Source organism: Nocardia sp. NPDC060259 (assembly GCF_042728775.1).
Lineage (GTDB): Bacteria > Actinomycetota > Actinomycetes > Mycobacteriales > Mycobacteriaceae > Nocardia.
In genome coordinates this window covers 1-53,145 of record NZ_JBHXAY010000042.1, presented here as the reverse complement: position 1 = coordinate 53,145, position 53,145 = coordinate 1, and the positions used below count along the sequence as shown (strand labels likewise).

Genomic DNA, 53,145 nt, shown 5'->3' with positions numbered 1-53,145 from the left:
TAGTCGGTGTGCGCGTCGATATCACCCTCGATCTGATCCAGATCATCGGCGACGCGTTCGTGCTCGGCCGCCGACTTCTGATCGGCCCGGGTGAACGCATCGTCCACCGCCGCCGACTCCCGCTCCAGCGCAGCATCGATCCGCGCCGCCGGATCCGGCTCCTGCTCCCCCGGCTTCCTGCCGGTCGCGGGCTGCGACGGATCGGCCGGTCCTCGACCGGGTCCCGATTCCGGTTGCGGCGGGGTGGGATCCGGCGAGCCGGGTAGTTGGCCGGGGTCGTCGGTGGGGAGTTGTTCGGCGCGGACGGCCGCGTCGAATTCGGCGAGCAGGCGTTCCAGTGCGTCGATCTGTTCGGCGCGCAGGCGGACCTCACCGCGCAGGGCCGCGAGCTCGGCGATCAGTTGGGCGGGGCTGAGGCCCTCGTGGCGTTCGATCCGGCCGTCCCGGTAGGCCTCGTACACCTTGGCGAAGGTGGCGTCGTCGGCGTCGGTGATGTCGACACCGACGATCCTGGCCCAGTCCCGGCTGGCGGACGGGCGGCGCGACGGATCGCTCGGGATCGGCCCGCTGTCTGGCCGCGCCGCTGCTTCGGCCACCGCCTGCGCGAAATCGGTGCCTTCCCGGCCGCGCATAGCCGCGGCGACCACATCACGCAGGCTGTAGACGGCCTGCGGATCGTGCATCGGCATCCGGCCGTCGACGACACGCGGATCGGCGGACACGTCCCCGCGCGGTACCTCCGAGTACACGTCGACCTGGTGCAGCGCGTTCGCGTATTCGGTGAGCGCCTCGCGCAGCAGGTCCTGCTGTCCGTCACGCTGCAGCATCCGGAACAGCTTGCGCAGTCTCTTGGCCGACAGTCCACTCTTGCTCACCGCGTAGACGCGCTTGCCGTCCGGCCCGTCGACATAGCCCGGTGGCAGCAGCGCCATAATCCGCGGGTCCAGCTCCACGCGCGCGATGAAGCGCTTCGGCACCATCCTGCGCGCGGTGTCCTCGGACACGAGCCGCAGGGCGAGCCGATCGCGGGCGGCGTCGACGGCGCCGGAATCGATCTCGCGCAACTGCTTGACGTAGGCGACGAGATCGACGAGCTGCTGCATGCGCAGCGCCTTGGGCGTCGACGGGTCGGTGAGCGCGGCGACCAGCGTATCCGGGGTCAGCTCGGCCTGGCTGAGGCCGAGTCGCGTGGCGAGGTGGCTGCGGGCGTCGCTGATGTCGTGGAACGCCTGGATGTCGTTGGCGGAGCGGGTGAAATCGCTCAGTGCCTCGATCTGGGTGGCGCGCACGGCATTGTCGAGCCGCAGGTCCGGGATCAGCTCGGCGAGCTCCTCGGGAGTCCGGCCGAGCGGGTCGAGGCCGAGGTCGCGCACCGTCTGCACGAGGTCGGTGAGCACCGCGGCGGGTGACCGCGGCGGGGCGTCCGGATCGGTGGGTGGGGTCGGCGCGACCTCGTCGGCGTTGAGCACCGGCCGCCACGGCCCGTCACCGTCGCGCAGCAGGGTGACGGCCAGCTCCCGGCCGTCGACGACCTCGCGCCGGAAACGCACCTCGGGCGTTTCGACCGGCTGGATGCGCACCTGCCCCGACCAGTCGGTCTGGGCCACACCGTAGTTGAGCACCAGCTCTCCGCGTTCGAGCCGACCGGCCAGCTCGGGATCGGCCGTGAGCAGCCCGGCGAGCACGTGGTCGCGCGAGGACAGCCCGTCGACGATGACCAGCCGCTCCGGCCCGTTCGCGAACGGCACCCGCACCGCCTGATCACCGAGCCTGGTGCCGACCGGCGCGCTCTCTTCGGCGTCCGGATAGAACAGCCGCTCGGCGGTCGCCACGAATTCGGCGACCCGCGCCATCCTGGCCATGCTCTCGGCGCGCAGCCGTTCCAGCAGCGCGTCGGCGGCTTCCCTGGTGGACACCTCGTCGATGCCGACATCGCGGCTGGCGGCCCAGGTGGCCAGCTCGTCGCGGAGCTGGTCGCGTCGCAGCGCGTGCTGGAAGAACTTGCGCAGACCGTCGTCGCGGCCGAGTTCGTCGGCGTCGCCCCATTCCGGCAGTGGTTCGGCGCCGTTGCCGATCGGGACGGTGTTGAGCAGACCCGGATCGTGGCCGAAGGCACGCAGGAATTCGTCGCGGAGCCGGCCGAGCGGGTTCTGGTCGGTGAAGCTGACCGCGCCGCCGATCGGGACCGGACGCCCCACCGGATCGGGGTCGGCGTAGCGGCTCGGCTTGCGTTGCGGCGCTTGGTCGTAGTCGTCGTCGAACTCGTCGTCGTAACGATCGTCGTCGTCGGGCCTGCCGGTTTCCTCGATGGACGCGGGCTCCGGCCGCCCCGGCAGGCCGGCCGACTCGGGGCGTTCCCCCGTCAGGTCGGTCCTGCTGTACGGCATCGTCTGCTCTTCGATGAAGCGCTGCGCCGCGGCGGCGAGCCCTTCGATCGCGCCGACCATGCGCATGGCGCGGTACTGCTGCTCGTCGATGACCCGCTGCACCGTGGCCAGCGACTCGTCGGTGAGCTCGATGCCGAGCAGCCGCTGGGCGGCCTCGGTGAGGGTCTCGCCCTCCGGCCCCGGTCCGATCGATTCGGGCAGCTGCGGCGTCGCGGGCGGTTCGTCGGCGAGCCGGTCCGCTTCGTCGGGCGAGATCAGCTCGTGCTCGAGCAGGGCGTCGATGATCCTGGACCGTTGTCCCGCATCGGCATCGGCGAAGGCGACCAGCAGGCCTTCCCGCGCCTCCTCGGGCGTGACGCGGTGGACCTCGAGGTCACCGGTGAGCTGGGTCCGGACATCGTCGGGGTCCACATCGGAGTACCAGGGCTGGTACTCCTGCCCGTCTGGCAGGCGCATCGGCAGGTGTTCGCCCGCCGAATCGCGCATCCGGGCCGACAGCCGGCCGAGCAGCGGGATCTTCTCGCGGTTGGCGATCCAGATCGGCAGCTGCTGGCCGATGCGCAGGAAGGTGGGGTCGGGCCCGCCTGCTTCCGGCGGCGCCTGGATGACGGGATGATCCGGCGTCGGCGGCGTCGGATTGGCAGGCGGGGCAGGCGGCATCCCGCTGGACTCGACGAGATCGGCGATACCGCTGATGCCGTCGGCGATGGCGGCCTGGCCCTTGCTGTCACCGACGGGCGAACCGGACGGGTACTTGATCTGCTCGACGTGCTGCGGCCACGACTCGCGGACGAACTGCCATTCCCGGCGCAACCGCGAGGTCGGCGCGGCATCGGCCAGCGGGGCGTTCTCGTCGACGACCTCCCAGCGGTCCTCGCCGTCGGGCCGCACGTTCAGCGCGACCTCGTCGCCGTCGACCTCGATGCGCACCTGCGGCGGACGGCCGACGGCGGTCGGCTCGACGGGCACCCCGCCCCGGTCCTGGTCGCCGGACTCTTCCGGCGTGACCCGCGACGGATCGGCGGGCTGCTTCTTCGCCCCGTCACCCGCGTCGGGATCGTCGCCGAGGCGATCGAACGGCACGTCGGCGTCGTCGCGGCGCACGACGGGCGTCTGCGCCCGGCCGTCGTCGTCGGTTCGGTCGCGGTCGCGTGCGCCGGACTCGTTCGCGGCACGCGACGGGTCGCCGGACAGGTCCATGAGCAGGTCGTACAGGACGCGAACGGGTTTGCTCACGCGGTCGCGGCCGAGCATCGCCACCTGGGCGAACGCTTCGGCGACCGCTTCGCCGGGCTCGAGCATTCCGTCGTCGATGCTGTAGTCGCTGAGCTGATCCAGCCAGTCGCCGTAGGTCTCGCTGGGGTCGGACTTGCTCTCGGTGAGCAGGTGTCGTTCCGCGTTGGTGTAGGCATCGAACCCGCCGGTAGCGGCCAGCACGTGACCGAATTCGTGCAGTGCCAGGTAATACACCGGCCTGGACCGCGCCACCGGATAGAAGTGCCCGCCGTCGGCGGCTTCGCGAACCCGCTGGTGAATCCCCTCGGCGCTGGTCGCGTGGTCGTGGTTGAGGACGATGGTGTTGTGGTATCCGCCGTCCGCCCGCAGCCGGCTCTGGGTCTGCATCAACGTGGACCACGGCAGCGCGCCGATCGTGACACCATCCAGGTCGGCATGGGGGTGACGGTTCGCCATATCGACTACGCCCCTGGCGAATTCCTGCACGACCTGCCAGTTGAGGCCGGGCAGATCGAAACCGGTCGTCGTCACGTCGGGCCGGTCCAGGATCCGGGCGAGCTCGTCGCGCAACCGCGCGCCGACCTGGTCCGGGCTCAGCCCGGACCATTCGTCGGGGCCGGGGACGCCGAGCAGCCGCTCGTTCTGCATGTCGAAGGAGTCGATGTCCTCGTCCGGCGGACGCAACTGGAAACCGTCGCCCATCCGGTCGAAACCCGGTTCGCCGGAATCGGGTTCGATCGCCGCCCGGTTGACGACGGGCGGGGAGTCGTCGCCCGACCCGAGGGGCAGCCGATCGATGAAACGCCCGAAGCGACCGCGCGGGCGGCCGTGGTCGTTCAGGTCGGCCGCCAGGTCGTCGAGCATCCGCACGATCCGGTCGACCAATTGCGTGGGGTCGCTGTCGGTCATGCCATGGAAGCGGGTGGCCAGCACGTCCGACATCGAGGCGTCACCGCGCGGCGCGGGCACCCGCCACCGGCCGTGTCCGTCGGGCTCGAGGTAGGCGTCGACCCGGAACTGGTCGAGGGTGAACGATTCCCGGCGGAAGTGCGCCGGGTAGCGCCCGGCCGGGGGCAGCAGCGGGATGCTGCGGGTCGCCACCCGGTGGGCCACGTCGGCCGGATGCGGCGGTGCGGGCGGCGGACCGTCCTGGGCCAGCACATCCCGGATGCCCCGATGGCTCAGGTTGCCCGAGAAGCGCACGACGCCGTCGCGGTATTCGGGGAGCTCGCCTCGGCGCCGGCGCTCGGTGTCCGCCACGGAGTCGAAATAGCCGGGGCCGAGTTGCTCGACCCAGTCACCGAATCCGAGATCCGTCAGCCCCTCGGCGCGATAGCGCAGATAGTGGTCGAGCAGCAGCGCGGCGGATTCGTCCGAGTTGGGGCGGCGCAGCGGGCCGAGTGCTTGATCCTCGGAGATGTAGCGCAGCACCGGATCGCCGCCCGGTCCCGGCTCCGGCACCGCGAACTGGAGGTTGTGGGCGTTGCTGTTCCACACCACTGTCGCGTAGTCGGGGTTGGTCGCCGCCAGCTCGTGCAGAGCCGCCAGATGCCCGCCGGGCTCGGCGACGACATGCAGACTCCGCCAGCTGAACAGCGACTGCTGCCGGAAATCGGCGATCTGCGGGGTGAGCCGCACACTGTCGGGATCCGAGCCGATCGCACTGGTCAGCGCGCGTTCGGCGGCATCGCTCGGCAGCGTCCGGTCGCCGCGGGCGGGGGTGTCGGGCAGGTCGACGGCCTGCGGCCTGCCCCACGCCGGATTCGCGCCGTCCTCGGCGGCCCTGGCGACGTCGAGCACGATCTCGGCGGTCTCGGGTCCCACCCGGTTCAGGTAGCGCCGCAACGCGTCCCGGCCCGCCTCGGCGGCGACCCGCTCGGGCGGCGGCGCGTCGGCGTTGCGTTGCCGCGCGCGCTCGGCCTTGGCGTATGCCTTGTCGCAGGCGTTGGTGTAGGCCTGCTCGGCGGGACCGACCGGGATGTAGCCGCCCCGGTCCCGCATCGCCCGCAGCGTTTCGATCTCCATCGCCAGGTAGGGTGCGCGCGCGTCCTTGCGCGCGGCGGGCGCCGGGCCGTCGGCGCGGCCGGTGTCGGCGCCAGGGGGCGGCGGGGTGATGCCGTGTGCGCGATCCCAGTCGGCGCCGAAGTGATCCGGATAGCTGCGGGCATCGAGGCGCGGACCGCCGTCGGCAGCCAGCACGGCACGCACGGCACGCACACCTGCCCGGTGCGCGGCGGCGTGGAACAGTTCGTCGGTGGTGACGGACCCGAGTTTCGCGTAGGCCTTTGTCGCGGTGCGCAGTCCGTTCTCGTAGGCCTCGGCGTAGGCGCGGCGCAACGACGTCTCGTCCACGGACTCGCCGTGCCTGCGGTACACCGTGTCGAACTGGAACGACAGTGCGAGCGCGTCGGCGACGCGGTCGCTCATCCGGTCGACGTATTCGTCCCGGCCGAGCGTGAAACGCTCGGGCAGTCCGTCGGCGGCGGCGAGCAGGTCGGCCATCCGCGCCGCGAAGACGAGCTGGACGGCCTGCTGCAGGTTGTCCGCGTCGCGGTCGAGCACCAGGGTGTTGGTGGCCGGGTCGTAGGCGGGTGCGGTCCCCGGGTCGGTCGCCGAACCCCGCCGGAACCGGAACTCGGGTTCGATGCTGTAGCGCACCGAAACCCCGCGCTCGGCCAGTTGCTGGGCCGCCCACCGGCCCGGCCGCTCCCAGGACACTCCGCGGGGCGGCTCGAGCATTCCGAGCGGTTCCAGATACAGCCGGTCGACCCGGTCGACCAGCGCCGCGTGCGCCACCCCTGCCTGGGCCAGCGCTTCCCTGGTCTGGGCGGGGTCCGCCAGCCACGAGGCGGCTGCGAGTTCGTTCGCGGCGTGGCTCGCCTCGGCGTCCCTGAGCACATACAGCACCCCGGTTTCGTCGCCGTGCACCCGGACCCGGTTCGCGTCGGCGGGCGCGTCGGCGCGTCCGGCGAGGTCGGCGCGGACCAGGTCGGTGATCTCGTCGACGAGGCGCGCGCGGTCGACCGAGGCCCTGATGTGCTGGGCGGTCAGGTCGGTGAGCAGCATCGCGTTGTCCATGCCGTGCCAGATGCCGACGTCGCTCGCGCGCACCAGCAGCATGTCGGCGATCCCACGACGGGTGCTGGGAAGTTCGTCGACGGGCAGGTTGAATCCGCGCACGAGCCGATCACAGACCCGATCCCAGTCGGCCTCGACGCGCATCACCGTGCGCGTGGCGGCGGCCTGCTCGCGCATCAGGCGTTCGAGTTCACGCGCGGTGTCGCGATCCGACGGCACGAATTCCGCGAGCCCGGGTCGCTGCTCCGGGGTGCGGTGCGCGTCCCATTCCGCGGCGGCCTCGTCGCGGCGGCCGAAACCGTCCGGGGTGTCGAACAATTCGTGCTCGAGCAGCCGCGCGACGCCGGCTTCCCGGCCGAGATCGCGCAACTGCTCGGGGGTCGGCGCTGGTTCCCGTCCCGCGGCGGCCGCGATCGCGTCGTCGTAGGCCGCGAGGTAGGCCGCGTCCAGGGTCCGGCGGACGGCGGTGTCGACCGGATCGCGGCCGGTCCCGCTGAGCGGATCATGGCCTGCCGCATCGACTTCCCGGTGGAACTCGGCCTGTCTGCCGAACGCTTCCGCCTCGGCTCGCACCCGCGCGGCGATGTGCTCGGCGCGGTCGAGCGCCCGGATCTGCGACGGTGTCGTCTCCAGCCTGCCGCCGAGCACCGCGTCGGCGAGCGCGCCCGCACGCACGACCGCGTCGGCCTGCGTGATCCGGTCGGGGCCGTCGGCACCGACGAACACCTCCATCGCGCGGCCGTCGAATGTGGTCGGTGCCGGATCGTCGAACGTGCCGAAACGCACTCGCGCGTCGACGGAATCGAGCACCGCCAGCATCTCGGCACCGGTTTCGGTGCGGCCGAGCAGCTCGCGGACCTCGGCGGTCGTCGGATCCGGCGGGGTGAGCAGCCAGCCGTACGGTTGGCCGTCCCTCGGCAGCGGCACCTCGTCCCCGTGGTCGCCGAGCCGGTGGATCACCTCGTCGTCGGCACCCATGGTGTCGAGCGCGGCGATCGGCAGCGGCACGTCGGCGAGGATGTTCACGCCGTCGCGTTCGAGCAGCAGCTCGGTGACGGTGACCTCACCGCGCGCCGACGCGTGCACCAGGTGGTACTCCACCCGCAGGGTGCCGTCCGCCTGGGCCGCGCGCAGCTCGCGCACCGCGTCGATCAGCGCGCGCCCGGCCGGGCTGTCGGGGTCGACGCCGCGCGCGGCCAGCTGCGCCGGGGTCTCGTTCAGGATGACCGCGAGGTTGCGGTCCATGGCCAGGGTCCGGCGCAGGTATTCCGGCGAACCCTGTTCCGCCCTGGCGGTCTTCGAACCGCCCAGCGTCGAGCCGACGCCCTTGGCCTCGACGACGACCAGCGTCGGCGGCGCATCGCCGACCCCGGGCACCAGCGAGGCGATGTCGACGGTGCCCGCGCCGTCGAAGGCGCCGTCGAACGGTGAGAGCAGCACCGCGCCCGGGCGCAGCTGCCCATCCAGCGTGAATGCCAGACCGGCCAGCTCACCGAGCTGTTTCGAGGCCTCGACCAGCTCCGGCCCGAGGTCGTTGTACTTGGTAGCCAGGTCTTCCAGATCGGCGAGCTTGCCGAGCTTGTCGATCAGGTCGGCTTCGCTGAGCGAGGCATCCGCCTCGACCTTGGCTGTCTGCCGCTGGATCTCGCCACCGAGTCGATCGGTCGACAGATCGGCGATCCGCTCGATCTCGAATTCGGCCATCAGCAGCTTGATCTGCGCGCCGATCGGGTCGCGTTCCGCCTGCAGCGCCAGCCGCAGCGTCGAGACGTCGCGCAGTTCCTGCGCGAGGCGCGGATCGGTGACGTCGTAGCTGTGCGAGTCGCCCTTCATCACCAGGTAGTCGTATTCGGCCGCGGCGAGATGGTCGTCGATGAACCAGTGCGTGCGGGCGTCGTGGTAGCCGAAGTTCTTGTCGCGGTAAGTGTTCGGCTCGTCGTCGACGTGGTGCAGCCTGCCGTCGGGGTCACGGTAGGAGTCGTCGCGGTCGCCGGGCTGGTGCAGGCGCCCGTCCTCGCCGCGGTACATGCCGTCGGGCACGGGGTCCTGATCGGCGGTCCGCGCGGGGGTGGGATCCGCGCCGTCGTCCGGGTCACCGTCGCCCATGCGGTCGAACTCGCCCGGTGCGTACGGGTCCGGCCTTGTCTGTCCCGGCGCGGCGGGGGGACGCGACGGCGGGTCGCCTGCGGGCACGCCGCCCGCGGCCTCCGGGCCGTTCTCCTCTGGCCCGTCTTCCTCGCGGCGGCCCGGCTCGATCTCGGGCGTCGGGCGGCCAGGGACGCTCGGCAACGGTGGCTCGTACGGCACCTTCGCGCGCGGCCCGGTGAGCGGGGTCCGGTTGTCGTCCCAATGGTCGCCGGGCAGCCGGTTGACCTGGTTCTGGATCTCTTCCCAGGTGAGGATGGCGAACCGGCGCTGGTTGGCGGTCGGGTCGTCGCCGTCCGAACGCGCCAGCCAGTCCTGGAATTCGTCCCAGCCGCGGGTGAAGTCGTTGGCGTCATAACTGGCTCGCGCACGCTGCACCCACTCCCAGGCGTCGCGGATCAGCGCAAGATCGCCGGGCTGCAGCTCGCCCAGCTCCGCGAGATCGCGGCCGGCCAGGCGGTTCCACGCCTCGGCGACCTCGGGCAGCCGATCCAGCCCGCGCCAGCGCCGTTCCCCGGAATCCGGGTCGTTCATCAGCAGCGCATCGCTCATGAGCAGGCGCTTGATCTGGTGGACCTGCTCCGGCGTGAGCTCGGGGATCCGGGTGGGGAACTCATGGGCGATCGAGTCGGCGATGACGTCAGGGTGCACCCCGGCGTCGATCCAGCCGAGCACCTTCCCCACCTGTTCGCGACGCTGGTCCGCGTCGGTGTCGTCGCGGGTGAACCGGACGTCCGGATCACCGACCAGCGCGGTGATGTTGTCGATCAGCACCCGCCGCCGGTGCGCGGGATCGTCCCCGGGCATGCGGGTTTCGGCTTCGTCCAGCAGGGTCCGGATCCGGTCGACCATGTCGCGCGCCTGCGCGCGCTGCGCGTCGGCGTGCTGCTGTCGCAGGGTGTCCGCGATGGCGGTGACATCGCTGTCGTCGCGCAGGAACGCGTCGTATTGCTCGTCGGCCCAGCGCTGCACCTCCGACCAGGCGGCCCGCCGCTGTTCCCGCGCGGCCGAGGTCCGGGCGGCCTCGGTCGGATCGGTGCGGCCGAACGTGGTTTCGCTCTGCGGCGGGGTGACGAAGGGCTGCTGTTCCGACCGGAATCGGCGGAACAGGCGTTTGCGCTTGAAGCCCGGCTTGATCCGGGTCGGGTCGTTCGGATCCTGGAACCACGACCAGCCGGCGAACTTCATCGTTTCCAGAATCATCCGCATCAGGTTCGACGCGGCGTCGGGAACATCGTTGGAGTGGCTTTCCAGGCCGGGGTTCGCCGGCGACAGCCCGCCGGGCAGCTTCGGGATGAACGCGTCGTTGACACCGGGGCCGGACGAGCCGGCGATCGCGTCGACGATGGCCGCCTGGGTCGGCGTCACACCGACGCTGCTCGTCCCTTCCGGCAGCATGCGGCCTTCGAACACGTCCGGCGTCTCGTCGGAGCCGCGGCCCTGCGTCTGCCGGGTGCGCTCGGGATCGACGTCGTGCCAGGTGCCGTCGGCGGATCGCCATCGGGCGACCTCGATCCGGACGTTCCCGCCCCTGACGTCGGAGATCGTGTAGTCGATCGTCCGGCGCTGCAGCTGCGGCGTGTCGTCCGGCATCGGATCGACGCGCGCGTTGCCCTCGCGGTCGGCCGTGATCCTGCGGAACTCGATCGTCCCGTGGTCGCGCACGAACGCCCGCACCACGTCGTCGACGGTGCCCAGCGCCCGCCGCAGGGTCAGTTCGTGATCGGTGAGGCCGTCCTGGCGCGGCTGGTAGCCCAGCTGATCGCGCGGTCCGTAGACGACAAGGCGCGGCGGGTCGCCGTCGATGAGACCGATGTCCCTGGTCAGCATCCGGCCGCCGGCGCCCTCGATATCGGCCCTGGCCGCGCCCGCGACCAGCGCCATCTCGTCCTGCAGCCTGCCGATCCGGTTGTGCGCCTCGTTCACATCGCGCGCCGCCTCGGCGAGCGCGTCGATCTCGCCGGTGCGGTCGCCCGGATCTGCTTCGCGCAGAGCGTCGATCGTGCCGGCGAGATTCTCCGGCGACAGCAGGGATTCGTCGAGCGCACCGTCGGCGTCGGCCAATCCGAGGCGCTCGGCGAGATCGTCGCGCATCGCGCGGCGCGGCTTGATCCGCAGCAGTTCGTTGGCACGCTGACGCGCAAGGCGGTCCAGTTCGGCCCGGTCCTCGGCGCTGGTCGGCCTGCCGTCGATGGCGCCGCTGGCCTGGAGTTCGGCGATCCTGCGATCGAGCGCGGCGAGCTGTTCGCGCATCTCGATGACCCGGCGGGCCGCCTCGTCCAGTTTGGCCGCGGTCTCGCGGCGGTGCGCCGCGTCCGCTTCCGAACGCCGCTGGTTGACCCGGGTGCCGGGTTCCTCGCCGATCGGCGCGACCCGGGTGGACTGTGAATCGGCCTCGGCGGCCAGGCGGCGCATCGTGTTCGCGAGATTGTCGCGGGACCCGACGGCGAGCTCCACGTCGGTGATCCCCATCAACCGGGTCACCCGATCGTCGCGCTTGGCGCGCCAGAACTCCATCTCGCGCGCCAGCCGGTTGCGCTCCTCCATCAATCGGTCGTATTCGGCCTTGGCCCAGTCGTCGGCCGCGGCCAGCTCGGGCGTCGGCCCACGATTGCCCGAATCCGGCTGCCCGTTGGGGTTTTCGGGGTCCATCATGTAAGCCCGACGGGGATCGGTCGGCGTCGTATCGGACCGATCCATCATGTACGCGCGACGCGGATCCGGTGTCTGCCCGTCCGGGCGATCCATCATGAACGCGAGGCGCGGATCCGGCGTGCCCTCGTTCCGCGGCGTCCCCGGCCCGTCGGCCCGCGAACCCGACGACGAATCCGGTTGCGAAGCGGTCGGATCCATCATGTACTCCCGGCGCGGATCCGGTGTGGACTGTCCGTCCGGGCGGTCCATCATGTACGCGAGGCGCGGGTCGGGCCGGGCTCCGTTCCGCGGCGGCGCCGGCTCGTCCGCTCGCGAGCCGGACGACGAATCTGTTTGCGAGGCAGTGGGATCCATCATGTAGGCGAGGCGCGGGTCCTGCAGGGATGCGTCCAGCCTGCCACCGGTGGAGGTCCACAGCAGGTCGGCGTCGGCCCGGAGCTGGCGGGCGTTCCAGTCGGCCTGCCAGGCGCGGCCGCGCACGGACTCGGGCGACTCGCCGTCCCTGGTCCGCGGATCGGAGTCGCGCATCGAATCGGCCAGGTCGTGCAGGAATTCGGCTCGGTTGGCCGCGACATCTGCGCGCAGGTCGGCCAGCTGGGCGCGCAGGCGAGCGGCGGCCTGCTCGGGAGTCTCGTCGTCGTCGCCACGGGCGGTGCGATCATCGGGCGGCGGAGTCCGGCCCGAATCACCATCGCCGGGCTGCGGGGTCCGTCCCGAATCGCTGTCGTCGTCCGGGCTGCCCATCCGGTCGAAGCCGTCGCGTGGCGGCCAGGCCTGCGGCTGGTCGGGCGCCGCGTTCCGGTGTGGGGTAGCGGGGTCGACGGATGCCGAGGGCAGCTGGCGCAGCACCTCGGCGTGGAAGTCGGCGAAGTCGCCGCCGTTGGCGCGCACGATATCCAGCGCCCGGCGGATCGCGACCGAACGCACGTCGCCGAAGCTCTCCCCCGACTGGTGCTCGCCGAGGCCGACACCCTCGAGTACCTGGTTGGTCATCGCGGGCGCGTCCCAGAGGAAGACATCACCCGCCCGGTCGCGGCAGTCGCGCAGCCAGGACGACACCTGCTGCGCGGCAGCGAGATCACGGGTATAGATCACGATCGCGTCGGACCGTTGCGCCTCCGGCCCGGTGACCTTCATCGTCTTGACGCCGGGGAAGTCGTCCGGCCGGAGCAGGATGTCCCGCACCAGATTTCGCATCATCTCCGGCGCGGCATCGATCCGCGGATTCACATACACCCGGTACCCGACCGGGAAATCGGCACCCGGCCGGTTGAAGTGCAGGAAGTGGAAGTCCGTCCCCAGATCGCCGACGGTTTCCGGCAGCACCATCCCGGGGCCGTGGATCCCCTGCAGCATCAAGAACCGGAGGTCGGGGTTGCCGACCAGGATGTCGGCGAGGGCACGCACGTAGCCACCGGGATCGGTCACGCTGTTGGGCACGTGCGCCAGCGAGTACAGGTCGTAGATGTCCCTGGTGGTCCGGATCGCGTCACCGGCGGCCCAGACGCGGTCGAGGAAGCTGTCGAGGCTCTCCCGCGACAGCGGCGGCGGCTCCATACCGGCGTCCCGGTACGCCGCTTCCCGCAGGCCGAGCAGATCGTCGAAGGACAGATCGGGATGCGCCCGCCGCAGATCGTCCAGGGTGCGCGGCGGCGCCGCGTCGGCGGGCAGCGGCCCGTCCCCGTCGACGGCGGGGCCGAACGGCGCGTCCCGTTCGAGATCGGGATTGCGGCCCGCCTCGTAGGCCTCCTCCGGGCTGTAGAACCGGACCGGTTCCGCGTTGTCGCGCGCCGGTTGCGAATCCGTCCGCGGCACCTCGGGTTCCAAGCGGAAGCCCAGGCGTGGATCGACCGGTGCCCGATCGGGAGTCGCCGCAGGGGCGTCCGGAGTCCGGCCAGCCCGTGGATCGGCGGGCGCCGAATCCGCCGGGTTCGCCGTCCAGGCGAGCCGCGGATCCGTGACCGCCGCAGGGTTTTCCGGCCTACCACCGGCGGCCTGCCACAGCTGGTCGGCATCGGCCCGCTGCTGACGGGCGTCCCAGTCGGCCTGCCAGGCGCGACCACGAACCGCGTCGACCGAATCGCCGTCGCGGGTAAGCGGTCCGCCGTTCGCCACCGAATCGGCCAGTCCGTGCAGGAAATTCGCCCGGTTCGCGGCGGCGTCGGCCTGCGCGTCGGCCTGTTCGGCGCGGCGGCGGGCGGCCTGTTCGGGCGTCTCGTCCCGGCCGCGATCCGACGGCGTGCTCCGACGGGGGTCGCCGTCGGCGGCGGGGCCTGCCGGCTCGTCCGCGCCCATCCGGTCGAGGCCGCTCCGGTCCGGCCAGGACCGTGGCGCGTCGGGATCGTGGCGCAGATGCGGGCTGTCCGGGTCGACACCGGCGCCGGGCAGGACGCGCTGCACCTCGGCCAGGAAGTCCGCGTACGTACCGCCGTTCGCCATGACCGTATCCAGCGCCCGCTGGATCGCGACCGCCCGGACATGGCCGAAACTCTGCCCCTTCGGGTGCGCGCCGATCCCGACACCGTCGAGCACCTGCTGCGTCATCGGTGGCGCGTCGAACAGGAAGACGTCACCGTTGCGGTCCCGGTAGTCGCGCAGCCACTGGGTCACCTGCTCGACATCGGCCATGTCGCGCACGTAGACCACGATCGCGTCGGACCGCTCCGCGGTCGGCGAGGTGATCTTCGCTGTGCGCACACCGGGAAACGCGTCGGGCCGATCGATGATGTCGCGCACCAGGTCCCGCATCAGCGCGGGCGCGGCGTCGATGCGGGGATTCACGTACACCCGGTAGTCGACGGGAATCCGGCCGAGCTCGCCGGTCCGCTGGAAATGCACGAAATGCCACGGCATCAGCGAGAGCACATCGGACTCGCCCGGCTGCATCGGCAGGTTCATCCCGGCCTGGAGCATCGCGCGGCGGACGTCGGATCCGTTGTCGACGATGTCGGCGATCGCGCGGGTGTAGGCCTGCGCGTCGCTCACCGTATTGGGTTCCGGCGCGTCCGAATACAGTCGGTAGACGTCCATCGCGTCGTTGATCGAGTCCCGGTTCGCCCAGACCTGATCGAGCAGGTTGTCCAGGCTCTCGCGCGACAGCGGCGGCGGCTCCATCCCGGCGTCCCGGTAGGAAGCGTCGCGCAGGTCGCGCAGCTCGTCGAACGACAGGTCGGGGTGCGCCCGCCGCAGATCGTCGAGGGTGCGCGGCGGGCCGGCGTTCGCCGGTCGCAGCGCCCCGTCCCCGTCGGCGGCGGGACCGAACGGCGCGTCCCGCTCGAGATCGGGATTGCGGCCTGCCTCGTAGGCCTCGTCCGGACTGTAGAACCGGACCGGCGGATCGGCGATGTCGCCGGTGTCGTTGCGCGACAACGGCTCCCAAGGGCTGTGGTCGCGCACGCTGTCCCTGATCGCGTCGCGGACGGTCTCAGGCGAGTTCCGGGAGAGCAGCTGGTCCATCGCGTCGGCGATGACCGCGCGGCGGGTGGCGGGGTCGGACGGCGCGAGCCGGTCGCCCAGTTCGCCGTCGAGCCGGGTCACCAGCGCGTCCAGCTGGTCACGCAGATTCCGCAGGTCACCGCCGGGATCGAGCGCGCCGGGTTCGCTCAGGGTACGGCGGATGTGATCGACGACGTCGTCGGCCCGGTCGGCCACGTCGAGGTCAGGCCGCGGCGGGACGCCGTCGCCCTGGCCGGGTGTCCGGCCCAGGTCGTAGGCCTCGTCCGGGTCGAGCAGCCGGACACCGTCGCGGCTGCCGGCGCCCGCCTTGCCACGGTCGGCGGCGAAGGCGAGGCGGGGATCGGCCGCGGGCGAGCGCGGATCGCTCGGCGGCGCCTGCCGGTCCGGGGCGGCCGGGGCCTGGCGTGGGTCAAGGCCGCGCGGCTGCACGGGATTGCCGTTGGAGTCCATCAGGACCGCCGACACGGTGTGCAGGTCGCGGGGCGTCGGCAGGGGGTACGGATGCCGCGCGCCGGTGCGCGGGTCGAGGATATCGACGCGATGCTGCCCGGTCGCCGGGTCGAGCCCGAGCACCATGGCATACGGGGCGCCACCGACGAGCAGTCCCTGACCGGGGCTGACGAACTGGTCGACAACGAACGCCCGCGGGCCCGCGCCGCGGGCGATGTCGCGCGGGTCGGCGTCCGCGGCCATCCGCATCAGCTCGTCGACGATGCCCTGGTGCCGGGGCAGATTGCCGCCGGGATCGGGGAAGTCGTGCAGCGGACCGCCGAGCGCGGCTTCCAGTTCCGCGCGTGATCTGCCCTGCTCGCCCATGCGCTGGTCGTCGGTCAGGTCACCGAAATCGGTGCGCGGACCGGCCGAATCGGCCGCACCGTCGTCGGCCGCGACGGCGTTGCCCGGCTCGAAGCTGCGCCATTCGCCGCCGACCAGTTCCGCCGGCTGGTCGGGCAGATTCCGGGTGCCGACCTCCTTCGTCGGCGCGTGCACGGTCGCCCCGATCAGATCGGCCAGCTGCTGGGCCCAGCTGCCGTCCGCGCCCGCGTGGCACGACATCAGCCGGACCGGAGTCCCCCGCACATAGCTCGGGTTGTCCAGGATCGTCTGGGCGATGACCGCCGGATCGACCCGGCCCTCGTGGCCCGGGTTCGGGTGGCCGGACCGGGTGCCGTGCACGATCACGTCGTGCATGCCCTCGTTGCGCAGGTTGTTGCGGACGTTGTCGGTACTGGTGTCGTTACCGATCGAGGTGGCGGTCGGCGTGTAGACCACGCGCTGGCCGTTCGGCAGCAGGTGATCGTAATCCGCGGTGCGGTCGGTGGTTCCGGTGTCGGGATCGGCGCTGCGGTCGGGCCGGTCGCTGCTCCGGTCGGCCGGGTCGGCGCCGGTCGGGCCGGGATCGTTGATCGGGACACCCGCGCGTCTGCGCGGCGTGCGGGCTGGCGCGTCCGTGCCAGGGGTGATCGGCAGGATCGGCGCCACCCCGGCCTCGGGGGTGCCGGGTTCGGCGGTGCGGGTCTCCCCGGTCTCGGCGACCTGCCGCTGCTGCGGTACCTCGCTGTCGGCATGGTCGGCGCGCACCGTCGGCTGACTGTCCGCGCCGGTCAAGCCACCGTCGGCCAGGCCGGCGCGGCTGTCGGCGGCCTTCGGCGCGGCGGTCTCCCGGTCGGGCGCATCGGCGCGGGTGGGATCGGCGGTGGCGTCGCCGTCGGCGTCCGCGCTGGAATCGGCCGTCCGGTCGACGGTGGTATCGGTTGTCGCGTCGGTGACACCGTCGCCGGATTCGGTCCGTAGCGCCGAGTCGGCCTCCGGCCCCGTCCCGGTGCGCAGGTCACCGGCCACACCTCGCGCGGGGGCGGAAGATGCTGGGGCACCGCGGGTTTCGCCCGCCGCCGGGGCTTGCGCGGCGGGGGCGGGACTACTCGCCGCCGCGGGCGCGGCCTGCGTGACGACGGGAGCCGCGGTGGTGGAATCCGCGCGCGTCGCGGTCGAGTCGGCCGCACCGGTGACCGGCGTGGTGGAGTCGGCCGCGCCGCGGACCCCGAGATCGCCACCCTGCAGCGCATCGGCGCCGAGGGGAACGCCCGCGCGCTGCGCCTCGGGGGTGTTCACCGAATCACGGTGACTCACACCATTTTCCGCCGTCGGCTCCGCTCCGGTCCGGCCGTCCGCGTCGACCCGGTTCTGATCGGCGGCTGCCTCGCCGGTCGGCGAATCCTCGCCGTTGCGGCGCGTGTCGGCGGCCTCACCTGCGCGTGCGCCCTCGTCGTCCGCGGTGGCCTTCCGTTCGCCGGCGCCCTCGGATTCACCGCGGCCACCGGACTCGCCGTCACCGCTGCTCGCGGCGGCGGGACGCATCGTCGACCCGTCGCCACCACCCCCGCCGGAGCCGAGACCGGAGGCACCGCTGGTGCGCACCGGTCCGTCGTCGCGGCTGGTGTTCGCGCCGTCCCCGGTACCGTCGCCCGCCCGGTTCTCGCCGACGCCGGTGTCGTCGTCGGATCGGGTCCGGGTGTCACCCTCACCCGCGCCGTCGTCGGTGCGGGTCGCGCCGTCGTCCCTGGTAGCACCGCCGTCACCCTCGCCGGCGCCGTCGGACCGGTCGATCCCGACGATGGCGTCGATCTGGTCGCTGAGGCTCGGCGCGCTCATCGTGTCGACACCGGGTGTGGCCCCGGCCCTGCCCGCCTTCCACGTGTGCGCGCCGGTACCGCTGAGGCTGGACAGCAGGCCGTTGGAGGCGCCCGCGGTGAACATCAGCGGGTCGTGGTTCATGAACGCCTTGGTCGCGTTGTCCCACGCCTTGTCGAAACTGCCGGTGTCGTGCCAGTCGATACCCAGCTGGGTGGCGATGGCGGCGACATTGCCCGCCTCGGCGCCCATCAGGCCGGCGGCGGGGCCGGTGATCGCGGCCTTGAGCCACTTGTTCATCCGGTCCTTGATGAGCTTGTCGCCCAGCAGACCGGCGAACGGGCCCGCCGCCGCGCCACCCGCGGCCGAACTCACCATGGTGACCAGCAGCTGCCGGTGGTTGATCTCGTCCCGGTGGCCCTGGCTGACCTGCCAGGCCTGGGTGCCGAGTTCCTGCATCGTGCCGAGGATGAAGTCGATGGCCACGTGCCTGGCAAGGAACTTCAGCATGGCCTTGATGAAGGCCTGTCTGGCGACGCGCACCAGCGCGCGCACCAGCGCCTGCCCGAGGATCCGGACTGCGACGCGGGTGATCCCGATGGCGACGGCCTGCAACGCGGGCGACGCGGGCGTCGGCGGCACCCAGCACAGCGCGATCTCGGCCGCGAGCAGCGCCAGCGACGAGACGAACATGATCTTCGTGTACTCGATCTCGGTACCGGCGTCGAAGACCGATTTGGCGACCTCGTCGAAGGTTTCGGCCAGCTTCTCCAGCGACTGGTCCTTGTCGCCACCGTCGCCGGTGCGCATGGAGTCGAAGCCCTTGATCATCTCCTCGACACCCTGGCCGACCGGATAGGCGGTCAGCGAGGCCGCCTTGGCCGCGTCGATGTCGTCGAGGATCGCGCGAAGCTCGTCAGCCGCGTTCTTCCAGTCCCCGGACAGGCCCCAGAGTTGATCTTCGTCGCCCTCGGGCCACTCCATGCCCGCGGGGTACTTCAACCAGGCGAGCGCCGCAGGAAGTTCTGCCATGCGAAGTTACTCGAGTCACCAGCTCGAGTCGGTGGCGGAACCCGACCGGTTCGGCGCCGCCTCGTACTGCGGCTCGGCGGGCGAATCCTCCAGTCGCTCCGGCGCGTTCGGCGGCGCCAACGACGCCTCCACCGGCTGCGGAACCAGCAGATCCGGCATGTCGTCGACCAGGTCGGTGATCTTGGGCAACCGGGCGTGGCCGTCCTTGATCGGCGACACCATCGCCGCGGTCTGCCGCGCGACCTCGGCACAGGCCTGCTGCGCCGCCTCGGTCACCGCCCTGGCGATCTCCGGGTAGGTGAGATCGTCGATGTCGGAACTGAATTTGGTCTCGATCACCTTGAAGTCGGCGTTCACCGACACGGTGACGCGCTTGCGCACCGTCGCGCTGGCGACGATTCTGGCGCGATCCTGCTGCACCTGCGCGATCGCGCGCATCTGCGCCTGCACGCCCTCGAGGATATCGGCGAGCTGCGCCTTCGCGTGTTCGTTCGTCATACTGAAACGGGCCCCTTAGCGCATACCGTCATAGTTGCCCTTTTCCATCTGCTCCAGCAGACGGGCGCTCTCGAGCTGTCCGGTGGAGAACGAGTTCATGTTCTCCGCCATCGTCCGTGCGCTGTCGGTGCTGTTCGTCTTGGACGCGCCGTAACCGTTGTTGGCGTCGCCGTTGTAGAAGTTGTTGCCGAAGGTGTCGCTGCCCCAGCAGGCACCGCGCCCGGTCGCCGCGGTCTCCAGCCGGTCGATGACCCCGTTGATCTGGTCGCGCACCGAACCCGTCTTGGCGGCGGCCCGCCGGAAGAGCAGCGGCTCGTACTGGAACTTCTCCGCCATCGCTTTCCCCATCCTCCAGCATCGGTGCACTGACCACACCACAACTCGTTTGCCTGCGCAACAGAATGGCAGTGGTCGGCGAATACTTCGTTACGACAACATGAATGGTGAGTACCCATCGCCGCCGCGGGCGACACCCGCTCACCACCGCGCGAGGCGCTCCGCGTAGTGCGCGCGGACGGTCGCGAGCCGGTCGCGGTCGAAACTACCTGGTTCGGCGGCGAACAGCGCCCGCCCTTCGGTCGTGACGAAGGCCGCCGCCGGTACCGACGGCGCGTCGTCGGGGATGAACTTCAGCACTTCCGCCACGGCGCCGAGGGCGGTCGCCAGCGCGTGTCGTGCCGTCGCGGTTCGTTCCGCGTCGCCGGGTCCGGCCTGGTCGGCGCAGATCCGCGAATAGCGCAGCCACTCACCGGGATCGAGCAGTTGCGATGGCTCGTCGGCGCCGAAGCGGACCTGCTCGGCCAGCGGCGGCAGGATCCGCTCGGGCAGCCGGAACACGTATTCGCGCCGCGCCCCGCACGCCGCGCACTCCCCCACGTACCGGCTCGCTGGCCCGTCGGCCGTGATCACCGAACCGCGGAACTCGCACCGCGCCACCCCGCACGTGACGCACGGCCGCAGCCGGAGGAACAGGCGCGCTTCGGCATTCGTGCGCGCCAGCGGTAAGGCCGTCGTCATGACTCGTCCTCTCCGGCGGGCCGCCCGGCGAGCTCGGGGTAGAACGCCCGCTCGGCCGGGCGCAGCCGCGCGATCTGCAACTGACCGGCGCCGCGGCAGATCGGGCAGACCCGCTGCTCGCGGCATTCCGGGCACGGCTGCCGGACACCGGCGTCGTCGAGGACCCAGCCGCGCCCGCCGCAGGCCGGGCACCAGCCGAGCCCGTCGCACTCGTAGCAGAGCACGTGCCCCGGCTCGACGGTCGCCTTGGTATGCACGGGTTCGGGCAGTTCCGTGGCCTGCGGTGCCCGCAGGGCCAGCGCGGGCGTGACACCCGCGTACACGACGTCGCCGGTCTCGGGCCAGACCCGCACGTCGATGCGGAACCCGTCGCGGTTGCCGGTCACCACGATCCGCGCGGCGACGGTGCCCGCGCGACGCTCCTCCGCGATGGCGAAACCGCCTGCGGCGAAGGCCTCGACGGTGCGGCGCACCGCTTCGTCCGCTGGTACCTCGGCGGGCAGGGCGGTCTGGGCGCGCAGGCTGAATCGGTAGCGCAGCGGATCGGTCCATTCGGCGACCTCGGGCGCGGCGGGTAGCGCGGAATCGGGGATCACCGCCGCCGGTGTGACCAGCGCGGCGATGCCGCGCACTTGCGCGAGCAGCGACTCGCCGAGCTCGCGCAATTCCGCCTCGGCCCAGGGCATCTCAGCCATTCGTCCTCCGCCCACGCACCCTAGCCTGCCTCACGCGATGGTCGACTCCGCGCCGATCGCCGCGCCGTCGGCGTCGGCCTCGGCGTAGTCGATGGAGCAGTCGAGCCCGGCGGCCCTGGCGGCCGCGGCGAGCACCGCCAGCCGCTGCGCCGCCCTGGCCGGTTCCGCCTCGACGATGCCTTCCAGCAGATAGAAGGAGTCGTCGGCGCCGGGCGTGCCGGCCTCGTGGCAGTACAGCTCGATGGTGTCGTCCCGGTAGGTGGTCTCGTAGCCGGTCCGCCGCAGGGTCATCGCCAGTTCCGGTTGCGCGAGCCAGTCCCGCACCAGCCCGAGCATTGTCTCGTGGCTGGCCGTCTCGATGTCGCCGTGGAAGCTCGTGCGGGCCATGCAGCGAGCATGCCATGTCGTCGCCGCCCACCGCAGCCACCTACCGTTCAGATCTCGTTAGCGTTGGCATGGTTCAGAATTCATGTAATGATCGAATCCGATTCACCCAGACGAGCCGAGGTGCGACATGACTCAACCGGTCGAGGTCTACATCAGCAAACTGCGCGGCACGGGTGGCGATCTCGACGGCCTGGCGGGCCGGATCGACCAGATCCTCAGCACCGTGTCGGCCGCCTCCTCGTCGCATTGGGGCAGCTGGGGAGCCGACGAATTCGGGGAGAACTTCGCGGGCGGCGAGCAGGGCTACTCGGCGTCGGACACCAACCTGCAGGCCGTCGTGGCCGCGAAAGTGTCACTGCTGCAGTCCTATTCCTCCGCGCTCGGCCAGGCCGCCGACCGGTTCCAGACGGCCGAACGCGCCAACGAGGACAGCCTGCGCTGACTTGACCGCACCGAACAAGGCAGCACAGCGGACGGGTAGGCAGGAGCAACGATGGCGAACGAGGCGGCGCGAGCCAGGCTGGAAGAGCTGGCCGACACCGTGCGCGAAGGCATGGACGCCATCGCCAGGGCCCAGCAGGAGCAGTCACAGCTGACCGCGACCGCCACCGCGGCGGCGGGCCGGGTGAGCGTGGTGGTGAACGCGGAGAACATCGTCATCCAGGTTCGCTTCTCCGACAACATCGACGATCTGAGCTATCCGGAGATCGCCCGCGCCGTCACCACGGCGACCCAGGACGCCGCCGCCGCCATGCACCGCCAGACCAAGAACCTGCTCGACACCCTGCGCTCCGACACCGCCCGCATCCCGCGCCTCTCGGAGTACCTGCCCGGCATGCCCGATGTCCACGACATGATTCCCGAACCGCCGCGCGCCCCGGTGACCCCGCCGAGCGCACGCCAGCGCGAAGACGAACCCGCCGACGGCACAGTGCGATTCACCGCGCTGTCGGAAGCCGCCGAGTCCGCCTGGTGATCGACTGCCAGCGCACCCGCGGGGGTGATCTGTGTCCGGCCTAGCATCGGTCTTCGATCTCGTCCCCGACTGGATCCTGCAGGCGCTCAATTTCGGCCAGGCCTATCCCAAGGGCGACGAGGACGATCTGTTCGCCCTCGGTGACGCGTGGAAGCAGGCCGCGGCGGACCTGCGCCTGCTCGAACCGGATCTGCGCGCCGTCACCGACGCCACCGCGAAGTTCTACAGCGGCGACGGCGCGGTCGCGGTGAAACAGGAGTTCGACAAGCTGTTCTCGGGCCCGCACTCGGTGGACGAGCTGGCCAAGGCGCTCGAGGAGCTGGGCAACTACACCCGCAACGGCGGCACCCAGCTCGAATACACCAAGATCATGGAGGGCAGCTTCGCCCTCATCACCGCGTACGCGATCTACGCGTTGATCGCGGCCTGGCCGTGGGGTTCGGCCGGGGTGCCGCTGGCCTTGGCCGCGGGCCGGTCCGCCATCGGTTTGGCGGCCAATCGCGGCCTCCAGCAACTGGCACTGGAGGCGGGCCGGGTCGGTCTGCGCAACCTGCTCAAGCCCTATCTGAAGCAGATCGCCATCGCCGGATTGAAGGCGGGCGGCATGGGCCTCGGCCTGGACGGCGGTATCCAGGCCTACCAGCTCGGGATGGGGCATCGCGACTCCTTCGACCTCGGCCAGAACCTGCGCACCGGATTCGAGTGGGGCGCCGGCGGTCTGCTCGGTGCGCCGGTCGGCATGGGGATGCACAAGCTGCTCGGCCGCACCAGCCTGAGCCCTGCCATGCGCGGCCTGATCAGCGGCGTGACCGGTGGCAGCGCGGGCGGCCTCGGCATGTACGGCGGCGGCCTCGTCTGGCAGGTCGGCGATCAGCTCGCACACGGCTACTTCGACGCGGACAAGATCGACACCACCTTCGACCCCAAACTGGTGATCGTCGGCGCGGCTCTCGGCGGCGCGCACGGTGTGCGGCACGGTGCCGGGCTCGGGAACGCGCCGACGATGGATTCGCCCAGGATGTCGCCCGCGGGTGCGTCCTCGGCGAAGGCCCCGGTCGTCACCGAGGCGTCGGTGCGCGACGGCAAGGCGCTCTACCACGATCTGGCCAAGCAGACCCATCCCGACCGCTTCGAAGCCGGACCCGAGCAGAACCGCGCCCGCGACGTGTTCCAGCGCGCCAACGACGTCAAGATCGATTCGAAGGGCCAGTACAGCGACCAGCACGTGGCCCGGCTCGAACAGCTCCGCACGGAATGGAACAACGCCGGCGTAGCGCCACGTGACGGCAGCGCGGTGCGACCGTCCGAAGCGACGATGCGCGCAGAGGCACAGGGCCGCACCGATTCCGGAGCGCGCGCCGAGGGCACCACCCGCGCACCCGAATCCGGTGTGCGCGCGACGGATTCGGGTGCGCGAGTCGCCGAGCGGCCGGGCCAGACGGCGCCGGAATCACGGGCGGGCGACCGCGCTCCCGCCAAGGACGGCGCCGCGCGGAGCGAGCCGGCGAAGAACGACAGCCGCGCCGGCGTCGCCGAGAAGAGCGGTGCCGAATCGAATCTCACGGCGACGTCCAAGGATCGTCCCGCCGCGGCCGCCGAGCAGCAGCGGGCCGAGTCCGGTTCCGTCCAGGTCACCGCCGAAGCGCCGACCGGTGCGGCCGAGCAAAGTTCACCGAAAGAGGTTGCACCGGAACACAACCGGGCCGGACAAGCGGAGAGCGGCCGCACCGTGCCGCCCGCTACCGAACCCGGACGCGCTGGTGCCGCCGAGCCCGGTCGCGGCGAACCGGCCGCCGCCGAACCGGGACGCGCCGAACTCGCTGTCCCCGAGCAAGGGCGCAACGAACCGGCCACCGTCGACCCGGTCCAGAGCATCACCGACAACGTGCGCGCTTGGATCGGCGAGCGCCCAGGGCGATTCGAGCTCACCTACACCGACGCCGAACTGGCCACGATCATCGGTGAGGGGCGCAAACTCGGCCTCGATCAGCGGACCATCGAGGACCTGGTTCAGGTCGGCTCCCGCACCGCCAAGCCGATCACCGCACCCGAACTCACCCAGCAGATGCACAACTGGGTCGAGGTCGTCGCCGAGCGCGGCTACCCCTACAAGTTCGCCGACGCCGCGGAGTTCCGGCAGTTCAGCAGCGATCTGGTCGGCGGCCTGCGGGAGGCGGGCCTGCCGGTGGGCGACATCGTCGTGCAGGGCTCCTCGCTGCGCACACCGCGGGCCAACGACGTCGACCTGGCCGTCTTCACCGAGCAGGGCACCTTCGACCGCCTGCTGGTCGACCGCTTCGACGGCAAGGTGGCGCTCAAGCCGGTCGGCGACGCACCGCGCACCCTGGTGCCGTTGCGTGAGCTGTCGCATCCGCAGCTGGTGTCGCTCGCCGAACACATCATGGCCAACCGCCCGCTGTACAACAGCGAGGCCAAGACCTTCGCCAACGCCACCCTCAACGGGATCATCAGTTCCAAGTCCGACATCAGCATGCCGCTGAAGTCGGTGAGCAAATCCATCCAGGAGCACTATCCGGGCCAGAACATCGAGTCGATCTCGATCCTGGTGCGCGACGGCCTCTTCGACACCAGGCCCGCGCTGCCGGTCACCGAACCGGGCACCCGCCCCGGCCCCGTCGTGGAGCCGCACCGTGGCACCGCCGCGAGTGTCGGCGAGTTCCACGCCGACGCGCGCCCACCGAATCAACCGGACCTGAGCACGCGCGAGGTCGTCCACGTGGTCGAGGACAACCTCGCCCTGGTCACCCCCGAAGACGTGGCATGGAACCGCGACACCAAGCGCTTCTTCCTGCCCGACGGCCGCGACATCCGTATCCAGGTCGGACCGACGACCGAGGGCGCCGTCGCCGAGTTCCTGGCCCGCCCGGACGGCACCGGTTACGACGTGCACGTCGCACCGCGTGCCCGGGACCAGGATGTGGTCCGCGGGATCGCGCACGAGCTCGCCGAGATCCGGCTCGCGCAGGAGCCCGAGATCCGTATCGATCCCGTGCAGGAGCGTCCGGACCGGATGACCGATCACCTCGGCGGTCGCTTCGCCGAGGTGCGGGTCCTGCTGAACAAGATCGACACGGCCACCATCGACCCGGCCCGCGGCGACCAGCTGCCCGGCCTGCGCCGCGATCTGGCCGACCTGGCGCACCGCATCGACCTGCGCCAGGGCAGTACCGCGGAATCCCTGCTGGCCGGTCATGATCCGCTGCTCGCGCATCGCTACGCGCTCGAACGCGCCGGGCTCACCGAGCAGCGCCCGATCTTCGGCGAATCCCTCACCGCGACCGAATACGAGCGCGGCGGTGCCGCTCATCTGGCGACGCTGAGCGAGCTCGCGGTGGGCGAGCACGTGCGTGACCTGGTCGCCAACGAACGGCGCGGACTCGACGCGCGCATGCGCGAGGAGCTGACGCGGCGCATCTTCGACCCGATCTTCGAGAACCCGAACTTCCGCGAAGCCCGTCAGCACGTGCCGACCAAACACCTCATGGCCGCGCTCGATCCGCTCAATGTGGCCGTCAACGATCCGAATCCGGCACCGGCCCAGCGGGTCCGCGATCTGCACGAGGCCATCGACCGGTTCCATACCGCGATGCCGGAACCGTTCCGCGACGCGCTCGGCCCCGACGCTTTCCAGCGCATGTACGACGCGGCGGACGCGCTGGCCGCCGCCCCGAACCGGTTCGCGGGCGTGCTCGAACCACGCACCGGACGGCTCGAGGTCGACGGCGCCCCGAGTTCGATGAGCGAGCTGCTGCACAGCGTCGACCGGGCGAACCGGACCGCCACCGCGAACGGCATCAATATCGAGTACACCGTGATGATCCACGACCCCGTCCACGGCGTCTCGGCGGTCGAGATCATCCCCCGGCCCCGGCCGCTGCACCGGCTTCCGCTGGAGCAGAACTACTTCGGCACCGACAACTACACGGTGGCGCTCGTGCCCCGGCCCGAGACCGGAGTACCCAACGGGCACACCGTCGACGTCGGCGTCGGGCGCAGCGCGTTCGGTGTCGAGATGACGCCGCCCGCCGACCGCACCGGCGGCGGCCTGGTCGTGAAGACCGAACTGGCCGAGTCGTTCGCGATTCCGAGCCAGCGCAGGCGCAGCCTCGGCATTCTCGACCCCGGCCCGCTGACCGAGGCGGGCACCGTCCTCGTGTTCGGCGACATGCTCGGCGGCGGGCACGTCTTGGGCGACGGCGGCACCGGCGGTGTCGGCCGGATCTTCGTCAACAATGTCAGCGCCAAGCTCCCGCCCGAGGCCTACCTGGCGATCGCCGGGAATCTGGAGCACACCCTCGCCCCCGGCGGCCGGATCGAACTCCAGTGGGACATGAAGTCCGAGGCGTCCGATCCCAGCAAGGGCACCCCGGGCGACCGCGGCCACATCGACGGCGACCAGCTATGGGCGGCCCTGCTCGACCACTACGACAACCGGCCACCGTTCCGCATCGAGGAGTACACGGAATTCCCCGGCGCGGGCAACAACGACTACGACTACACCATCGACGCTGGCGCCAGCAACGTGCTGAACAAGGACAAGATGGACACCTTCTCCGCGCCGAGGCCCGACCACCGCATGGTCATCGTCTACGACCCCACGCTCAGCGGGCAGCTCGCTCCGCCGCGTCGGCGGTGACCCCGGCCAGCGTCAGCTGGTACAGCGCCGCGTCCACATCGAACGTGTCGTCCGCCCCGAACACCTCGACGACCTCGGCGCGGGTGGCGATACCGCGCTCGGCGGCCTCGACCAGCGCCCGGGCTGCGCCGCGCTGCCGCTCGCTCGCCTCGTCCCCGAGCAGCCCGGCCACCACGCGGGTCGCGGTCTCCGCGGTCCAGATTCCTGGCACGGCTTCGGCGAGGTGATCGGCCGCGGGTGACTCGCCCCGATACCAGGTGCCGTCGTCCCACCAGTAGCAGAACGACAGCAGGCCCTGGCCTGCCCTGGTGTTGAGGACCGGGTCCGCGACCCAGTCGGGCGCGCCCGCGTAGAGCGCGGGCAACTCGGCGCCCTCGTTGTAGCCGGCCTCCAGCGCCGCCGCGTTCCACACACCACCGGAGAGGACCGCGCGCCCGCCCGGCACCTCGAACACCGTCGAGCCGCTGCGCGAACCGCCGCCTTCGAACCAGCCGAGCGCGGGCAGCATCCGCGGGCCACGCGCCGAGCCCGCGGCGGCGAACGCGGCCGCGATCACCGCCCAGCGAGCGCGCAGCAGCGGATACGGCGGAAAGTCGAACTCCGACATCGTCGCTCGCACACCGGCGGCCGCGTCGGCGCGGGCAAGCCGCGCCGCGGCGCCGGGCGCGCGCCGCTGCCGGTCACGGTGGTGCAGATAGGCGGCAAGCCACACCGGCAACCGGTCGCGCGGGTGCGCGGCCAGGTCGGCCAGGTAGACCTGCGGCTCGAAGAGCTGATCCGCCGGGAACGGTTCGTCGCCGTAGTCGTGGTCGACGTCGAGTCGGCCCGCGCTGCTCATCGACACCACCAGCCGCCACCACGGCCCGTCACCGTAGCCCGCCGACAGCTTCCGGTGCTCGCGCACCGCGGCGAGAATGTCCTCGGTGGGCGCCACCCGTACCGTACCGCGCTCGTGCTCGAACAGCAGATGAGTCACCTCGGCCGCGACGGTCACCGCGAACACCGCGGTCAGCTCGCGCCAGCCGGCAGGCCCGAGCGCCGCGGACTCGCGGGCGATCCGGTAGGCCAGCTCGGTGATCGCGTCCGCCGGGTCGGGTGCCGAGGCGGGCTCCGTCACCCGCGGACCGAGGGCGAACGGCACATCCGGATCGTCGTCGGGACCGGTCACGTCAGACATTTGCCTCCCAATGGGATTCGACGCGGGCCATCATCCGGTCGATGGACTTGCCGATCGCCGCGACCAGCGCGGCCTCGGCCATCGGGGTCGCTACGGGTTCGTCCGACGGCAGGGCGATCGCGTACCGGCCGTCGTCAGGCAAGTCGCGCCAGACCAGGATGTCGCGGTGCATGCCTCTGGAACCGAACATGGACTGGTTCTGCAGGATGTTGACGGTGCCGGTGCGGTCGGCCGGAGTCTCGAAGAACTCCGCGCTCCGGTCGGCCACCGTGGTGTCGGCGTCCTCGAAGAACATCGATGCCCGCGGTGCGGAGTCGTCCGAGCGCGCGCCCGCCGACAGCGGCAGGATGCCCTGTCTGCCCGCCGGAGCCTTCGGCATCAGGTCGACGATCGCCTCGGCCAGCCCGTGCGGGCCGCACTCGCGCACGACGTACCCGCCGCTGTGCGTCGGTGTCTCGCCGGGCAGCTGGTGGACGATGTAGCCCCGCGCACCAGCCCTCGCGGCGCGGGCCTTGAGCCAGTACTGCGCATCGTCACGGTGACGGTCGTTCCAGCCACGCAGCCGCACATAGGCTTCCGGGCGTTCGAGGACATCGAAAACGGTGCGGATCTCGGGATCGACGGTGTGCTGCAGCCGCTGCCAGGTCTCGTACTTCTCCTGCTCCCAGTCGTCGTGCAGCCGGGTGGTGGTCTGGAAGGTGAGCGGGCGCGGCAGATGGTTGCCGATGAACCGATTCCACAGCACGGTGAACTCGACATCGGTGAATTCCCAGGTGCGGCTCATGCCTGCGCCTCCGCGCGCGGGTAGCCCGGCGCGGTCGCCACGGCGGCTTCGACCGCCTCGACGGGAGCAGCCGCCGCGGCGGGCGCGACCGCGTCCTGCACCGCGGCGACGAGTCCGGTCACCGGGGTGGCGATCTCGTCCAGGCTCGGCAGCAGGTTGGAGAAATCGGGCAGGCCTGCCCGCGGGAAGAACTGACCGGTCGCCGCCTCGGTGGTCTCCCCGGCCGCGTCCGCGTCCGCGGTGACAGGCGTCAGGGTCTCGATCTCGATACCGAGCAGCTCCGCGAGCGGCGACAGCTCCGGGTTCGCCGCGATCAGCTCGCCGACCTCCGGTGACTCCGACAGCACCTGCGCCAGGTCGGGGAACTGCTGGAACAGCGTGCCGAGCTGGGTGAGGTCGGGCAGTCCGGAGGTGACGTTCGCGGACACCTGCTGCAGCGCGGTGGCCAGCGACGGCAGCGCCTGGGTCAGCGAACTGACGGCGGTGGTCACCGCTGACATCACCGAGGACAGGACGCTCGACAGGTCACCCGAGCCCGAGCCGCTCGACCCGGCGACCGAGCCGATGGATCCGGTCTGGCCCGTCGACCCGGTCTGGCCGTTCGTGCCCTGCGAGGTGTTGGTCCCGTTCTGCTGCTGCTGCAGGTTGGCCTGGGCCTGCTGGGCGGCTTGCAGCGCCGCCTGCTGGGCGGCCTGACTAGCGGCCGCCTGCTGGGCGCCTGCTCCGGAATTGCCACTGCCCGCACCACTACCGGAGCCGCTGCCGCTGCCAGAGCCGCCGCCTGCGTTGTTGCCGCCGCCATTGTTGTTTCCCGCATTGTTGTTGCCGGCGTTGTTGTTTCCGTTGTTGTTGTTGTTATTTCCGTTGTTATTGTTATTGTTGTTGTTATTGTTCGGCGTGGTCACCGGCGCCTCGGGCGCCTTGGGCTCGGCCGCCGCTGGGAACGCCTTTTCGGTCGCCTTCACCCCGTTGACATAGTGGCGCTCATAGCGATCCCGGTTTTCCTGGAGATCGTCGTCGCAATGGTCTTCCTTGTCGATCGGCATGCACACCTTGGTCGCGTACAGCCAGTTCGCCGTGTACTCGAGGTTCCGCTGCATCATCGTGAAGGATTCACTCAGCGTCATGACCGACAGGCCGAAGGTCGAGATCGCCTTGAACGCGGCTTCACCGCCCTCGCTCTGCCACCGATCGCCGGTGATCTCGGCGAGTTTCTGCTCGAGGTTGTAGGCGGCGCCGTGCACCGCCTGGGCCATCCCCTCCCAGACCGGCGCGTCGTCGGCGACCTCGACCCAGGAGATCCGCTGACCCAGGTCGTACATGTCTCGCCAGGACATGTTCGACGCGGCCCGCACCGGAATCCCCACGCCGACCGCCTCGGGCCCCGCTTTGCCGACCTTGCTCGCCGGCGGCTGCGCGGTCCCGATATCGTAGTCGTGGTTGCCGTCGTCGTAGTTGGCCGGTTTGTAGTCGCCCGCCTTCGAGACGTCGCCCTTCAGATCCTTCGCCCCCGGCTCGGGTTTCACGCCCTTGAGCTCGCCTTTGAGTGTGGCGATCCGGTCGCCCGAGGCCTTGTCGGTTTCGGTGTAGGAATCCCCCGCCGCCTTGAACATGATGACCAGGTCCTCGAGCGAGTCGACATAGCGCCCGAGCAGCTCCTTGGCCTGGGTGGCCTCGGCGATGAACTTGGTGCGCAGCGGCGGTCCGGCATCGACCTGGTGGCCGCCGAGCTTGCCGTCGTCGTAGTTGTTCAGGTCGGTGAACAGATTCTGGCAACCCTTGAACACCTCGATGGCCTGGCTGCAGGCCCTGGCCGCCTCGAGCGCGGCGCCCGTCTCGACCTTGATCTTCGCCTTGCCCGCCAGTCCCGCCCAGGGAGAATCGCCCACGCTACCCGCTCCTCGAAACACCCCACCGACGTCCCTCGCCAGTCGGCTCGATCGTCTCGCATTCTAGTAAGCAAAGCGAAATATGCACAGCCACAGGGAAACACCGACCCGATCCTGGCTGAACATCTGGGATCCGCGGACGATCCGGCAGCGACCGCCGATCTGTGCCAAACTCGAACGACACACTGAACAGCCGCCCAGCGGCTGTGCTCGAACGATGGATGAGGCCAGGATTGACGTCGCGATGGAACTGCTCATGACCGATCTGAGCGGCCTCGAACGGCGCGTCGCGGCCGACCGCACTGCCACCAGAAGCCAGCGTCCCGAGGACTACCTCAAACTGGCCGGCTCGCTCACCGAGCTCGCCCAGGGCCTGCTCGCCACCCGTGACGACCCGTCCGGCCGGGACCGCACCGCCGAGTCGCTGGAACCGGCGCAGGAAGCCGTGGCGATCCGGTTGCACTGGCTGGTCGGTGGATACGTCAGCTACGAATACGCCGGTGCGCTGCAGGATTCGCTGCGCCTGTTCGAACAGGCGACCCGGCTGGTCGGGCATCGGCAGCTGGCCACCAACACCATTCGCAGTGCGTGCCGGGCGTATCGGCAGGTCGCGCAGGACTATCCGGACGTATCGCCGATGTGTGCCGACGGGCTGTCCAAGTGCGGCGTGTGGTTGATGCGGCTCGATCACGACGCGGCGGTGGCGGCGACCGAGGACGCGGTCCGGATCAGGGCGGCGATGTACGCGCGCACCGCCGAGCAGCCGGGCAAGTACCTGGCCAGTCTGAGCACGCTGCTGCGCACGATGATGGTCGGCCGGTCCCGCAAGCAGGCCATCGCGAGCTATCGCGCGCTGTATTCCGAGGTCACCTCCACCGCGAGTACCGCGCGGCTGCGCGAAACCCGGGTCGAGGAGCTCGATCTCACACTCAAGACCACCCAGGCCCTGGTCAAGCTGGGCGCGTCGACGCTGGAACGCGCGGGCAGGCTGACCCAGCAGCAGATTCTCTATCAGTCGGGTGGCGACCTCGCCACGATCGACGAGATCAACTGGCGGCTGGCGCTGGTCGGCCTCAAGCCGCTGGCGGCGGGCGCGATGCCCGAACCGCCCTCGCGCCCGGTGGAGATCTCGGCGACCTACGGCGCGCTCGCGGTGCGCTGTTCGGCGCCGGACGCGCTGGAGCAGGTGCGGTCGGCGATCGTGGCCGCCTTCGCCCGCGACGGCGCCGAGCCGGTGGACGCGGGCCGGTTCGCCGGAGTCCACGAGAAGCACTGGGGGGTCAAGGAACCCGTCACGAACCCGGCGACCGAGCTGGCTGCCGACGTGGTCCTGGTCGAGAAGTCCTCCGGCAGCTGGATTTCGGTGAAGAGCCTGAACTGGGAGATCGGCGCGCTCGGCAAGCACCCACTCGCCGTTCGCCTCTCGGAGAAGTGGCCGGTGCTGACCGTCGCCACCATCGAGAACATCTCCTATGAACTGTGCCTCTACGACAACGGCGTCGCGACCCAGTACGCGGCCCTCGGCAGGCCGGCCGGACAGGCGCCGCTCGACGCCCCGCTGGCCCCACTGGATTTCGCGACGCTGGCCGACTACGGCGCCGACTACGCCTCCGAGACCCAGGTCCGTGCCGCCTTCGGCAATGCCCCGATGTTCGCCAAGGTCACCGAGCTGCCGGGCAGCGGGATCCGGCAGGCCGCCGAAAAGCGCCCGCTCACCGACTACGGCCAGGACATCCTGTTCTTCGGTAAACCCTGATCCGGTGACACCGGTATCGCGCCCCGCTCGGTCGCGGGGCCGGGCCGCCCGGCATGATCGGGTGCTGTGCGAGTACTGCTGCAACGGGTGACCAGTGCCCAGGTGAGTGTCGACGGTGCGGTCGTCGGCCGGATCGACCCGGCCGGCGCCGGAGTTCCGCACGGTCTGCTCGCCCTGGTCGGCGCCACCCACACCGACACCGAAGCGACCGCGCAGGCCCTCGCCGACAAGGCTTGGCGGCTGCGCATCCTCGACGGCGAACGTTCCGCCGCGGACCTGAACGCTCCCGTCCTCGTCGTCAGCCAGTTCACCCTCTACGCCAACACCGCCAAGGGCCGCCGCCCGTCCTGGAACGCCGCGGCCCCCGGCCCGATCGCCGAACCTCTCGTCGACACCTTCGCCGACACCCTCCGCACCCTCGGAGCCACCGTCGCCACCGGCCACTTCGGCGCCCACATGGAAGTCCAGCTCACCAACGACGGCCCGGTCACCGTCCTCCTCGAAGGCTGACTTCAGCCACCGACAGAGACGCGTACTACACAGCCATCCGAGCCGGGAGGATCGACAAGTCGGCCGACTGCCGATCCATACAGAACCCGACGACGGCACGGATCTCGTCGATATTCGTCTCGAACCACTCGTTGCCGGGGCACGTCTCGATCTTCCGGCCGCGCAGCTCGAGGACTGCATGAACGGCGCGCTCCAGCAGAGCGGCGTTGTCGGTCTCCAGTTCCAACACCACGACCGGACGTTCGGGTAAAGCCGTTCCGACCTGGTCAGCGAGACGCGCGGCGACGGAAACTGTCGTCATACCGATCTTGTGCGGCCAGGCACGGTCGCCCCGGCTGGGCGGCCAATGCCTCGTAGGCGGGCAGATAGTAGGCGCACAAGTACTCGATGCCGGCACCGGCTGTGTCGCCCACCGGCCCCGGAAGCGTGAACGCGCTGTCCGGTTCCCGTGAATCCGCCAGATGCCGTACCCGCCGCTCTGCGAGGCGCAACCGGCTTCGGCCAGTTTGGCGAGCGCCCGTTTGGCCACCCGGGGCAAGTTGGCGGAGTCGGCGGGCAGTCTCACTGCCCGAGATGGTGAGCGGACACCAGCGAAACCGCATCGGACCGACGGAGCATCTGGCTAGACGCGAGCTCGGTCAGCAGATCGGCGAATACATTTGCCGTCAGCGGGATACCCGTGTACCGGTAATCGCCGGACGACTCACCGGGAGGTGCGCTAGCCACAGGGACTCCTTCGCTGGTCGGTCGCCCGGACAAGCTATCAGCACGGGCCGACAGGAATCGACGGTGTTTCGGTGTTCTCCGATTCTGTTGTCCGGTCCCGTTCCCACAGTGGGATATCAGCTGGGTCGGCCGCTTCGTAGGCGGGGAGGCCGTCGGCGCCGTCCGGGTCGAAATAGCGTGGGGTGTAAGGGATCAGGGAGCCGGGGGCGTCGTTGTCGGTCGGTGTGGACGCGGCGGAACCCGGGCCGTGCGGTGTCGTTGTGATTGTGGAGTTGCCGGGGGTCGGCGCACCCGTGCCGGGGTTCGGCGTGCCACCACCGGGCGACGAGGGCCCTGAGGCATTTCCACCCGCGGAGCCTGACGTTCCCGTCGAGCCGGTGCCACCACCCGCAGCAGCACCGCTGCCCGACGTACTTCCGCCGGTACCAGCGGAGTTCGCGGGGGAACCACGGGACGAGCCCAGGTTCGTCAGCGGGCCCTGACCCGTCGTCGAGCCGGTTCCGCCGGTGCCCGAGGCGTACGACGCACCGGCCGGATAACCGGCCGCGGTGGCGAACCCGGGCGGAGCGGAGGCAGCTCCGGCCCCACCGGATCGCCTGCCCGCGCGCCCACCCTGCACACCACCGGTTCCGGCACCGAAAGCCGCGCCGCCGCTGAGGACTCGCGGATCCCAGGTCCACCCGTTGCTGTCGATGAGGCCCCCTGCGCCCCATGCCGCCACAGCTCCACCCATACCGGCGCCCACACCGACGGCGGCCCCCTTCGCTGCCCCGGTGATCGCATTCGCCGGCAGCGGCAGGGCATCGGCGACCTTGTTCAGCCCCTTGCCGAGATGACCACCAATCTTGCCCGCGACGGCGGCCGTCAGGGCAGTAGTACCGACCCGCTCCAAGTCGACTTCGTCGCGATGACCGGCGGCGACCTGCCCCGCCTGGATCGCGAGATCCTGTCCGGCGCCGAGCACCGTGCTCACCACCGCGTGCTTGGCCAGGAACTTGACCGTCGCGGCGATCCCCGACCGCGCGGCGTAGCTCGCGATGGCGGTCACCGCCCGCCTGCCGATGATCCGCACCGCGGCGTTGGTCAACGCGATGGCGGCCGACTGGACGAGCGGGGCGGTCGGCGGAAAGAGCAGCGCCGCAGCCATTTCCACCGCGAGCATGGCCAGCGAACTGATGACAAGGATCTTGGTGTACTCGATCTCGGTGGCCGTCGCGTCGGCGGAGGAGGCGACCTCCTCCAGCACGTCCACGAGCCGCTCCAGCGACTGGTCACCCTGCCGCAGCGCACCCAGCGCGGCGTCGATCGCATCGTGTCCCGCACCCCACGGATACGCGTCCGACGTGGCTGTGCAGGCGGCGCGCAGCTCGGGAAGCAGAAGCCGCAGATCGTCGGCGGCCTGCTGCCAGTTCTCGCCGAGCGCCCACATCTTGTCTTCGTCGCCGTCGGGCCAGTCCGAGCCTGCGACCCAGCCGAGCCAATGCAGCTCCGACGGCAGGTTGATGGACATCGGCGCGGTCTAGAGCCGGTCCTGCTTCTCCAGCAGTGTCACGGCTCTGCGCTGACCGTCGGCGTAGGAGTCCAGCGTCGCAGCCATATTGGCGATGGCCGTGAACATATTCTCGCGCGCGACGAGATATCCGGTCTCGCCACCGGCGAACGACGTGCCGTAACCGTCTTCGCCCCACGGCGCACCGTGGGCACTCGATGCCGCCTTCAAGCCCGTCAGGACGCCACGCACATCATCGCGCAGATCGGCCATCAGATCGGCCGCCGCCCGCAGCTGCCCCGGGGTGACCTGAACCTTGCCCGCCATCCGAAATCCCTTTCACCGAACCAGAATTGGAACGATGCCAGGGACGCGGAGGTGAACCAGGGGCGAACAACGGACTTTTACGCCGCGCTGACTGCCGGATCGGCGATCTTGACGGCTTCTTGACCCGCGACTACTCCGGACGCAGCGTGAGGATGCGCGGGCCGTCCTCGGTGACGGCGACGCTGTGCTCCCAGTGCGCGGCGCGGGAGCCGTCGGTGGTGACGACCGTCCAGTCGTCGTCGAGCGTCTTGGTCTCGGTGGTGCCGAGGGTGAGCATCGGCTCGATCGCCAGCACCGAACCGACGACCAGGCGCGGGCCCTTGCCGGGGGCGCCTTCGTTCGGCAGGAACGGGTCCATGTGCATCTCGCGACCGATGGCGTGACCGCCGTAGCCGTCGACGATGCCGTAGGCGCGGCCGTGCTCGCGCTCGGCGGCGCGGGTGCCGAGCTCGATGGCGTGCGAGACGTCGGTGAGCCGGTTGTCGGGCAGCATCGCGGCGATGCCCGCCTCCATCGACAGCTTGGTGGCCTCGCTCAGCAGCCGGTCGGCCTCGATGATCGGGCCGACACCGAAGGTCCACGCCGAATCGCCGTGCCAGCCGTCCAGAATCGCGCCGCAGTCGATGGACACGAGATCACCCTCGGCGAGGATTTCCGTCGCCGAGGGGATGCCGTGGACCACACGGTCGTTGACCGAAGAACAGATCGAGCCGGGGAAGCCGTGATAACCCTTGAACGACGGGACGGCGCCCGCGTCACGGATCGTCTGCTCGGCGACCTCGTCCAGTTCCAGCGTCGACACGCCGGGCTTGGCCGCGGCGCGGACGGCGACGAGCGTCCGTCCGACGATCGCGCCGGCTGCCGCCATGGCATCCAGCTCGCCCGCCGAACGGAACGGCACGACCTTCTTCTTACGGCTGAAGACCATCAGCGTCCGAGCGCCCGCAGTGCCCGCGCGTTGACGTCGTCGACCTCGCCGACGCCTTCGACCGTCACGACCAGACCGTCGTAGTACTCGAGCAGCGGCTCGGTCTCCTCGCGGTAGACGCGCAGCCGGTTGTCGATCACCTCTTCGGTGTCGTCGGCGCGGCCACGGGCGAGCATCCGGTCCTTGAGCAGCGACTCGGGCACCACGAAGCACAGCACGGCGTCGAGCTCGGTGCCGTGGTTCTCGAGGATCTTCTTCAGCGCATCGCCCTGATCGACCGTGCGCGGGTAGCCGTCGAGCACGAAGCCGTTCGCGGCGTCCGGCTCGGCGACGCGGGCCTCGACCATGCGGTTCGTGACGTCGCTGGGGACGAGGTCGCCCGCGTCCATGTACTTCTGCGCTTCGCGACCGAGGGCGGTCTGCTGGCTGATGTTCGCGCGGAAGAGGTCTCCGGTGGAGATGTGCGGAACGCCCAGCTTCTCCGACAGCAGGACGGCCTGAGTACCTTTGCCGGCACCCGGCGGACCGAGCAGAACAACTCTCACTTGAGGAACCCTTCGTAATTTCGATTCATCAGCTGGCTCTCGATCTGCTTGACCGTGTCGAGACCAACACTGACCATGATGAGCACCGCGGTACCGCCGAACGGCAGGTTCGCCACCGCACCCGAATTGCCCATGTCGAGGAACACGTTCGGGAGCACGGCCACCAGACCGAGGTAGATCGAGCCAGGCAGGGTGATGCGGCTCAGAACGTAGTTGAGATAGTCGGCGGTCGGCCTGCCGGGACGGTAGCCCGGGATGAAGCCGCCGAACTTCTTCATCTCGTCGGCGCGTTCCTCCGGGTTGAAGGTGATCGCGACGTAGAAGTAGGTGAAGAAGACGATCAGGCCGAAGTAGATGGCGATGTAGACCGGGTTGGACGGATTCACCAGGTACTTCTGGATGATCTCCTGCCACCAGCTCGGCTCCGTCGCCGTGCTCGACCCTGTCAGCTGCGCGATCAGGTTGGGCAGGTACAGCAGTGAGGACGCGAAGATCACCGGGATGACACCGGCCTGGTTGACCTTCAGCGGCAGATATGTCGACGAACCGCCGTACATCTTGCGGCCGACGACGCGCTTGGCGTACTGCACCGGAATCCGGCGCTGACCCTGCTCGACGAAGATCACGGCCACGATGATCGCCAGGACGGCGGCGCAGACGAGACCGAAGACCAGGCCACCACGGGTGTCGAGGATGTTCTTGCCGTCGATCGGGATGCGGGCGGCGATACCGGCGAAGATGAGCAGCGACATGCCGTTACCGACACCGCGCTCGGTGATCTGCTCACCGAACCACATGACCAGCGCCGCACCGGCGGTCATCACCAGGACGATGATGATCATGCCGAAGATGCTGGTGTCGGCGAGGATGTCCTGCTGGCAGCCCTGGAGCAGCTGACCGCGCGCCGCGAGCGCGACGAGACCCGTTGCCTGCAGGATCGCCAGGGCGATCGACAGGTACCGGGTGTACTGCGTCATCTTGGTCTGGCCTGCTTGGCCTTCCTTGCGCAGCTCCTCGAAGCGCGGGATGACGACGGTCAGCAGCTGGATGATGATGCTCGCGGTGATGTACGGCATGATGCCGATCGCGAACACCGAAAGCTGCAGCAGCGCACCACCGGAGAAGAGATTGATCAGCTGGTAGATACCGGCGGATTCACCACCGGAGACCAGCTTCACGCAGTCCTGGACCGCGCGGTAGTCGACGCCGGGGGACGGCAGCGCGGCACCCAACCGGTACAGCGCGATCAACCCCAGCGTGAAGAGAATCTTCCGCCGTAAGTCCGGAGTCCGGAAGGCCGATACGAAGGCGGAAAGCACAGATCCTCCTGGCGAACGACATGGTCATGCCATGCGACTGAACCAACACCGCATCGTGTGGATACGTCAGCCGATGACGAGCTTGGCAGACAACACTTGAACTCTAACAGTGACACCGGACGAGCTCTCGACTCGTCCGGTGTCCACTGCTAACTACAGTACCGTCAGGCCAGTTCGGTGACGGTGCCACCGGCGGCGGCGATCTTCTCCTTGGCGGAGCCGGTCACCTTGTCGGCGGTCACCTGGACCGCGACACCGATTTCACCATCGCCGAGGACCTTGACCAGCTCGTTCTTGCGAACGGCGCCGGCTGCGACGAGCTCGGCCTTACCGACCGTGCCGCCCTCGGGGAACAGCTCCGCGATGCGGCCCACGTTCACAACCTGGTACTCCACGCGGAAGCGGTTGGTGAAGCCCTTGAGCTTCGGCAGGCGCATGTGCAGCGGCATCTGGCCACCCTCGAACGCCGGGGAGACGTTCTTGCGGGCCTTGGTGCCCTTGGTACCACGACCGGCGGTCTTGCCCTTGGAACCCTCACCGCGACCCACACGGGTCTTCTCGGTCTTGGAACCCGGCGCAGGACGCAGGTGGTGCAACTTGATGGTCATTGTCAGACCTCCTCAACTGTTACGAGGTGGCGCACGACGTTGATCAGACCGCGGTTCTGAGCGTTGTCCTCACGGACAACACTCTGACGGATCTTACGAAGGCCCAGCGTACGCAGGGAGTCCTTCTGATTCGCCTTGGCGCCGATGGTGCTCTTGATCTGGGTCACCTTGAGATCAGCCATGTCAGGCTCCCTGTCCTGCACGCGCACGCAGCATGCCCGCCGGAGCGACATCCTCGATCGGCAGACCGCGACGCGCGGCAACCTCTTCGGGACGCTGGAGCATCTTGAGCGCGGCAACCGTCGCGTGAACGACGTTGATCGCATTGTCGCTACCGAGCGACTTGGCCAGAATGTCGTGAATGCCAGCGCATTCGAGCACGGCACGCGCCGCGCCACCGGCGATCACACCGGTACCGGGCGAAGCCGGACGCAGCATGACGACACCGGCCGCCGCCTCACCCTGAACCGGGTGGGTGATGGTCGAGCCGATCATCGGGACGCGGAAGAAGCCCTTGCGAGCCTCCTCGACACCCTTCTGGATGGCCGCGGGAACTTCCTTGGCCTTGCCGTAGCCGACGCCGACCAGACCGTTGCCGTCACCGACGATCACGAGGGCGGTGAAGCTGAAGCGACGACCACCCTTCACGACCTTGGAGACGCGGTTGATCGCGACTACGCGCTCGAGCTGGTTCTTCTCGGCGGCCTGGTCCCGACGGTCACCGCCACGACGGTCGCCGCCACCGCGACGATCGCCACGGCCGCCCTCGGGGGCATTGGGGTTCTGTCCGGCGGGTCCGCTGCCGCCGTCACGCCGCTGACGTCCCGGCATCAGACGTTCCTTCCATTCGAAATAACAGTCATCAGAACTTCAACCCGCCTTCACGAGCGGCATCGGCCAGCGCCGCGATACGGCCGTGGTAGTCGTGACCACCACGGTCGAACACGACCGCCTCGATACCGGCAGCCTTGGCACGCTCGGCGATCAGCTGACCGACCTTGGCGCCCTTGGCGGACTTGTCGCCCTCCAGCGCACGCACGTCGGCCTCGATCGAGGACGCGGCGGCGATGGTCTTGCCGACCGAATCGTCGACGAGCTGGGCGTGCAGGTGCCGCGAGGAGCGGTTGACCACCAGGCGCGGACGCTCGGTGGTGCCGACGACCTTCTTGCGCAGACGGAAGTGACGGCGGGTCTTCGACAGACGACGCTTCGTGGAAGCGTCCTTGCCCAGCGGAATCCGCTTGGCCTTCTGGTTTTCGGTTTGCGCCATGATCACTTACCCGTCTTTCCGACCTTGCGGCGAACGACCTCGCCGGCGTAGCGGATGCCCTTGCCCTTGTACGGGTCGGGCTTACGCAGTCCGTGGATGACAGCGGAGATCTGGCCGACCTTCTGCTTGTCGATACCGGACACGGAGAACTTGGTGGGCGATTCCACCGCGAAGGTGATGCCCTCCGGGGCCTCGATCGGCACCGGGTGGCTGTAGCCCAGGGCGAACTCGAGGTTCGAACCCTTGGCGGCCACACGGTAACCGACACCGAAGATTTCCATCTTCTTCTCGTAGCCCTTGGTGACACCCTCGATCATGTTGGCGATCAGGGTGCGGCTCAGGCCGTGCAGCGAGCGGTTTGCGCGCTCGTCGTTCGGACGCTGGACCTCGAGCTCGTTGCCCTCGCCCTTGGCGACGGTGATCGGCTCGGCCACGGAGTGCGACAGGGTGCCCTTGGGACCCTTCACCGTGACGACCTGGCCGTCGATGGTGACGTCGACGCCGGCCGGAATCTCGATGGGCTTCTTACCAATACGCGACATTAGTAGTCCTCCCTTACCAGACGTAGGCGAGGACTTCGCCGCCCACGCCCTGCTTGGCCGCCTGACGGTCGGTGAGCAGACCGGTCGACGTGGAAATGATCGCCACGCCGAGGCCGCCGAGGACCTTGGGCAGGTTGGTGGACTTCGCGTACACACGCAGACCCGGCTTCGAGACGCGACGCAGGCCCTGCAGGCTGCGCTCACGGCTGGGGCCGTACTTCAGATCGACGACGAGGGACTTGCCCACGGTCGCGTCCTCGGTGCGGTAATCGGCGATGTAGCCCTCACGCTTCAAGATCTCGGCGATGTTCGCCTTGAGCTTGGAATGGGGCGCCTTCACCTGATCGTGGTACGCCGAGTTGGCGTTGCGCAGACGTGTCAAGAAGTCTGCGATCGGATCAGTCATGGTCATGGTTAGACCTCGACACCTTTCTCGCTGCGGTTCCCATGCAGCATCTCCCCGTTTTCACGGGGTGACCGTGGGCCTACAACAATTCGGCTGGTCCGGACGGCACTTACCGACCGGATGAGTTCTCGTTACGAGCTCTCGGTGCCTGGACCGTCCGCCCGCTTCACCTACAGTCAGCGAGGCGCCAGCGGACACAGTGGTGCCCAGGCAACCGCTCTAGTGTAGGCAATGCCGTGGTCAGGACAAAATCTGGGGCTCGGTCGCGGCCTTGGCGGTGAGCAGGATCGCCACGGCCGAGACGACGGTGGCCACGATCAGCATCATCTCGCCGCCGACCAGCATGCTCAGCACGCCGCCGAGGAACGCGCCTGCGGCGAAGGATCCGTACTGCAGCGCGTAGCCGAGCCAATCACGGGAACTGCCGCCGCTGACATGGCTTTCGATGCCCTGACTCAGCTTCACCACCGTCCCGGTGGCGTAGCTCAGCGGAACACTGGTCTCGCCGTTCTTGACGAAGGCCGTGTTGAGCGCGCCGACCGCGAACGCGACGAAGGCGATGGGAATGAACCCGACCTCCTGACCGCCGGTTCGGTCAAGGACCCAGTCGACGACGGCGGCAACGGCCAGGGCGGCGGTGGTCACCACGGCCGCGCCGTGGCGGCTGTCGCGCCACACGCGTCGCCGCAGCAGCGAGGCCACGAACACGCCGAGACCGAACGAGAAGAGCAATGTGATGGCGCCGGTCGCCAAGACCGCGTCGTTGTCGAACCAGCCGAGAACGGCTCGCTCGGTATTTCCGGTCATGAATGTCACGAAATATCCGGCGGAATGCGTATAGGCGGCGGCGCCGATAAATCCGGCCAATACCGAAAGAAAAGCGACCATCGGCATCGCGCCGGTCGGCATCCCCCGGTACGCGGGGCGGTGGGCCAGGTCACGCCCGGTTTTCTCTGTGGCTGTCGTCACAATCCCACTTCCTCCGTTTGTCCTGGAATTAGGGATCATCGTCGACACCCGGTTGCGCCACATTTCCGCGCAACAACACCGACAGTAGCGACGGAGTGGCGTATCGACCACCTCGGCGCGGAAATTATCGGGAGAAACACAGAATCCGCCGAAGTACTTAACTTCGCGTTAACCGAACAATTCGAAATAAATTCAGGAGCGGACGGCACGGAACAGGGTCGCGGCGGCGGGCGAGCTGGGCGGACACGGCGAATTCCGTTCGGCACCAACTAGTTTCCCGGAGTAAGCATGTGATAGCTTCGCGAGGTCCGTCCGATCTGCACAGGAGGCTCGGCAGTTGTATTCGCGCTCTTGGCGCCGTGGAACTCGCCGCAGCTGGACTCGCGCTCTCGCTGTTCTGCTCGGCATCGGCGCTCTCACCGTCCCGTCCCCCGCCGGCGCGGCCGATCCGTATGTCGATCAGCTCGCCGAAGCCGCGAGCACGCCGGCGCTGCAGTGGTCGGACTGCGAGGACGGCTTCTCCTGCACGTGGGCGCGGGTACCGCTGGACTATCACAGCCCGCAGGCCGAACAGATCGAGCTGGCGGTGATCAAGCTGCCCGCGACCGATCCCGGTCGCCGGATCGGCACCCTGTTCGTGAACTTCGGCGGGCCTGGACCGTCGGGCGTCGACCGGCTGCGCGAGCGGGCGCGGTGGCCGTGGTTGTTCTCCGAGGAACTGCGGGCCCGATTCGATGTGGTGTCGTGGGATCCGCGTTCGGTCTCACGCAGCGCTCCGACCAGCTGTTTTCCCTCGGCCGACGAGCAAGAGGCCTACTTCGCGACCTTCCCCGGCATCCCGGCGGGTCCCGGCGACGAACCGGAGTTCTTCGCCCGTTCCGCCGACATCGCCGCCCGCTGCGGCGCGTCCGCGGGCCCGATCCTGGCGCACGCCTCGACCACGAATACCGCCCGTGACCTGGAGTTGCTGCGACGCGCGGTGGGTGATGCGGCGCTGACCTATCACGGCATCTCCTACGGCACGCAGGTCGGCGCCGTCTACGCCAACATGTTCCCCGGCCGGGTGCGGGCGATGGCGCTGGACGGGTCACTGGATTTCCAGGGAAATGTGGACGGGCACGGCGCCGACCTGCCGCTCGATACCAGGCAGGGCGTGGCCGATGCCATGGCCGAGACCTTCGACGCCTTCCTGCGTGACTGTTCGGCCGCTGGTCCGAACTGCGCGTTCTCGGCGGGAGACCCGAAACTCAAGTGGATCGCGCTCGCCGAACGCGCGCGGCTCGCCCCCATCGTTGTCGACGGCACGCCGTGGACCTACGAGCAGATCGTGGCCGCCGCGGGCAGCCTCGCGCGCCCGGATACCTACGCCGACCTGGCGATCCTGCTCCAGCAACTCTTCGACGCCGGGACCGCGCTGCTCCCGGCCGTGACGCACGACGCGGTCTTCGCCAAAGAACACCCCGGCAACCGGATCGAGGCGTTCTATTCGATCCAGTGCACCGACAGCGCCGTCCCGACCGACCCCGCCGTCTACAGTCGGGTCGGCGCCGTCGAAGACCTGCGCGTCCCCTATTTCGGCCGCACCGCCGTCTTCAACGCCACCCCCTGCGCCTTCTGGCCCGCCCATGACGCCGACCGGTACACCGGCCCGTGGAATCGTGAGACGGCTGCCCCGATCCTGGTCCTGAACAGCAGATATGACCCCGCGACGCCGTTGCGTGGTGCCTACGCGGGCGCGGCTCAGCTGTCCCGCGCCCAGGTCGTGGTGATCGAAGGTGCAGGCCACAGCAGCATGTACGTGGCCAGCACCTGCGCCGAACGCGTCAAGCGCGACTACCTGTTCACCGGCCGGCTGCCACCGCAGGACCTGCGCTGTGACATCGACCGATCCCCTTTCGGCTGACCGTCAGCGGCTGACGCACACCCCGGTGAGCAGCGGGCCGTAAGGATTCTCGGCACTGCCCGCAACGACGAGCAGACCACCGATCGGGCTGCACAGAACGTCCAGGCTCGACGACCCACTGCCCGCGATCGGCTCCTGGGCCTGCGCGGTGGTGGCGCTGACGGCGGGGGCGAGGAGGAACAGAGCGAGGGCGGAGGACACAGCGAGCTTCTTCATGGCGTTACTGTGCCTGTCCGCCCTCGCGGTGCGCACGCCCCGACTTGCCGGGGCATCGGCTCCGAGGGCACCAACTCCACTGAGAAATCGATGCCCTCGGAGCAATGACGGCATGACTCGGTCAGCCCGCGATGCCCGGGACGATCGGCTGCACCGGGTTATTGCATAGGCCCACTACCGGGCCGGCCCACAAGAACCCGCCTGCCCCAGCAGTGCCCGCCGCTGACGTGATACCGGAGGCGAAGCCTGGGCCCAGAACGACACAGGAATAGGCACCTCCATCGGTGAGTGTGACGCCGTAGGGGTCTCCGACGACGCCGTCAGAGGTGATCGTGATCGCGCTGGCGACGCCTGATCCGAGGGCGAGGGCAGCTGCCAGCGTGCCGAGTGCGATGGCCATCCGGCCGGTGTGGTTTCTCATCGGAATCTCCTTGATGTGGCCGCCTTGCAGTGGCGGTGGTTGAGTCGGCCACCGGTCGGCGGCGCATCCCAAAATTACGGTCTGACCTGCCGTTTCCACGTCCGTGAAGGCACGGAATCAGCTCAGTGCCAGCACTGGTTCCGACGACGGTTGCGCCCGGTGTTTCCGGCGGAGGATCCTGAGGAGATCGGGGTAGTCGGAGGTTTCCAGTGGCACCTCGCACGGTCGCGGTCATCGGCGGCGTCACGGCCTGTGCCGCCGCGCTGAGCGTCGCCGTCGCGCTGTCGGTGGACTGGTCGGAGGCCGCTCTCTACGACCCGGCCAGGATCCTGCTGTTGGGACCGCGCGAGGCCTTCGCCGCCGCGCAGACTTCACCGAAGTTCAGCCGGGTCGAGCTCGCGCTGTTCCTGCTGACCGGGGCATCGTTCGTGGCGTCGGGACTGTTCACCTGGACAAACCGGCCGCGTGACCTGGCCGGACCGCTCTTCATGGTGGCCGGCATGGTGTGGCTGGCCTGCGGTGTCCGCCGGTCGAGCGACCCGATGCTGTTCACCGCGGGCGCGGTGCTGACGAATATCTATCTGCCGCTGATGCTTCCGATCCTGCTCGGCTTCCCGTCGGGACGGCTGCGCCAATCGTGGGAGCGCTGGTATATCCGGGCCTGCTGGGCGCTGGCCGTGTTCGGGGTGTCGGCCGAGTGGCTGTTCTTCGATCCGCGGGAGGTGCCTGCGCCGCACCCGTCGACCTCGGTCAACCTGTTGCTGATCCGCCACGACGCGGTCCTCGCCGATCGGATTCAGCTGACCGTCGGCGCGGCCGCCGTCCTTCTCGCCATCACGGTCATCACCGTCGTGATCAAGCGCTGGCGATCCGGCACGGCGGCCTATCGAGCGGGATTCACCCCGATCATGGTGCTCGCGACGGTCGCCGGGGTGAGCACCCTGTGGGTCCTGGCGACCGCCGCCCGATTCCCCGGCTCGGTGCACGCCTGGACGCTGAATCTGCGCTACATCCCGCTCGTGCTGCTGCCGACGGCCATCGCGTTCGGACAGGTCCGGTACCGGATGGCGCGGGCCGCGGTCGGTGACGCCATGGTCGAGATCGGCGCGGCCCCGATCAGTTCCGGCTTCGTCGAGGCGTTACGCCGCGCACTGCACGATCCCACCCTGGCGCTGTGGACCTTCGATGCCGAACGCGGCGGCTACGTCGACGACCAAGGGCACGTCCGGGAACTGCCGCGCGGTGGCGGTCACCGGGTGACGACGATCCTCGAGCGCGACGGCGCCGCGACGGCCGCGCTCGTCTACGACAAGCAGCTGCAGAACGAACCCGAACTGCTGGCCGCCGTGCGCGGCGCGACCGAACTCGCCCTCGATCACGAGCGCCTGCGCAACGATCTGCAAGCCCAGCTCGCCGAAGTGCGCCGCTCCCGCGAGCGCATCGTGGCGGCGGGCGACGCCGAGCGCCGCCGCGTCGAACGCGATCTGCACGACGGCGCGCAGCAACGTCTCGTCGCCGCGGCGCTGCTGTTGCGCCGGGCACAGCGCGCCGCCGACACCGAAACCCAGGGCGACCTGGTGACCCGCGGCGCCGCCGAACTCGACACCGCGCTCACCGAGCTGCGTGAACTGGCCAGGGGCGTGTTCCCGCCGATCCTCGCCGAGCGCGGTCTCACGGCCGCGCTGACCTCGCTCGCCGAACGCTCCCCCCTCCCCGTGCGCATCCACGGGGCGCTGGTACCGCGGCCACCGGCCGGGGTGGAGCTGGCCGCGTACTTCATCGCCGCCGAGGCGATCACCAACGCGGCCAAGCATTCCGGCGCTACGCATGTCGACATCGAGGTGTGCCTGGTCGACGACACGGTGCGGATGACGATCGCCGACGACGGGCGCGGCGGCGCGCAGATCCGTCCCGGCGGCGGACTCAGCGGATTGTCCGATCGCGCCGCGGCACTCGGTGGCCGGTTGAGCGTCGACAGCACTCCCGGCGCAGGCACGATCCTCACCGCCTCCCTGCCGGTCCATACGGGCGACGCGCCATGAGCCGCCGGAGGTGTTCAATGGAGGTGCGCGGAACACGCGGCGAGGTGGTGACGCATGAGCGGATGTGACCTCGAACCCGGCACGGTGTTCGCGGGTTACACGATCGAGCGGACGCTCGGCGCGGGCGGCATGGGATCGGTCTACGCCGCTCGCCACCCGACCCTGCCACGCACCGTCGCGCTCAAGGTATTGCATCCCTCGCTCACCACGGACGACTACGTCCGCACCCGATTCGAGTTCGAGGCCGATCACGCCGCCCGGCTGGACCACCCCGCCATCGTTGCCGTGTACGACCGTGGCCGCGAGGGCGATCGGCTCTGGATCGCGATGCAACTGGTGCCGGGAACCGATGCCGCCCGCCTGCTGCGCGACGGGCCGGTGGCGCCGGAACGGGCCGTGCACATCATCGAAGCGGTCGCGGCGGGACTCGACTACGCGCACCGGGCCGGGGTGTTCCACCGCGACGTCAACCCGGCGAACATCCTGCTGGCCACCCCCACCGAGCCGGGCGAACCCGAACGGGTGCTGCTGACGGATTTCGGCATCGCCAAAGCCCTCGACGACACCGTGCACCTCACGACGGCCGGGATGATGGTCGCCACCCTCCGCTACGCGGCCCCCGAACAGCTCGAAGGACGAACCATCGACCATCGTGCCGACGAATACTCGCTGGGCTGCACGCTGTTCCACCTGCTCACCGGCAGTCCGCCCTATCCGGGACCGAGCCAGGCCGCCATCATGAACGGCCACCTCAACGGCCCGATTCCACAGCCGAGCGCGCTGCTGCCCACCCTGCCGAAGGCCTTCGACGCGGTCATCGCCCTGGCGATGGCCAAGCGCCCGGACGACCGCTATCCGGATTGCGGCACCTTCGCGACCACGGCGCGGGCGGTGCTCACCGCGGCGGCCGACGACACCGCCGAACATCCGACGATCCGCTGTCAGCCTGCCGAAGCGGGCACCGCACCGCGGTTGCGGGTAGTGCTCGCCGACGACTCGGCGCTGCTCCGCCAGGGCATCGCGCGCCTGCTCGAGGACGAGGGCATGGAGGTCGCCGGGCAGGCGAGCGACGCGGTGGCGCTGTTGCGCCTGGTCCGCGCGCACCGCCCCGATGTCGCGGTCGTCGACATCCGCATGCCGCCGACCTGCACCACGGAGGGCATCGACGCCGCGGTCATCATCCGTCGCGACTATCCAGGCACCGCGGTGCTGCTGCTCTCGCAGTACATCGAGACCGAGAATGTTCTCGACCTGCTGTCGGGCGGCGCGCGCAGCCTCGGCTACCTGCTCAAAGACCGGGTTTCCGACATCGACGAGTTCGTCACGGCCCTGCAGCGAGTCGCCGCCGGCGGCTCGGCGATCGATCCAGACCTGGTCGCCCGCTTGGTCTCCCGACCACACCACGGCGCCCTGCCGCTCGACGAACTCTCGCCTCGGGAGCGAGAAGTGCTGCGGCTCATGGCCGAAGGACGCTCCAACCGCGCGATCGGCGCGACCCTGTTCCTCGGCGAACGCACGATCGAGACCCACGTCCGCAGCATCTTCGCCAAGCTCGGCCTACAACCCGAACCCGACGATCACCGCCGCGTCCTGGCAGTCCTCACTCACCTGCGAGTGGACAACTGACTCAGCTCAGCAGGCAGAGCAGGTCATACAGCGGCGGCTTCTCGACACTGCCCGTGGCAAACAACAACTGCGCGACCGGCGAACAGATCAACGCCGTCTCCGACGACCCCGACCCACCCTTCGACGACCCCGCACCACCTTGCGACGACCCGGATTCGGCAACCGGTGCGGGCGAGACGGGAGCGGCAGAGGCAACGGCGGGTACCGAAACCAACGCACACGACAGAACAGCAACAGCGGCAATCTTCTTCATGCGCCAAGGGAACACGACACAGGCCCCCAACAAGAGTGAAATCCGAATATTTCACCCACCTTCCGGCCGATACCTACTCGACCACTGTTGCGGCCAGATCGACCACGGCGACCTCGACGTCCGAGGCCGCGCCTTCGCCGACGCCGCCTACCGCCAGCACCTCCGGGGCCTACGACCGCATCCCCGAGATCGCGCGCTACGAGACCACCTATCACGCCCCGACACCTGGGAGACCTACGAGGCAGTCGCGTCCCTGCTCGACGAGGCGTGGGCGGAATGGCACAAGAGCTAGCCGAGCGGGGAGCGGAAGTCGCACCCGGGACTATCATTGCGCCATGACGAAAGCGCATCCTCAGCGCCCCGACCTGCCCGAATACATGACGTGGGAAGAGCTCGAGCAGCTTCCTGAGGAAATCGCCTCCTGTATCGAACTGTGGGGCGGGCGCGTGGTCTGGACGCGGCGCGGGCCAGGAGAACATCAGGAAGCCAGCAACCTGCTGTGGAATGCTCTTCGCCGAGACGCCAAGCGCGCGATGGACACCGAGCCCGAGAAGTGCTGGCGGGTTCGTACCGAGACGAACGTCTTCTTCGGTCAGCAAGGTAAATCCGATTTCGTGACTCCAGATTTCATGGTCCATCGATGCCTGGACAAGGCGTACGCGCACGTTCGCGCGGACGATGCGCTCCTGGTCGGCGAGGTTCTCTCCCCGTCGAACACTGCGGCCGAAATGGAAACCAAAAGGGCCAGATACGCGGCTGCGGGCATTCCGTGGTACTGGGAAGTCACCCTGCATCCGCGGCGCAGCGCGATCGCGTATGTGCAGGCATACGGCCTGGCATCCGGAACCGGGGCCTTGCCAGCAGGCGTATCACCGCTCCACAAGGCCAACTACCTCCTGGCCGGCACTTGGTCGCCAGCCGACTCCACCGAAATCACCATCGACTTCCCGTTCCCGATCACCATCCCGTGGTCCGAGTTGTCGCTCTGACCGCCATTGGCGAGCAGCGCCGAACGCGCGAAGGCACGGACTCCCTCGCGGAAGTCCGTGCCTTCGTTCGTTATTCGCCTAGGCGGCAGCGCTCACGAGGAGCGCGGGCTCACCAGGAGCTCTTGTGCACGCCCGGGAGCTCGCCACGGTGGGCCATCTCACGCAGGCACACGCGGCACAGGCCGAACTTGCGGTACACCGCGTGGGGGCGGCCGCAACGCTGGCAGCGGGTGTAGGCGCGGACCGCGAACTTCGGCTTGGCGTTGGCCTTGTTGACCAGTGCTTTCTTGGCCATGTGCTCAGTTCTGCACCCAGCAGCACTGCTTCCTTCCCATTGCAGACCACCAGTTGGCGGCCTGGTTTGCGACCGCATGCGCATCATTGTACGTCGCTCCAGGATTGGCCTCGAGGTATCTCAGGTCGGTAAGTTCATGATCCAGCAACAACCGATCAGTCGGAGTGCCCCGCCCTTCGCTGAACCGCAACCAAGCCTCCGCCATATCCGGGTCTGCATCGAAATGTCCGATTCGAACCTCTCCGGTATACGAATCAACAATTTGTGTTCGGCATTGAATACGTGCTGCTTGATCTTTTCCACGTCGGATACGCTCAACCCAGTATTCTCGGCAATGCCGGCGACATCGTGCGTGTCACTTCTCATGTAATCCCACAGGAGTGAGAGCGAACAGAGCGACAACAGAGGACATAGCCAGCTTCTTCACGGCTCCACCTTGCCGCTCCACCCACACGCTCCGCACGCCCCGTCCTACGGGGCACACCACCCAGCCGCAGTCGACGGCCCTACCTACCCTGCCTCGCCGACCGCTCGACGAGGCAGGGACGGAGTGGCACCACCTCCAGGAACACTGATCGCGCAACCCGCGCACTACTGCGGAGACCCATCGATCAGCGTTGATTCCAGAGAATCAACAGCAGCGCGTCAGCGCCGAGGACCGCCGCTGGAACGAAGTGCTGCCATAACAAGCCCCACCGCGAACGCAGGACAACGAAGACCAGCGCCACCCCGGCCACTCCCGCCGCCACCAGGCCGAACCGCCAGGCGGAAGTCTCGGTGCCGAACACTCCGAACGCCGCGACGATCACCGAGAACAGAAGGGCGCCCTGCTGCAGACCCTGCCTGATCCAATGTTCGACGATCATGGCCAGCCCATAGCCGAAGACAACCAACAGCTTCTTTCTCCGCTGACCGGTCTCTGCGTCGTCATAGGCCGCCGCCGCCTCAAGTCCTCTGCGGTACAGCGGATCGGTTTTCCGCACTTCCTCGGTCATCGACTCTCCGGTCACTCGGCGTCGAGAATGCCGACAACGGAATGCGCGATCGAAGTGACCTCATCGCAAACGTTCGAGGGGTTCTTCGACGAGTTCAGCAGGGTGATATCCAGGACACCATCCTTAGATTTGATGGCGATCGCACAGGTCCCGCCAGCTTGGGGCGACTGATACACCGCCGCGCCTCGGCCACCGACCACTTCGTTCGCCAGGACCGGCCATTTCTTGTCGGCACGAACCTCGTCAATGGTGCGGCTGCTCGACCGAACCGAGAGGAGACCGACCGGCACCATCGTCCCATCGACTTCCTCGTTCCGCAGGAAGTCACACCCGATAGTGGTCAGCCCTTCGGTGACGATGCCACCAGACCTGACTCTGGTGGCGGGGTCGAATCCGATCCGGGTGACGACGTCGTCGCCCAACCGAGTGCACGGATCGAGCCGCACCTGCATCGGACCACTTTGAGCCGGCGGCGGAGCAACGGCTACCGCGATCGGCGGAGGCACGAAGCTGGTCGTGGATGTGGGGCCACCACCAACGGATTCTCCGCTTCCACACGCGACCACAACCACACCGCAGGACACAACACAGACCGAGCCGACGACCTTTCCGATCACTGGTACAGCTCGGCTGGCATACCGTTCGGCCCGACCCCTGCGGCTGCCGCGGCGCCGTGCTCGGCCTGCATTGCATCCAGATGAGAAATAACCAGATCTGAATTGGTGGATTTCCCGGAAAACAGGGAATCCCAGGTCTCGGCACCGCCGGACACCAAACCGGCGGCCGCCTGCATGTCGGCGCCCAGTTCGCCGCTTGCGGCCTTCTCCTGCAAGCCTTGCCACACCTCGGCGGGTACCTGGCAGGAGGCCTTGAAGCTGGCCAGTTTCTGCTCGAGCTCATCGAGAGCGGTGTCGATGGCCGACACGGCCGCCTTTATTTTCATCGCGTGGTCTACGGTAGCCATTGCCTGTCACGACACCTTTGCGGGTTCGGCCGGAAGTGCGTTTCGGGAGAGTACGTCTTTCGCTGCGATGATGGAGTCCTTGATCAACCTCAACAATGACCAGAACAGCATCAGAACTTTGCGGGCTTCATTGAGGACCGACACTGCTTCCATGGCGGTTCGCACCATCTTGACCTGACCCCAAAGCGGGACAACCGCGGCTCCCCACCCAGCGCTCGCCAGCGCGATCACGGTTAGAATCACGTCAACCACGACCTGCGCCAGCTTGACCGCCTCGTTGACGGCGTCTCGCAGATGACTACCCATCTGCGTCATCGCACTCCGCTGGCTGGTCCAAACGGTGTCCCAATCCCCGAACAGCGTGGCCTGCGCGTCGGCGGCCTGACCGGTCCAGGTCTTCACGATATTGGTCTGCCCGCGCTTGATGTTGGCCTGGATGTTCTCGAGATATTCCTCCAGCCGATCCCACGACGCGCTCTGCGTCCCCGCCTCGGCGATGTCACCGGCGATCCAGGTGGTGATGTGCTCGCGCGGGTCCGGGCCACCGACGAGCTCGATGAGGTCGCAGACCTTGTCCATCATTCGGCCGAGCGTGATCTCCGGCAGGGTTCGCGTATCACGCGTCGGCATGTTCATGCCCGGCACGACACCGTCGTTGAATCCGGCCGCTTCGCCGTCATCGGTTCGGTTCAGCGTTTGCCCGTTGTCGAGCCTGGCGATCTCACCGGCCCATTCGCTGTCCGCACGGACATATTCCTGACTCGCGAACGCCAGAGCTTGCTGAGTGGTCGCCAGCCGTTCGGCAGCGGTATCGAGCGCATCGTGGAACTTTGGTAGCAACTCGGCATAATCGGCCGTGATGATCTCGAGAATCCTTCCGAAATCCGTCGACGTCATTCCGATGAGCGAGCAGGTATAGGTGTTCTCCATATATTTGCTGTTACGGCCGACCTGAGCCGCCCACCCGTTCAGATCGGAAATCTCTACAGCTAATACCGTCACAACGCCCCCGAACAATTGCGATGAAACTCAAACCTTCGCCGCGCTTGAGGCTTTCGCTTAATTCCCCCGCCGCAACGTGGCCCAAGACTATTCTGCCAGCAGAACTCGAGTCAAGATGTCCGAGAACATCCGATTCATGTCATCTCCCTTTCCTGTCGAGTACCTGAACGCGCGAAGGCACGGACTCCCTCGCGGAAGTCCGTGCCTTCGTTCGTTATTCGCCTAGGCGGCAGCGCTCACGAGGAGCGAGGGCTCACCAGGAGCTCTTGTGCACGCCCGGGAGCTCGCCACGGTGGGCCATCTCACGCAGGCACACGCGGCACAGGCCGAACTTGCGGTACACC

At 69.1% G+C, this 53,145-nt stretch carries 39 protein-coding genes and 1 pseudogene; 9 read left to right on the top strand and 31 right to left on the bottom strand.

Annotation, left to right across the window (positions count from 1 at the left end):
* The 6 genes from ACFWF2_RS17490 to ACFWF2_RS17465 form a co-directional block, all read right to left on the bottom strand.
* Positions 1 to 18,620 (bottom strand): T3SS effector HopA1 family protein (locus tag ACFWF2_RS17490; protein WP_379308457.1); only part of this gene is annotated, 18,620 nt, incomplete at its 3' end.
* A 15-nt stretch (positions 18,621 to 18,635) separates the two neighbouring features.
* On the bottom strand, positions 18,636 to 19,118 hold the full coding sequence (locus ACFWF2_RS17485) for a YbaB/EbfC family nucleoid-associated protein (protein WP_379308456.1): 483 nt from the start codon (positions 19,116 to 19,118) through the stop codon (positions 18,636 to 18,638).
* A gap of 15 nt (positions 19,119 to 19,133) precedes the next feature.
* The gene (locus tag ACFWF2_RS17480) at positions 19,134 to 19,454 is read right to left on the bottom strand and encodes a hypothetical protein (RefSeq protein WP_379308455.1); all 321 of its coding nucleotides are present in this window, start codon (positions 19,452 to 19,454) and stop codon (positions 19,134 to 19,136) included.
* Positions 19,455 to 19,595: 141 nt separating this feature from the next.
* Positions 19,596 to 20,135 (bottom strand): hypothetical protein, encoded by a 540-nt coding sequence (locus tag ACFWF2_RS17475; protein ID WP_379308454.1) that lies wholly within the window; start codon positions 20,133 to 20,135, stop codon positions 19,596 to 19,598.
* Positions 20,132 to 20,830 (bottom strand): hypothetical protein, encoded by a 699-nt coding sequence (locus ACFWF2_RS17470; RefSeq protein ID WP_379308453.1) that lies wholly within the window; start codon positions 20,828 to 20,830, stop codon positions 20,132 to 20,134. Before ACFWF2_RS17470 ends, ACFWF2_RS17475 begins: the two co-directional genes overlap by 4 nt.
* A gap of 30 nt (positions 20,831 to 20,860) precedes the next feature.
* Positions 20,861 to 21,217 carry a hypothetical protein gene (locus ACFWF2_RS17465; protein WP_379308452.1) on the bottom strand — a complete coding sequence of 119 codons (357 nt, stop codon included), beginning with the start codon at positions 21,215 to 21,217 and terminating at the stop codon, positions 20,861 to 20,863.
* A 127-nt stretch (positions 21,218 to 21,344) separates the two neighbouring features.
* Between ACFWF2_RS17465 and ACFWF2_RS17460 the strand changes: the two genes are divergently transcribed.
* From ACFWF2_RS17460 to ACFWF2_RS17450, 3 genes are read left to right on the top strand one after another with little or no spacing between them, the layout of a single operon-like run.
* Positions 21,345 to 21,659 carry a hypothetical protein gene (locus tag ACFWF2_RS17460; RefSeq protein ID WP_379308451.1) on the top strand — a complete coding sequence of 105 codons (315 nt, stop codon included), beginning with the start codon at positions 21,345 to 21,347 and terminating at the stop codon, positions 21,657 to 21,659.
* 51 nt (positions 21,660 to 21,710) lie between these two features.
* A complete protein-coding gene (locus ACFWF2_RS17455) occupies positions 21,711 to 22,193 on the top strand; it encodes a YbaB/EbfC family nucleoid-associated protein (RefSeq protein ID WP_379308450.1) in 483 nt (160 codons plus the stop codon).
* A gap of 31 nt (positions 22,194 to 22,224) precedes the next feature.
* Positions 22,225 to 26,850, top strand: a complete 4,626-nt coding sequence (locus tag ACFWF2_RS17450; protein ID WP_379308449.1) for a hypothetical protein — start codon at positions 22,225 to 22,227, stop codon at positions 26,848 to 26,850.
* On the opposite strand, the gene ACFWF2_RS17445 is transcribed toward ACFWF2_RS17450, so the two are convergent.
* Genes ACFWF2_RS17445 through ACFWF2_RS17435 form a run of 3 tightly spaced genes read right to left on the bottom strand, consistent with a single transcriptional unit; the run spans position 26,816 to position 30,700 of the window.
* Positions 26,816 to 28,027, bottom strand: a complete 1,212-nt coding sequence (locus ACFWF2_RS17445) for a hypothetical protein (protein WP_379308448.1) — start codon at positions 28,025 to 28,027, stop codon at positions 26,816 to 26,818. The two genes, ACFWF2_RS17450 and ACFWF2_RS17445, sit on opposite strands and share 35 nt — an antisense overlap.
* Positions 28,020 to 28,811, bottom strand: coding sequence for an ESX secretion-associated protein EspG (locus tag ACFWF2_RS17440; RefSeq protein ID WP_379308447.1), 792 nt, complete (start codon positions 28,809 to 28,811; stop codon positions 28,020 to 28,022). Before ACFWF2_RS17440 ends, ACFWF2_RS17445 begins: the two co-directional genes overlap by 8 nt.
* The gene (locus ACFWF2_RS17435; RefSeq protein WP_379308446.1) at positions 28,808 to 30,700 is read right to left on the bottom strand and encodes a hypothetical protein; all 1,893 of its coding nucleotides are present in this window, start codon (positions 30,698 to 30,700) and stop codon (positions 28,808 to 28,810) included. Before ACFWF2_RS17435 ends, ACFWF2_RS17440 begins: the two co-directional genes overlap by 4 nt.
* Positions 30,701 to 30,956: 256 nt before the next feature.
* On the opposite strand from ACFWF2_RS17435, the gene ACFWF2_RS17430 reads away from it, so the two are divergent.
* A complete protein-coding gene (locus tag ACFWF2_RS17430; protein WP_379308445.1) occupies positions 30,957 to 32,456 on the top strand; it encodes a hypothetical protein in 1,500 nt (499 codons plus the stop codon).
* Positions 32,457 to 32,522: 66 nt separating this feature from the next.
* Positions 32,523 to 32,966 carry a D-aminoacyl-tRNA deacylase gene (gene dtd / locus ACFWF2_RS17425; RefSeq protein WP_379308444.1) on the top strand — a complete coding sequence of 148 codons (444 nt, stop codon included), beginning with the start codon at positions 32,523 to 32,525 and terminating at the stop codon, positions 32,964 to 32,966.
* Positions 32,967 to 32,991: 25 nt separating this feature from the next.
* On the opposite strand, the gene ACFWF2_RS17420 is transcribed toward dtd, so the two are convergent.
* From ACFWF2_RS17420 to ACFWF2_RS17360, 13 genes are all read right to left on the bottom strand, one after another.
* On the bottom strand, positions 32,992 to 33,363 hold the full coding sequence (locus ACFWF2_RS17420) for a GIY-YIG nuclease family protein (RefSeq protein WP_379308460.1): 372 nt from the start codon (positions 33,361 to 33,363) through the stop codon (positions 32,992 to 32,994).
* Positions 33,364 to 33,729: 366 nt separating this feature from the next.
* On the bottom strand, positions 33,730 to 35,202 hold the full coding sequence (locus ACFWF2_RS17415) for a hypothetical protein (RefSeq protein WP_379308443.1): 1,473 nt from the start codon (positions 35,200 to 35,202) through the stop codon (positions 33,730 to 33,732).
* 9 nt (positions 35,203 to 35,211) lie between these two features.
* Positions 35,212 to 35,508, bottom strand: coding sequence for a hypothetical protein (locus ACFWF2_RS17410; RefSeq protein ID WP_379308442.1), 297 nt, complete (start codon positions 35,506 to 35,508; stop codon positions 35,212 to 35,214).
* A gap of 130 nt (positions 35,509 to 35,638) precedes the next feature.
* Positions 35,639 to 36,436 (bottom strand): type I methionyl aminopeptidase, encoded by a 798-nt coding sequence (gene map / locus ACFWF2_RS17405; protein ID WP_379308441.1) that lies wholly within the window; start codon positions 36,434 to 36,436, stop codon positions 35,639 to 35,641.
* Positions 36,436 to 36,981, bottom strand: coding sequence for an adenylate kinase (locus ACFWF2_RS17400; RefSeq protein ID WP_379308440.1), 546 nt, complete (start codon positions 36,979 to 36,981; stop codon positions 36,436 to 36,438). The genes map and ACFWF2_RS17400 overlap by 1 nt, the downstream gene beginning before the upstream one ends.
* Positions 36,978 to 38,300: a preprotein translocase subunit SecY gene (secY, locus tag ACFWF2_RS17395; protein WP_189030475.1), complete on the bottom strand. Its 1,323-nt coding sequence runs from the start codon at positions 38,298 to 38,300 to the stop codon at positions 36,978 to 36,980. The genes ACFWF2_RS17400 and secY overlap by 4 nt, the downstream gene beginning before the upstream one ends.
* A 164-nt stretch (positions 38,301 to 38,464) precedes the next feature.
* Positions 38,465 to 38,908: a 50S ribosomal protein L15 gene (rplO, locus tag ACFWF2_RS17390; RefSeq protein WP_019045071.1), complete on the bottom strand. Its 444-nt coding sequence runs from the start codon at positions 38,906 to 38,908 to the stop codon at positions 38,465 to 38,467.
* 2 nt (positions 38,909 to 38,910) lie between these two features.
* Complete coding sequence (gene rpmD / locus ACFWF2_RS17385; protein ID WP_019045070.1) at positions 38,911 to 39,090, bottom strand: 50S ribosomal protein L30; 180 nt, start codon at positions 39,088 to 39,090, stop codon at positions 38,911 to 38,913.
* 1 nt (position 39,091) lies between these two features.
* Positions 39,092 to 39,739 (bottom strand): 30S ribosomal protein S5, encoded by a 648-nt coding sequence (rpsE, locus tag ACFWF2_RS17380; RefSeq protein ID WP_378853423.1) that lies wholly within the window; start codon positions 39,737 to 39,739, stop codon positions 39,092 to 39,094.
* A 31-nt stretch (positions 39,740 to 39,770) separates the two neighbouring features.
* A complete protein-coding gene (gene rplR / locus ACFWF2_RS17375) occupies positions 39,771 to 40,178 on the bottom strand; it encodes a 50S ribosomal protein L18 (protein WP_110037187.1) in 408 nt (135 codons plus the stop codon).
* A gap of 2 nt (positions 40,179 to 40,180) precedes the next feature.
* A complete protein-coding gene (gene rplF / locus ACFWF2_RS17370; protein WP_378853427.1) occupies positions 40,181 to 40,720 on the bottom strand; it encodes a 50S ribosomal protein L6 in 540 nt (179 codons plus the stop codon).
* Between the two features lie 13 nt (positions 40,721 to 40,733).
* On the bottom strand, positions 40,734 to 41,132 hold the full coding sequence (gene rpsH, locus ACFWF2_RS17365) for a 30S ribosomal protein S8 (protein ID WP_014981717.1): 399 nt from the start codon (positions 41,130 to 41,132) through the stop codon (positions 40,734 to 40,736).
* Positions 41,133 to 41,366: 234 nt separating this feature from the next.
* Positions 41,367 to 42,035, bottom strand: coding sequence for a YoaK family protein (locus ACFWF2_RS17360; protein ID WP_379308459.1), 669 nt, complete (start codon positions 42,033 to 42,035; stop codon positions 41,367 to 41,369).
* A gap of 397 nt (positions 42,036 to 42,432) precedes the next feature.
* Here ACFWF2_RS17360 and ACFWF2_RS17355 point away from each other — a divergent pair, with 397 nt between their 5' ends.
* On the top strand, positions 42,433 to 43,998 hold the full coding sequence (locus tag ACFWF2_RS17355) for an alpha/beta hydrolase (protein WP_379308439.1): 1,566 nt from the start codon (positions 42,433 to 42,435) through the stop codon (positions 43,996 to 43,998).
* A gap of 3 nt (positions 43,999 to 44,001) precedes the next feature.
* On the opposite strand, the gene ACFWF2_RS17350 is transcribed toward ACFWF2_RS17355, so the two are convergent.
* Positions 44,002 to 44,214, bottom strand: a complete 213-nt coding sequence (locus ACFWF2_RS17350) for a hypothetical protein (RefSeq protein ID WP_379308438.1) — start codon at positions 44,212 to 44,214, stop codon at positions 44,002 to 44,004.
* Between the two features lie 121 nt (positions 44,215 to 44,335).
* On the bottom strand, positions 44,336 to 44,635 hold the full coding sequence (locus ACFWF2_RS17345) for a hypothetical protein (RefSeq protein WP_379308437.1): 300 nt from the start codon (positions 44,633 to 44,635) through the stop codon (positions 44,336 to 44,338).
* A 209-nt stretch (positions 44,636 to 44,844) separates the two neighbouring features.
* Here ACFWF2_RS17345 and ACFWF2_RS17340 point away from each other — a divergent pair, with 209 nt between their 5' ends.
* Both ACFWF2_RS17340 and ACFWF2_RS17335 read left to right on the top strand, forming a co-directional pair.
* The gene (locus ACFWF2_RS17340) at positions 44,845 to 46,677 is read left to right on the top strand and encodes a sensor histidine kinase (RefSeq protein WP_379308436.1); all 1,833 of its coding nucleotides are present in this window, start codon (positions 44,845 to 44,847) and stop codon (positions 46,675 to 46,677) included.
* A 54-nt stretch (positions 46,678 to 46,731) separates the two neighbouring features.
* Positions 46,732 to 48,303 (top strand): protein kinase, encoded by a 1,572-nt coding sequence (locus ACFWF2_RS17335; protein ID WP_379308435.1) that lies wholly within the window; start codon positions 46,732 to 46,734, stop codon positions 48,301 to 48,303.
* A 1-nt stretch (position 48,304) separates the two neighbouring features.
* Here the strand turns inward: ACFWF2_RS17335 and ACFWF2_RS17330 are convergent, their stop codons facing one another.
* Complete coding sequence (locus ACFWF2_RS17330) at positions 48,305 to 48,556, bottom strand: hypothetical protein (protein WP_379308434.1); 252 nt, start codon at positions 48,554 to 48,556, stop codon at positions 48,305 to 48,307.
* Between the two features lie 335 nt (positions 48,557 to 48,891).
* Between ACFWF2_RS17330 and ACFWF2_RS17325 the strand changes: the two genes are divergently transcribed.
* Positions 48,892 to 49,545 carry a Uma2 family endonuclease gene (locus tag ACFWF2_RS17325; RefSeq protein ID WP_379308433.1) on the top strand — a complete coding sequence of 218 codons (654 nt, stop codon included), beginning with the start codon at positions 48,892 to 48,894 and terminating at the stop codon, positions 49,543 to 49,545.
* 109 nt (positions 49,546 to 49,654) lie between these two features.
* Here the strand turns inward: ACFWF2_RS17325 and ACFWF2_RS17320 are convergent, their stop codons facing one another.
* From ACFWF2_RS17320 to rpsN, 6 genes and pseudogenes are all read right to left on the bottom strand, one after another.
* Positions 49,655 to 49,840, bottom strand: a complete 186-nt coding sequence (locus ACFWF2_RS17320; RefSeq protein ID WP_014981705.1) for a type Z 30S ribosomal protein S14 — start codon at positions 49,838 to 49,840, stop codon at positions 49,655 to 49,657.
* A gap of 611 nt (positions 49,841 to 50,451) precedes the next feature.
* Positions 50,452 to 50,835: a hypothetical protein gene (locus ACFWF2_RS17315; protein WP_379308432.1), complete on the bottom strand. Its 384-nt coding sequence runs from the start codon at positions 50,833 to 50,835 to the stop codon at positions 50,452 to 50,454.
* 11 nt (positions 50,836 to 50,846) lie between these two features.
* Entirely contained in the window at positions 50,847 to 51,401 is a 555-nt protein-coding gene (locus tag ACFWF2_RS17310) for a DUF3558 domain-containing protein (protein WP_379308458.1), read from the bottom strand.
* Between the two features lie 47 nt (positions 51,402 to 51,448).
* Positions 51,449 to 51,799: a hypothetical protein gene (locus ACFWF2_RS17305; RefSeq protein WP_379308431.1), complete on the bottom strand. Its 351-nt coding sequence runs from the start codon at positions 51,797 to 51,799 to the stop codon at positions 51,449 to 51,451.
* 6 nt (positions 51,800 to 51,805) lie between these two features.
* Positions 51,806 to 52,729, bottom strand: coding sequence for a hypothetical protein (locus tag ACFWF2_RS17300; RefSeq protein ID WP_379308430.1), 924 nt, complete (start codon positions 52,727 to 52,729; stop codon positions 51,806 to 51,808).
* A gap of 325 nt (positions 52,730 to 53,054) precedes the next feature.
* Positions 53,055 to 53,145, bottom strand: a pseudogene (gene rpsN / locus ACFWF2_RS17295) (30S ribosomal protein S14); the annotation flags it as partial.

Bases quoted from the DNA above. Each gene is read 5' to 3' on its own strand.
- ACFWF2_RS17470 (WP_379308453.1), bottom strand. From the start codon at position 20,830: ATGGCTGAGATGCCCTGGGCCGAGGCGGAATTGCGCGAGCTCGGCGAG.
- rpsE (WP_378853423.1), bottom strand. From the start codon at position 39,739: ATGCCGGGACGTCAGCGGCGTGACGGCGGCAGCGGACCCGCCGGACAG.
- ACFWF2_RS17485 (WP_379308456.1), bottom strand. From the start codon at position 19,118: ATGACGAACGAACACGCGAAGGCGCAGCTCGCCGATATCCTCGAGGGC.
- ACFWF2_RS17410 (WP_379308442.1), bottom strand. From the start codon at position 35,508: ATGGCGGGCAAGGTTCAGGTCACCCCGGGGCAGCTGCGGGCGGCGGCC.
- ACFWF2_RS17325 (WP_379308433.1), top strand. From the start codon at position 48,892: ATGACGAAAGCGCATCCTCAGCGCCCCGACCTGCCCGAATACATGACG.
- ACFWF2_RS17315 (WP_379308432.1), bottom strand. From the start codon at position 50,835: ATGACCGAGGAAGTGCGGAAAACCGATCCGCTGTACCGCAGAGGACTT.
- rplO (WP_019045071.1), bottom strand. From the start codon at position 38,908: ATGACCATCAAGTTGCACCACCTGCGTCCTGCGCCGGGTTCCAAGACC.
- ACFWF2_RS17460 (WP_379308451.1), top strand. From the start codon at position 21,345: ATGACTCAACCGGTCGAGGTCTACATCAGCAAACTGCGCGGCACGGGT.
- rplF (WP_378853427.1), bottom strand. From the start codon at position 40,720: ATGTCGCGTATTGGTAAGAAGCCCATCGAGATTCCGGCCGGCGTCGAC.
- ACFWF2_RS17320 (WP_014981705.1), bottom strand. From the start codon at position 49,840: ATGGCCAAGAAAGCACTGGTCAACAAGGCCAACGCCAAGCCGAAGTTC.
- ACFWF2_RS17440 (WP_379308447.1), bottom strand. From the start codon at position 28,811: ATGAGCCGCACCTGGGAATTCACCGATGTCGAGTTCACCGTGCTGTGG.
- ACFWF2_RS17345 (WP_379308437.1), bottom strand. From the start codon at position 44,635: ATGAGAAACCACACCGGCCGGATGGCCATCGCACTCGGCACGCTGGCA.
- ACFWF2_RS17350 (WP_379308438.1), bottom strand. From the start codon at position 44,214: ATGAAGAAGCTCGCTGTGTCCTCCGCCCTCGCTCTGTTCCTCCTCGCC.
- ACFWF2_RS17455 (WP_379308450.1), top strand. From the start codon at position 21,711: ATGGCGAACGAGGCGGCGCGAGCCAGGCTGGAAGAGCTGGCCGACACC.
- ACFWF2_RS17360 (WP_379308459.1), bottom strand. From the start codon at position 42,035: ATGCCGACCGGCGCGATGCCGATGGTCGCTTTTCTTTCGGTATTGGCC.
- rpsH (WP_014981717.1), bottom strand. From the start codon at position 41,132: ATGACCATGACTGATCCGATCGCAGACTTCTTGACACGTCTGCGCAAC.
- map (WP_379308441.1), bottom strand. From the start codon at position 36,436: ATGGTCTTCAGCCGTAAGAAGAAGGTCGTGCCGTTCCGTTCGGCGGGC.
- ACFWF2_RS17305 (WP_379308431.1), bottom strand. From the start codon at position 51,799: ATGGCTACCGTAGACCACGCGATGAAAATAAAGGCGGCCGTGTCGGCC.
- rplR (WP_110037187.1), bottom strand. From the start codon at position 40,178: ATGGCGCAAACCGAAAACCAGAAGGCCAAGCGGATTCCGCTGGGCAAG.
- ACFWF2_RS17465 (WP_379308452.1), bottom strand. From the start codon at position 21,217: ATGGCCCGCACGAGCTTCCACGGCGACATCGAGACGGCCAGCCACGAG.
- ACFWF2_RS17430 (WP_379308445.1), top strand. From the start codon at position 30,957: ATGACCGATCTGAGCGGCCTCGAACGGCGCGTCGCGGCCGACCGCACT.
- rpmD (WP_019045070.1), bottom strand. From the start codon at position 39,090: ATGGCTGATCTCAAGGTGACCCAGATCAAGAGCACCATCGGCGCCAAG.
- ACFWF2_RS17480 (WP_379308455.1), bottom strand. From the start codon at position 19,454: ATGGCGGAGAAGTTCCAGTACGAGCCGCTGCTCTTCCGGCGGGCCGCC.
- ACFWF2_RS17300 (WP_379308430.1), bottom strand. From the start codon at position 52,729: ATGGAGAACACCTATACCTGCTCGCTCATCGGAATGACGTCGACGGAT.
- ACFWF2_RS17445 (WP_379308448.1), bottom strand. From the start codon at position 28,027: ATGTCTGACGTGACCGGTCCCGACGACGATCCGGATGTGCCGTTCGCC.
- ACFWF2_RS17335 (WP_379308435.1), top strand. From the start codon at position 46,732: ATGAGCGGATGTGACCTCGAACCCGGCACGGTGTTCGCGGGTTACACG.
- ACFWF2_RS17415 (WP_379308443.1), bottom strand. From the start codon at position 35,202: ATGTCCATCAACCTGCCGTCGGAGCTGCATTGGCTCGGCTGGGTCGCA.
- ACFWF2_RS17330 (WP_379308434.1), bottom strand. From the start codon at position 48,556: ATGAAGAAGATTGCCGCTGTTGCTGTTCTGTCGTGTGCGTTGGTTTCG.
- ACFWF2_RS17475 (WP_379308454.1), bottom strand. From the start codon at position 20,135: ATGACGACGGCCTTACCGCTGGCGCGCACGAATGCCGAAGCGCGCCTG.